The 57,027-nt window shown below is 67.6% G+C and carries 55 protein-coding genes, 1 tRNA gene and 1 pseudogene (1 of these 57 only partly in view); 23 read left to right on the plus strand and 34 right to left on the minus strand.

Annotated features, from left to right (window positions below; all coding sequences use genetic code 11):
- Nucleotides 1–111: 111 nt before the first annotated feature.
- The 7 genes from C5E41_RS33490 to C5E41_RS27400 form a co-directional block, all read right to left on the minus strand.
- Nucleotides 112–492 carry a hypothetical protein gene (locus tag C5E41_RS33490; RefSeq protein WP_146097707.1) on the minus strand — a complete coding sequence of 127 codons (381 nt, stop codon included), beginning with the start codon at nt 490–492 and terminating at the stop codon, nt 112–114.
- A gap of 147 nt (nt 493–639) precedes the next feature.
- Nucleotides 640–1,596 (minus strand): PDR/VanB family oxidoreductase, encoded by a 957-nt coding sequence (locus C5E41_RS27375; protein ID WP_104378628.1) that lies wholly within the window; start codon nt 1,594–1,596, stop codon nt 640–642.
- 14 nt (nt 1,597–1,610) lie between these two features.
- Nucleotides 1,611–2,387, minus strand: coding sequence for an SDR family NAD(P)-dependent oxidoreductase (locus tag C5E41_RS27380; protein ID WP_104378629.1), 777 nt, complete (start codon nt 2,385–2,387; stop codon nt 1,611–1,613).
- Entirely contained in the window at nt 2,384–2,905 is a 522-nt protein-coding gene (locus C5E41_RS27385; protein ID WP_104378630.1) for an aromatic-ring-hydroxylating dioxygenase subunit beta, read from the minus strand. The genes C5E41_RS27380 and C5E41_RS27385 overlap by 4 nt, the downstream gene beginning before the upstream one ends.
- Nucleotides 2,898–4,175, minus strand: coding sequence for an aromatic ring-hydroxylating oxygenase subunit alpha (locus tag C5E41_RS27390; protein WP_104378631.1), 1,278 nt, complete (start codon nt 4,173–4,175; stop codon nt 2,898–2,900). The genes C5E41_RS27385 and C5E41_RS27390 overlap by 8 nt, the downstream gene beginning before the upstream one ends.
- Before the next feature lie 20 nt (nt 4,176–4,195).
- The gene (locus C5E41_RS27395; protein ID WP_104378632.1) at nt 4,196–4,576 is read right to left on the minus strand and encodes a hypothetical protein; all 381 of its coding nucleotides are present in this window, start codon (nt 4,574–4,576) and stop codon (nt 4,196–4,198) included.
- A gap of 36 nt (nt 4,577–4,612) precedes the next feature.
- Nucleotides 4,613–5,785 (minus strand): acyl-CoA dehydrogenase, encoded by a 1,173-nt coding sequence (locus tag C5E41_RS27400; protein ID WP_104378633.1) that lies wholly within the window; start codon nt 5,783–5,785, stop codon nt 4,613–4,615.
- Here C5E41_RS27400 and C5E41_RS27405 point away from each other — a divergent pair.
- The 4 genes from C5E41_RS27405 to C5E41_RS27420 all read left to right on the plus strand — a co-directional run bounded on the left by C5E41_RS27405 (nt 5,751) and on the right by C5E41_RS27420 (nt 9,622).
- Complete coding sequence (locus tag C5E41_RS27405) at nt 5,751–7,376, plus strand: PAS domain-containing sensor histidine kinase (RefSeq protein ID WP_258081295.1); 1,626 nt, start codon at nt 5,751–5,753, stop codon at nt 7,374–7,376. The genes C5E41_RS27400 and C5E41_RS27405 overlap by 35 nt on opposite strands.
- A 167-nt stretch (nt 7,377–7,543) precedes the next feature.
- Nucleotides 7,544–8,056: a flavin reductase gene (locus C5E41_RS27410; protein WP_104378635.1), complete on the plus strand. Its 513-nt coding sequence runs from the start codon at nt 7,544–7,546 to the stop codon at nt 8,054–8,056.
- Nucleotides 8,057–8,084: 28 nt separating this feature from the next.
- Nucleotides 8,085–8,363: a hypothetical protein gene (locus C5E41_RS27415; protein WP_258081296.1), complete on the plus strand. Its 279-nt coding sequence runs from the start codon at nt 8,085–8,087 to the stop codon at nt 8,361–8,363.
- Between the two features lie 14 nt (nt 8,364–8,377).
- Complete coding sequence (locus C5E41_RS27420; protein ID WP_104378677.1) at nt 8,378–9,622, plus strand: amidase family protein; 1,245 nt, start codon at nt 8,378–8,380, stop codon at nt 9,620–9,622.
- A gap of 10 nt (nt 9,623–9,632) precedes the next feature.
- Here the strand turns inward: C5E41_RS27420 and C5E41_RS27425 are convergent, their stop codons facing one another.
- From C5E41_RS27425 to C5E41_RS27445, 4 genes are all read right to left on the minus strand, one after another.
- Nucleotides 9,633–10,265 (minus strand): response regulator transcription factor, encoded by a 633-nt coding sequence (locus tag C5E41_RS27425; RefSeq protein WP_104378636.1) that lies wholly within the window; start codon nt 10,263–10,265, stop codon nt 9,633–9,635.
- 41 nt (nt 10,266–10,306) lie between these two features.
- A complete protein-coding gene (locus tag C5E41_RS27430) occupies nt 10,307–10,864 on the minus strand; it encodes a nuclear transport factor 2 family protein (protein WP_104378637.1) in 558 nt (185 codons plus the stop codon).
- Complete coding sequence (locus tag C5E41_RS27435; protein ID WP_104378638.1) at nt 10,864–12,330, minus strand: aldehyde dehydrogenase family protein; 1,467 nt, start codon at nt 12,328–12,330, stop codon at nt 10,864–10,866. Before C5E41_RS27435 ends, C5E41_RS27430 begins: the two co-directional genes overlap by 1 nt.
- A 786-nt stretch (nt 12,331–13,116) precedes the next feature.
- Nucleotides 13,117–13,311, minus strand: a complete 195-nt coding sequence (locus tag C5E41_RS27445) for a hypothetical protein (RefSeq protein ID WP_219823268.1) — start codon at nt 13,309–13,311, stop codon at nt 13,117–13,119.
- Between the two features lie 198 nt (nt 13,312–13,509).
- On the opposite strand from C5E41_RS27445, the gene C5E41_RS27450 reads away from it, so the two are divergent.
- The gene (locus tag C5E41_RS27450) at nt 13,510–14,514 is read left to right on the plus strand and encodes a serine/threonine-protein kinase (protein WP_104378639.1); all 1,005 of its coding nucleotides are present in this window, start codon (nt 13,510–13,512) and stop codon (nt 14,512–14,514) included.
- An 80-nt stretch (nt 14,515–14,594) separates the two neighbouring features.
- Entirely contained in the window at nt 14,595–15,008 is a 414-nt protein-coding gene (locus C5E41_RS27455) for a VOC family protein (protein WP_104378679.1), read from the plus strand.
- Nucleotides 15,009–15,130: 122 nt separating this feature from the next.
- On the opposite strand, the gene C5E41_RS27460 is transcribed toward C5E41_RS27455, so the two are convergent.
- Nucleotides 15,131–16,036, minus strand: a complete 906-nt coding sequence (locus C5E41_RS27460; RefSeq protein WP_308706074.1) for a dienelactone hydrolase family protein — start codon at nt 16,034–16,036, stop codon at nt 15,131–15,133.
- On the opposite strand from C5E41_RS27460, the gene C5E41_RS27465 reads away from it, so the two are divergent.
- The 5 genes from C5E41_RS27465 to C5E41_RS27485 all read left to right on the plus strand — a co-directional run bounded on the left by C5E41_RS27465 (nt 15,942) and on the right by C5E41_RS27485 (nt 21,709).
- Nucleotides 15,942–16,622, plus strand: a complete 681-nt coding sequence (locus C5E41_RS27465; RefSeq protein ID WP_104378641.1) for an AMP-binding protein — start codon at nt 15,942–15,944, stop codon at nt 16,620–16,622. The two genes, C5E41_RS27460 and C5E41_RS27465, sit on opposite strands and share 95 nt — an antisense overlap.
- Entirely contained in the window at nt 16,619–19,060 is a 2,442-nt protein-coding gene (gene hrpB, locus C5E41_RS27470; protein ID WP_104378642.1) for an ATP-dependent helicase HrpB, read from the plus strand. Before C5E41_RS27465 ends, hrpB begins: the two co-directional genes overlap by 4 nt.
- A gap of 149 nt (nt 19,061–19,209) precedes the next feature.
- Nucleotides 19,210–20,514, plus strand: a complete 1,305-nt coding sequence (locus tag C5E41_RS27475; RefSeq protein WP_104378680.1) for a S8 family serine peptidase — start codon at nt 19,210–19,212, stop codon at nt 20,512–20,514.
- Nucleotides 20,515–20,523: 9 nt separating this feature from the next.
- Nucleotides 20,524–20,808: a hypothetical protein gene (locus C5E41_RS27480; RefSeq protein WP_104378643.1), complete on the plus strand. Its 285-nt coding sequence runs from the start codon at nt 20,524–20,526 to the stop codon at nt 20,806–20,808.
- Between the two features lie 88 nt (nt 20,809–20,896).
- Nucleotides 20,897–21,709, plus strand: a complete 813-nt coding sequence (locus C5E41_RS27485; protein WP_258081297.1) for an SAM-dependent methyltransferase — start codon at nt 20,897–20,899, stop codon at nt 21,707–21,709.
- A 184-nt stretch (nt 21,710–21,893) separates the two neighbouring features.
- On the opposite strand, the gene C5E41_RS27490 is transcribed toward C5E41_RS27485, so the two are convergent.
- The 4 genes from C5E41_RS27490 to C5E41_RS27505 form a co-directional block, all read right to left on the minus strand.
- A tRNA-Leu gene (locus tag C5E41_RS27490) sits at nt 21,894–21,979 on the minus strand.
- A 107-nt stretch (nt 21,980–22,086) separates the two neighbouring features.
- Nucleotides 22,087–22,401, minus strand: a complete 315-nt coding sequence (mihF, locus tag C5E41_RS27495) for an integration host factor, actinobacterial type (protein WP_030516894.1) — start codon at nt 22,399–22,401, stop codon at nt 22,087–22,089.
- A 186-nt stretch (nt 22,402–22,587) separates the two neighbouring features.
- Complete coding sequence (locus C5E41_RS27500; RefSeq protein ID WP_104378645.1) at nt 22,588–23,244, minus strand: response regulator; 657 nt, start codon at nt 23,242–23,244, stop codon at nt 22,588–22,590.
- Nucleotides 23,241–24,716: a sensor histidine kinase gene (locus C5E41_RS27505; protein WP_258081298.1), complete on the minus strand. Its 1,476-nt coding sequence runs from the start codon at nt 24,714–24,716 to the stop codon at nt 23,241–23,243. Before C5E41_RS27505 ends, C5E41_RS27500 begins: the two co-directional genes overlap by 4 nt.
- A 172-nt stretch (nt 24,717–24,888) precedes the next feature.
- On the opposite strand from C5E41_RS27505, the gene C5E41_RS27510 reads away from it, so the two are divergent.
- Entirely contained in the window at nt 24,889–25,794 is a 906-nt protein-coding gene (locus tag C5E41_RS27510; protein ID WP_104378646.1) for a sterol desaturase family protein, read from the plus strand.
- Nucleotides 25,795–25,824: 30 nt separating this feature from the next.
- Here C5E41_RS27510 and C5E41_RS27515 read toward each other — a convergent pair whose 3' ends face one another.
- Both C5E41_RS27515 and C5E41_RS27520 read right to left on the minus strand, forming a co-directional pair.
- Nucleotides 25,825–26,193: a hypothetical protein gene (locus C5E41_RS27515; protein WP_104378647.1), complete on the minus strand. Its 369-nt coding sequence runs from the start codon at nt 26,191–26,193 to the stop codon at nt 25,825–25,827.
- A gap of 3 nt (nt 26,194–26,196) precedes the next feature.
- On the minus strand, nt 26,197–26,850 hold the full coding sequence (locus tag C5E41_RS27520) for a hypothetical protein (protein ID WP_146097709.1): 654 nt from the start codon (nt 26,848–26,850) through the stop codon (nt 26,197–26,199).
- Nucleotides 26,851–27,111: 261 nt separating this feature from the next.
- On the opposite strand from C5E41_RS27520, the gene C5E41_RS27525 reads away from it, so the two are divergent.
- The 3 genes from C5E41_RS27525 (at nt 27,112) to C5E41_RS27535 (ending at nt 30,156) form a co-directional block, all read left to right on the plus strand.
- Nucleotides 27,112–28,461 (plus strand): M20/M25/M40 family metallo-hydrolase, encoded by a 1,350-nt coding sequence (locus C5E41_RS27525; RefSeq protein ID WP_104378649.1) that lies wholly within the window; start codon nt 27,112–27,114, stop codon nt 28,459–28,461.
- A 33-nt stretch (nt 28,462–28,494) separates the two neighbouring features.
- A complete protein-coding gene (locus C5E41_RS27530) occupies nt 28,495–29,046 on the plus strand; it encodes a YbhB/YbcL family Raf kinase inhibitor-like protein (protein ID WP_104378650.1) in 552 nt (183 codons plus the stop codon).
- 447 nt (nt 29,047–29,493) lie between these two features.
- Nucleotides 29,494–30,156: a recombinase family protein gene (locus C5E41_RS27535; protein WP_104378651.1), complete on the plus strand. Its 663-nt coding sequence runs from the start codon at nt 29,494–29,496 to the stop codon at nt 30,154–30,156.
- A gap of 199 nt (nt 30,157–30,355) precedes the next feature.
- Here C5E41_RS27535 and bioB read toward each other — a convergent pair whose 3' ends face one another.
- From bioB to C5E41_RS27565, 6 genes and pseudogenes are all read right to left on the minus strand, one after another.
- Nucleotides 30,356–31,450, minus strand: a complete 1,095-nt coding sequence (gene bioB / locus C5E41_RS27540; protein ID WP_258081299.1) for a biotin synthase BioB — start codon at nt 31,448–31,450, stop codon at nt 30,356–30,358.
- 121 nt (nt 31,451–31,571) lie between these two features.
- A pseudogene (locus C5E41_RS36060) lies at nt 31,572–34,018 on the minus strand (Tn3 family transposase).
- Nucleotides 34,019–34,147: 129 nt separating this feature from the next.
- Nucleotides 34,148–35,980 carry an AMP-dependent synthetase/ligase gene (locus C5E41_RS27550; protein WP_104378653.1) on the minus strand — a complete coding sequence of 611 codons (1,833 nt, stop codon included), beginning with the start codon at nt 35,978–35,980 and terminating at the stop codon, nt 34,148–34,150.
- 172 nt (nt 35,981–36,152) lie between these two features.
- Nucleotides 36,153–37,247, minus strand: coding sequence for a quinone-dependent dihydroorotate dehydrogenase (locus tag C5E41_RS27555; RefSeq protein WP_104378654.1), 1,095 nt, complete (start codon nt 37,245–37,247; stop codon nt 36,153–36,155).
- 3 nt (nt 37,248–37,250) lie between these two features.
- On the minus strand, nt 37,251–37,541 hold the full coding sequence (locus C5E41_RS27560) for a DUF5703 family protein (protein ID WP_219823261.1): 291 nt from the start codon (nt 37,539–37,541) through the stop codon (nt 37,251–37,253).
- On the minus strand, nt 37,541–38,563 hold the full coding sequence (locus tag C5E41_RS27565) for a YncE family protein (RefSeq protein ID WP_104378655.1): 1,023 nt from the start codon (nt 38,561–38,563) through the stop codon (nt 37,541–37,543). The genes C5E41_RS27560 and C5E41_RS27565 overlap by 1 nt, the downstream gene beginning before the upstream one ends.
- Before the next feature lie 259 nt (nt 38,564–38,822).
- On the opposite strand from C5E41_RS27565, the gene C5E41_RS27570 reads away from it, so the two are divergent.
- The 4 genes from C5E41_RS27570 (at nt 38,823) to C5E41_RS35405 (ending at nt 42,357) form a co-directional block, all read left to right on the plus strand.
- The gene (locus tag C5E41_RS27570; RefSeq protein ID WP_258081301.1) at nt 38,823–39,068 is read left to right on the plus strand and encodes a hypothetical protein; all 246 of its coding nucleotides are present in this window, start codon (nt 38,823–38,825) and stop codon (nt 39,066–39,068) included.
- Nucleotides 39,069–39,124: 56 nt separating this feature from the next.
- A complete protein-coding gene (locus C5E41_RS27575) occupies nt 39,125–39,658 on the plus strand; it encodes a hypothetical protein (RefSeq protein ID WP_104378657.1) in 534 nt (177 codons plus the stop codon).
- Between the two features lie 7 nt (nt 39,659–39,665).
- Entirely contained in the window at nt 39,666–41,759 is a 2,094-nt protein-coding gene (locus C5E41_RS27580; protein WP_104378658.1) for an MMPL family transporter, read from the plus strand.
- 382 nt (nt 41,760–42,141) lie between these two features.
- Nucleotides 42,142–42,357 carry a hypothetical protein gene (locus C5E41_RS35405; RefSeq protein WP_258081302.1) on the plus strand — a complete coding sequence of 72 codons (216 nt, stop codon included), beginning with the start codon at nt 42,142–42,144 and terminating at the stop codon, nt 42,355–42,357.
- 16 nt (nt 42,358–42,373) lie between these two features.
- Here C5E41_RS35405 and C5E41_RS27590 read toward each other — a convergent pair whose 3' ends face one another.
- From C5E41_RS27590 to C5E41_RS27610, 5 genes are all read right to left on the minus strand, one after another.
- The gene (locus tag C5E41_RS27590; protein WP_104378659.1) at nt 42,374–43,267 is read right to left on the minus strand and encodes a pentapeptide repeat-containing protein; all 894 of its coding nucleotides are present in this window, start codon (nt 43,265–43,267) and stop codon (nt 42,374–42,376) included.
- Between the two features lie 159 nt (nt 43,268–43,426).
- On the minus strand, nt 43,427–44,284 hold the full coding sequence (locus C5E41_RS27595; protein WP_104378660.1) for a heme ABC transporter ATP-binding protein: 858 nt from the start codon (nt 44,282–44,284) through the stop codon (nt 43,427–43,429).
- Nucleotides 44,281–45,285, minus strand: a complete 1,005-nt coding sequence (locus C5E41_RS27600; RefSeq protein ID WP_439956446.1) for a FecCD family ABC transporter permease — start codon at nt 45,283–45,285, stop codon at nt 44,281–44,283. The genes C5E41_RS27595 and C5E41_RS27600 overlap by 4 nt, the downstream gene beginning before the upstream one ends.
- Before the next feature lie 377 nt (nt 45,286–45,662).
- Complete coding sequence (locus C5E41_RS27605) at nt 45,663–46,829, minus strand: heme/hemin ABC transporter substrate-binding protein (protein ID WP_219823262.1); 1,167 nt, start codon at nt 46,827–46,829, stop codon at nt 45,663–45,665.
- A gap of 73 nt (nt 46,830–46,902) precedes the next feature.
- Nucleotides 46,903–47,865, minus strand: coding sequence for an aldo/keto reductase (locus tag C5E41_RS27610; RefSeq protein ID WP_104378661.1), 963 nt, complete (start codon nt 47,863–47,865; stop codon nt 46,903–46,905).
- 270 nt (nt 47,866–48,135) lie between these two features.
- On the opposite strand from C5E41_RS27610, the gene C5E41_RS27615 reads away from it, so the two are divergent.
- The 4 genes from C5E41_RS27615 (at nt 48,136) to mshC (ending at nt 51,771) form a co-directional block, all read left to right on the plus strand.
- Nucleotides 48,136–48,885: a histidine phosphatase family protein gene (locus tag C5E41_RS27615; RefSeq protein WP_104378662.1), complete on the plus strand. Its 750-nt coding sequence runs from the start codon at nt 48,136–48,138 to the stop codon at nt 48,883–48,885.
- A gap of 24 nt (nt 48,886–48,909) precedes the next feature.
- On the plus strand, nt 48,910–49,494 hold the full coding sequence (locus C5E41_RS27620) for a DUF3090 domain-containing protein (protein WP_062964358.1): 585 nt from the start codon (nt 48,910–48,912) through the stop codon (nt 49,492–49,494).
- Nucleotides 49,495–49,500: 6 nt separating this feature from the next.
- Nucleotides 49,501–50,343: an SCO1664 family protein gene (locus C5E41_RS27625; protein WP_104378663.1), complete on the plus strand. Its 843-nt coding sequence runs from the start codon at nt 49,501–49,503 to the stop codon at nt 50,341–50,343.
- A gap of 189 nt (nt 50,344–50,532) precedes the next feature.
- On the plus strand, nt 50,533–51,771 hold the full coding sequence (mshC, locus tag C5E41_RS27630) for a cysteine--1-D-myo-inosityl 2-amino-2-deoxy-alpha-D-glucopyranoside ligase (RefSeq protein ID WP_104378664.1): 1,239 nt from the start codon (nt 50,533–50,535) through the stop codon (nt 51,769–51,771).
- Between the two features lie 118 nt (nt 51,772–51,889).
- On the opposite strand, the gene C5E41_RS27635 is transcribed toward mshC, so the two are convergent.
- The 5 genes from C5E41_RS27635 to C5E41_RS27655 all read right to left on the minus strand — a co-directional run.
- Nucleotides 51,890–52,201 carry a hypothetical protein gene (locus tag C5E41_RS27635; protein ID WP_219823263.1) on the minus strand — a complete coding sequence of 104 codons (312 nt, stop codon included), beginning with the start codon at nt 52,199–52,201 and terminating at the stop codon, nt 51,890–51,892.
- A gap of 205 nt (nt 52,202–52,406) precedes the next feature.
- Nucleotides 52,407–52,892, minus strand: coding sequence for an SRPBCC family protein (locus C5E41_RS27640; RefSeq protein ID WP_104378665.1), 486 nt, complete (start codon nt 52,890–52,892; stop codon nt 52,407–52,409).
- Nucleotides 52,889–53,251: an ArsR/SmtB family transcription factor gene (locus C5E41_RS27645; RefSeq protein WP_104378666.1), complete on the minus strand. Its 363-nt coding sequence runs from the start codon at nt 53,249–53,251 to the stop codon at nt 52,889–52,891. The genes C5E41_RS27640 and C5E41_RS27645 overlap by 4 nt, the downstream gene beginning before the upstream one ends.
- A gap of 156 nt (nt 53,252–53,407) precedes the next feature.
- Nucleotides 53,408–54,766 carry a M1 family metallopeptidase gene (locus C5E41_RS27650; RefSeq protein ID WP_104378667.1) on the minus strand — a complete coding sequence of 453 codons (1,359 nt, stop codon included), beginning with the start codon at nt 54,764–54,766 and terminating at the stop codon, nt 53,408–53,410.
- Between the two features lie 13 nt (nt 54,767–54,779).
- A protein-coding gene (locus C5E41_RS27655) for a Pls/PosA family non-ribosomal peptide synthetase (RefSeq protein WP_104378685.1) crosses the window boundary here: on the minus strand, nt 54,780–57,027 show its 3' portion. It continues 1,649 nt past the right edge of the window; 2,248 of the gene's 3,897 nt are visible here — the last part of the coding sequence; its start codon lies off the right edge, out of view; it ends in the stop codon at nt 54,780–54,782.

Raw genomic sequence — 57,027 nt, forward strand, 5'->3', positions numbered from 1 at the left:
ATCTCAGCCCAATCCTCCACAGCAAGCATCCCTTCGGTCCTCCCTGGCTCGGATACAGCCAGGGTCACCGACCAGGTGGTCCGTTTTGAGTTGCCGCGCGGTGGTCATTTTTCACGTGCTGCCGACACGGGGGTGCCGGTGTTCCTCGGGCGATGAGTTCGGTCGACTCGACGTGCTCGCCGATCCGGATTCTATTGCGGTGGCTCGCAATTGCTCTACGACTACTTCGAGCGGCGCTGTGACCGGGCCGGCTGATCGAGCTGGGCATGCTGGGTTACGGTCCGAGGAATAGGCGTTCGCAGGCAGGCGCGGCCACAGCGGGCAGTTCTCGATGGTGTCGGAAATCAATTCGATTGTGCACCAATGCCTTCGTCCCCAATCGTGGATCAGATTGCGTGTCGCCGCCGTGGCCACATAGTCGAAGACCATGTCGGCCAGCCAGACCCGCAGGTGCACATCATCTTCGGCTGGGAACTGTTCTTCGGCGGTCATGTACATCGCCTCCTCGGGCAACGTAGGCAAGTAATCCCGTAGCTTCTGCCCTCCTTCGGACTCGCCAGCCGGACGAACATCTCTGGCATACCAATCACGACAGCGCCTCCAGCAGCACCGAACCCGCGATCACCATCGGCGGAGGCATTAATAGAGCGAGATCACGAGTTTGCTGCTCAGCGCTCGGGATACGCACAGCGCCATCTGGTCGCCCGCGGCTTTGTCGGATGCGGATAAGCAGTTGTCGCGGTGATCAGGTGTCCCGTCGAGTACGCCTGACACGCACGAACCGCAGATGCCTTCCTCGCAGGACTTGAAGACTTCCACGCCGTTTTCGGTCAGCACCGAAAGGATCGAGCGGTCGGCCGGGATCTCGAATGTCTCTCCGGTATCGAGTTCAACTGTGAACGATGTGTTCTCGGTAGCGTCGATCTGGGCGGCCGCGAAGTGTTCGACGTGGACGTGCTCGGCGCCGACCCGGGGCTCGAACACCGCGGTCACGTTGTCCATGAATCCCCGCGGCCCGCAGGTGTAAACGTGGCTGTCAGCGGTCAGTTCGGCCGCGGCTTCGGAAAGGACAAGTGCCTGCTTGTCCCGGTGCACGCCGAGGTGCCACCGCACCCGATCGTGGAATTTCACACCGGATTCGAGCAGCTCGGCGAACGCCGCTTCGTCGCGGGAGCGGGCGAAGTAGTGCAGTTCGAAGTCCGCGCCGCGGCGATCGAGTTCGTAAGCCATGCTGAGCAGGGGTGTCACGCCGATACCGCCCGCGACGAGGAGTGTCCGATCGGCATCATCGGCCAATGTGAGGAGATTGCGTGGAGCACCGATCTCGAGGTGGTCCCCGACCGAGACGGTGTGCATCGCCTCCGATCCTCCGCGCGACTCCGATTCGCGCTTGACCGCGATGAGCAGTGACGATGGGTCATCGGGTGGGCTACACAGCGAGTACTGGCGCTGAATCCCGGTGGGACCAGTGACGTCGATGTGCGCTCCCGCTTGGTATGGGCCCAGTGGTTCGCCGTCGTCACGGGCGAGCCGCAGCGAGCGGATCGCTGCCGTCTCCATCGAGACTTCTGTGACGCGGACCAGGATATTCGTCATTGCTCGCACCTCCGTCAGCGCAGATACAGGCCGCCGTTGGCGTCCCAGCAGGCACCGGTGACGGAGGCTGCATTTCGTGACGCGATCAGGGCCACCATGTCGGCGATGAAGGCGGGATCACCCAATCGCCCGACAGGGATGTTCTTGGTGAACGAGTCGAGATTGCCCGCGCCGATCAGCGATCGGACATTCGGCGTCTCGAGCGGCCCCGGTGAAACGGCGTTGACCGTTACACCGCTGCTTGCCAGCTCGCGGGCGAATACTTTGGTTGCGGACAAGATTGCGCCTTTTGATGAGGCGTAGTGTCCACCGGTGGCGGTGCCGCCGCTCTGGCCGGCCAGCGATGCCATGTTGATGATGCGGCCGTAGCCTTCCCCGCTCATATACGCGCCGAAAACCTGACATGTGTAGAACACGCCGTGGAAGTTGACCGACATGACATCGGCCAGTTCGTCCGGAGTTATGTCCAGCAGCGGGCGTGCCTGGGTACGGGCCGCGTTGTTGACCAGTACGCGGACCGGGCCAAGGGTTACCGCATAGTCGAGCAGGTCGGCGACTCGAGCATGATCGGTGACGTCGACTCCGTACCCGCGCGCCGTGTGGGCGGAAGGATCGAGTTCACGCGCGACGGCGTTCGCGTCGGCTTCATCGATGTCAGCGATGACAACGGTGTGCCCGTCGCGATGCAGCCGCTTCGCGATCGCCGTACCCAGTCCATGTGCGGCTCCGGTGACGACTGCCACGCCTTCGCTGCGGGCCTGGGTCTCGGCGGGAGAATCTTCGGTAGTCATAGCAGAAACCCTGCGGCTGGCACCGGCTCTTCGCTGTCGATCATCCGCACGACCTTGAGCGCGATCCTGTCATCGGTCGTGCTGTGGGTGGACAACTGGATCCGGTGCAGCAGATCCGCGGCCCAGATATCGTGCCGGTTGCGCTTATAGGCGGTCAGGATCTGCGCCGATCGGAGCACCACTTCGTCGTCGGACACCGACTCCGGGACGAACCTGGAAACCGTGCGCACCGTTCGAGCCGCGTCGACGGCCGCGATGGCGTAGCCCTCGGTCATCCGAGTGACGCGCATGCGCCGCATGCGGGCGTCGTCATAGACGATGTTGAGGCTGGCGGCGAAGTCCTCGGTATCGCGATCGATGGGAATTACGTAGATCCCGTTGTCGGTGAACAGCTCATTCCACTCGACGTATTTCTTTCGGTCGAGCAGTTCGGCTTCGCGCCAGACGAGTTCGATCGCCCGGGCGACACGGGGATCGCCCGTGGAGATCGTGCTGAGAGTAGTGAGTGGCTCAGTCATCGCTCATCATTCGCTTCCACTGGTGGTACGCCGCGCGCATACCGGTTTCGTCGGTGACATGAGAGGTGGGCCACCCCTCGGCGTTCGGCTTCTCACGGTTGAGGCCCCGATTCACCATGATGGGCATGTCGGGGGCGCCGTGCGCACCGCGCTGCACGCGGTCCCAGCCCTCGGCGTCATCGGGTGTGCCGAAGCCGAAGGGGCCCTGGAAGTGTTCGTGGATGCGCAGGCGCTCCCGGTTGACGACATCCAGCTCAGGGGGTCCGTCCGGGCCGAGGGCGATATGTTCGATCCAGGTCTCGTCGACCGCGATCGGCCGCAACACTCGGAAGAAGGAACCAGACATCGAGATGTTCGGGAACAGGTTGAGATTGAAGCCAGTGCCGTGCATCGCCCGGACCAGCCTGCGCACCTGCGAGTCGTCGAAAGTCTTCGACAATTCGGTGACCAAGCCGCTGAATCGGTCTTGCAGGGGCTCGGTACCATCGTCCACACTCAGGTCGGCGTGTTCGGGAACCATCTGCATCACGCTGTGCCCGTTGCCGAGATCGTGAGTGATCGCTGCCGGATCGGTCATGAATGACATCATGTCCGCGGTCTCGGAGTCGACCGACGCCATCCACGACCGATGCACGATCGGAAAATGGTATCCGTCGGTTGTGTTCTCCAACTGGATCTTCCAGTTACCGTTGAATTTGAATTGGTGCTTGCCGAGGACCTTGATCGGATACCCGGCTCCCTGCTGCATGAACCGATCGATCCACATGGCCGCGTCGCCGAGAAAGTCGACCAGCGGTTCGACACCTTCGTTGAAGGTTGCGAAAATCATGCCGCCATAGGATTCGGTACGCAGTTTCTGCAGTGACAGTTCACGCTTGTCGATCTCCTCGTCGTATCCATCCGGGTACGGGATACCGCGCAGGGCGCCATCGAGTCCATACGACCAAGCGTGATAAGGACAGGTGAATCCGTTCGCACGCCCCTTCGGCTGCTCACAGATGCTGGCACCGCGGTGACGGCATCGGTTCAGCAAGGTCCGAATAGCGCCTTTGCGATCGCGAGTGACAATGACCGGTTGCCGGCCTACGTAAGTGGACTTGAAGGTCCCCGGTACCGGCAGCTCGGACTCATGCGCAACCCAAACCCAGGTGGATTCGAAAATCTTTGTGATCTCCTGTTCGAAGATCCCCGGATCGGTGTAGAGCCGGGCTGCGACGCGGTCGGCGAGGGCGAAGTCGGCTGCGGCGGGGCCGGTAGTATTTGTGCTCATCTGACGTGCTCCGTTCGGGATCAGTCGGGAAGTGAGACGTCGTCTCGGACGGTCAGTGCCCGTCCGATGCGGGCTTCGATCTTGGCGAAGCGCCACAGCCGCACATCGCCGCCCGCGACGGGCGTGGTGCGGAGCAGGTTGCACGCTGCGACGACCGTGTCCCTGGTATCGACGTCGGCGAGGATGTAGCAGCTCCACGGCCACCCGTACGACGGGCCGACCATGTGTGCGTCATCGTCGATATCGCCGATGTATTGCACGCCAGGAAAGGCTTTGAGCTCGTCCAACAGCGTGACAAACGCTTTCCAGACGTCACCGGTGGTGATGTTGTCGGCAGGCAGGTCGAAGAAATTCTGATTGATGCCGATGCAAAAGAGCACCCGAAGCGGCTCTGCGGTCATGCTGGTCTCCTTGTTGTGCGGGTAATCAATTTCTGCTCACCGGAAACCAGGCGTGGTGGGCGGGAGTCCCATCAGGACAGCGCCGGCGGCGTCGAACATTGCTGGCCCGAGGAAGGCGTGCTGTTTCGGGACAAGAGCATCGCCGAGCAGCAACTGCAACGGATGGTCGGTGTAAATCGGCGCGGTGCCGGAAATCTCGAGCACCCTCGCAACGACATCGGAGGCGGTTTTCGCGAGGTTGGCGGAACTGAGTCGCAACAGAGCGTTTTGTTCGTCGGTGGCGGGGTCGCCAGCCACGACGGTCTCCCAGACTTCGTGACTGAGCTCGTAGAACCACGCCCTGGCCGAACGCAATGCCGCCTCCGCGGACGCGATTCCGGTTCGGTAGTAGGGGCGATCGGCCAGCTTCGGAGCTCCGGTGATGCCGGCGTACCCGGCTCCGACCCGAGTGGCGTAATCCAGTGCGGCCCGTGCCACTCCGGCGCCGACAACCGCAAGAACCTGCGCGGCGTAGGCGATAGTGGGGTAGCGGTACAACGGCTCGTCAACGGTGGGTTGGCCGCCCCGGACGAAGGTCCAGGACGCGGGTACCTCCACATTGTCGACAGCCAGATCGAAAGAACCGGTACCGCGCATACCGACTACGTTCCAGTTCTGCACGATCTCGACCTGGTGCGGCCGCAACAAGGCGGTGCGCTGCTTGCCGGAGTTGGAGTCACCATCGGGGATACCGACCCCGAGAATATCCGCGCCCATGCAACCGCTCGCGAACTGCCACCGTCCGTTGACCAAGTAGCCGTTCTCGGTTCGCGGCGCCGGTTGAACCGGGAAAAGACCGCCGGCGAAGACCACGTCGGGGCCATCCGCGTAGAGCTCGGCCTGTGTCTCGAGCGGCAGCGCGGCGAGATAGATCAGCGATGAACCGAAGCTGGCCACCCAGCCGGTCGAGCCGTCGACAGCGGAGATCCGTTCGATGCGATCCAGGAATTCGGCGGGCGGCATCGGCTGTCCGCCGAACATCGCCGGCGTCGCCGCGCGATACAGTCCGACTTGTTTCAGCCCGGTGATGAAATCCTTTGATACATAACGCTGTTCGCGGAACTCTGCACGACGCTCGGCGAGTTCGGTCAAAAGGCCCTCGAAAGTCGGCCTTTCGAGTGAGGTCGTACCCGTTGTGGATTCGGGCTGGACCTCCTGGGTTTTTGTCATCGCTACTCCTCGCTCGGCCTGTTATTCAGGACCCTACGAGCGACTGCGGAAGTCCGAAATCGGTATTGTCTATGCGCACGTAGGGGATTTCCTTAGCGCGCGACAGGCATGCTGGACCTACGCTGGCGGAATGACCGACTCTCAGGCCCCCGAGCTAGTTGCGGATGACTTCGTGGCCATCATGGCCGCCACTCGGCTCTGCGTGCTCATTCACGATGCTGAGACCAAGAACATCCTCTGGGCGAATCCCGCTGCCTGTGAAATGCTCGAGTGGAGTGTGAGCGAGTTGCGTCCGCTCAAAGCGAACGACATGAGCAGTTCCGCGCAGCAGTACGACCGGGTGATCGGTCGAGCGTGGTTGCAAGAGGCGGTAGACAACGGTGTCAGTCGCATCGAGTGGCACTACCGCACACGGTCCGGACGGGTAATTCCCACCGACGCCCTGGCGATTCGGGTCGAGTTGGCACAGGGGCCCGCGGTCATGGTCCAGTTCCGGGATATCGAACACGAGCAGCAGGTGGAACGTGATCTTCGATTGACAACGTCGTACGTGGATGCGCTGGCTCACCATACTTCCACCGTCGCCCTGATGCTGGATGCGGCCGGAAATGTTCGGTTCGCGACCGATACCGCAGTCGCGCTGATCGGCGCGGATCTGGATGAACCTCTCGGACATGTCACCCGGTGCGGGCGACTGCGCTCGGATGGCCAGGCAGTCGAATGGCGTGAAATCGCTTGCCGAGCAGCCCCGGTAGCGGCCGTGCAATTGGAGATACCGCGTGCTGATCGGGATCCGATCTGGCTGGAGGGCAGTCTGGAACGGCTGAAGGATCCCGATGGCGAAGCGATGTTGATGATCTTGCACGATGTCTCGGACCGGATTCAGGAAGAGGTTCGTCGAGAACGAGAGCTGCATCGTGAGAATTACCTGGCGCGGTACAACGCGATGGGCGACATGGCCATGGCGATCGCACATGAGCTCGGCCAACCCTTGGCTGCCGCCGGTAATTTCCTGGCCGGTGTCCGGGCGCGGGCGCCCGAGTCCGCCGATCTGCTGTACGGAATCGACAGCGTGGAACGGCAGATCGAACGAGCAAGTGCCATTGTCAACGCGGTGCGCGCCTTCGTCGGGCACCTCGAGCACATCCAACAGGTTGTCGACCTGAATGCGATCGTCGAAGAATGCCTCTACTTCGTGCGGTTGCGGGCCGCGCCGCTCGGTGTGGACGTCAATGTGCGATTCCATCCGCACCCGGTGATGGTTCGGTGCGAGCGTGTGCTTACCGGGCAGGTGGTGCTCAACCTGTGCTTCAACGCGATCGATGAAATGGCAGCCTGGGCGGATCGCCCACGTGCGATCACAATAAGCACGAGTGTGGGTCAGCAGGCGGGTGTGGTCACGGTCGACGATCAGGGCAGGGGGATACCGCATGATCCATTCGAGGAGTCGTTCACCTCTAAGACGGGTGGCAGCGGAATCGGTCTGGCGCTGAGCTATCGGATAATCACTCGACAGCACGGCACCATCTGGGCCGAGCGTCTCGAGAAGGACGGCTCGAGGTTCGGTTTCACACTTCCGCTCTCCCACTGATAGCGTGGCGCATTCTTCTGTGGACGATTCTTCTGTGGACTATTGCTCCGCCAAGCCGTGTAGGGGAAATCCTCAGTGCCAGCGGTGAAATTCTCGATATCTCGGCAGTGGCGTCGGGCCTTAATGTCGGATCGAGGGCGCAGCCCATATCCGACATAGGAGGAATCATGTCCGAGTTGACCCGGACTCAGCGCGAGTACCGTTCTGCGATGGCGAACCTGTCGGCTGCGGTGAGCGTCGTGACGACCGATGGTTCCCACGGTCGCGCCGGTATGACGGTGAGCGCTGCGTGCTCGGTGACCGACGAGCCGCCGACGATGCTCGTGTGTGTCAACAAGTCGAGCAGATCCCATGACATCCTGCTCGCGAACGGACGGTTGTGCGTCAACGTGCTGGGTGCACATCAGCAAGAGCTCGCGATGCACTTTGCCGGAGCGACGAATGTGCCGACCGATGAGCGGTTCGAACACGGTGTGTGGGACCACGAAACCGACGATGTGCCGGTTCTGCGCGACGCCCTCGCATCCATCGTCGGCCGGATTGTCGCGGGTAAGACATTGGGCTCGCATTCGGTGCTGTTCGTCGAGGTCGACAAGGTGACCACAAGACAAGACAGCGAGGCCCTGATCTACTTTCAGCGTCGTTTCCACAGTGTGGCCGTGTCGAGCCTGTCGGCCTGACCGCATCGATCGAGGAGGACTGCTCACAATGAAAGATGCGGGCGACAGCGGTCGCAGGATGACGCTGACCTGTTACAACGACACCCATGGTTATGGCTGGCGCCATGTCGATCTCTTTGTGCACGATCTCGAAGGTCGCGAATTGGACTGGGTGCATTGGCAAGTGCCGCAAGACGGCCCGAACGCAGCGGACGCGGTGACCGCGGTTGTGGAGCCCTCGCTGCGCCGCGTATCGGAGTGGCGGCATTCGGTGGGTCCGAGCGGCATGGATTACTGGGTCGCCGACGCCGCGTGGGCGGACGCGTGACTGCGGACGATCGGATGCGGCCGTGGTCGTTGCGCGAGTTGGTCGGTGAGTTGACTTCCGGGATAACCACGCCGATTGCGGCATGGCAGCGGGCGCGCGCCCGAACCGCCGATACCGAGCACGAACTGCGGGCGTGGGTTTCGATGGAACCGGAACCGGAATTCGATTCCGCCGCCGGTCTGCTCAGGGGAGTGCCGCTGGGCGTCAAGGACATAATCGACGTCGCGGGACTTGCGACGCGGTGCGGCTCCGCGCTACGCGCCGATGCCGCACCTGCGTCCGCGGACGCGGCGATTGTCAGCGCTTGGCGTCACGCCGGCGCGGTGCCGATCGGCAAGACCGTGACGACGGAGTTCGCGTTTTTCGCACCCGGTCCGACGCAGAATCCCGCACGATTGGGGCACACCCCGGGGGGATCGTCGAGCGGCTCGGCCGCTGCCGTCGCCTCTGGCCAAGTGCCGCTCGCCATCGGGTCGCAGACCGCCGGATCGGTGACCCGTCCGGCATCCTTCTGCGGCGTCGCAGCGCTGGTGATGAGCCGTGGCCGGCTCCCGGTGGACGGGGTGACCGGGCTGAGCCCGAGCTTGGACAGCCACGGCGTGTTCGCCGCTACGGTCTCCGACCTGGCACTGGCATGGTCGGCCTTGACTGACCAGCCCGATCCGGCGCTTTCCGCGCAACGGGCGCCGCGATTGCTGGTGTGGAATGCGGCATCACTCGATGTGGTTGCACCCGAGATGCGTGATGCGCTGCAAACCGCTCGAAACCGGCTGACCGAGGCCGGGGCCGAAACCGCCGATTTCTTACCGGAGCGATTGGTTTCAGAGCTCACCGCAGCGCATCCAGTGGTGATGGCGTACGAGGCCGCGCGTGAGCGAGCTGTGGAATTGGCCGCGGCTGGTCAGCTGAGCGAGCCGTTGGCAACCCTGTTACTGACCGGTGCCGCAACCAGTGTGGACGCCTATGACAGAGCCCTGCAGACCGTGGCAGCTGGTCGTGAGACCGTGGCGGCCTTGTTCGACCGGTATGACGCGATCTTGGGTCCGGCGGCGCCTGGAGCCGCGCCGGCTGGATTGGCGGCCACAGGTGACCCGATCCTCAGTCGGGCGTGGCAAGCGCTCGGATTACCGACGGTGACGGTTCCCGCATTGCGCGCAGATTCGGGGCTGCCGCTCGGTCTGCAACTGATCGGGCCCGCTGGCGCGGAGGAAGCCCTGCTGGCAGCCGGTTGCTGGGTCGAAGCCGCATTACGTGGCTGAGGTGTGATTTCTAGATTTCTAGCCGGCAGACGAGGATGTCGTGCACCAGCGAGCCCAAACTGTCCGACTCGGTTTTGGCCTTGATGCGTGCACGGTGCACGTCGACCGTCTTGACGCTGGTGCCCAGTTTCCGCGAGATCACTTGGCTGGCCTCGCCATCGATAACGAGTCTCAGCACCTCGAGTTCGCGCTGGGTGAGGGTCGACACGCGACGCAGTACCGAGCGGCGGAAGGCGTGCTCGGCGAAGCGCCGCCGCGCGGCGATCAGTTGCTGTTGCACGACTTCGAGCATTCGTTGTGGCTCATAGGGCTTCTCGAGGAAATCGACCGCGCCTTGGTGCAGGGCCCGCACCGACATCGGAATATCCCCGTGGGCGGAGCAGAAGATCAGCGGTGCGACGTAGTCGAGCTCCATCAGCTTCTGCTGCAGCTGGAATCCGCCGATTCCCGGCATGCGAACGTCAACGATGACCACAGCCGGTTCATCGGGATCGAACTCCGCGAGGAACGAGGTCGCGTCGGCGTAGGTCAGCGCCTGGATGCCGACACTTTCGAAGAGGAATACCAGCGAATTCCGGAGGTCCTCGTCGTCATCGACGATATGGACGACGGGATCAGTGTCGAGGACCTCCGGCGAACTCATCAATCCAGCCTTCTGCAATGTTTGCCCAACAGTGAGCGCGGTCAGGGCCGCATCAGTAGCGAGGCGGATGGGTGAGTGCTAGTCCAACCTAGCGGCAAAGGTGCGATGAAAACGTTCTCGGTGCGCGTACGGGTGATTTTCCACGTACCGCTGATCTTGCGAAAGGCATTGTTGAGCCGACTCGAGCGCAGGACCGACGTGCCGTCGGAAAACAGCCAGGGCTGCATATGGATCCACTGTCCGGTCGCACTGTCGCCATCAACATGAATCTGCTCCGAGGTGAGGTAATGGGCGTTCAGGACCAAAGCTGGATCCTGCTTGCGGCCCCAGAACCCCTCGAAGTGAGCCCGAATCGCCGTGGTTCCCTCAGCGCGCCCGAACTGGCCGTCGTAATATTCGCCAACACCCTCCCACACGGCATCCTCGGCATAGAGTTCCATGATCAAGTCGATGCGGTGCGCGTCGTCGCGCACACCGAATTCGGGACACGGTGTGTCACACAAGAACATGTAGCGGGATTGCAGCCGCCGGATATCGGCCTCGGCCTCCAGCACCTCGATGCGACGGAGCAGGTCGGCCGTGGCGATATCGTCGGTCATCAGTTATTTCCGCCGAGAACGATGGTGACGGTTTTGGTTTCGGTGTTGGCCAGGACAGCCTCGGTGCCGAGTTCGCGGCCGATTCCGCTCGCCTTCTGGCCGCCCCACGGCAGCTGAGGTGCGAGCGGTGACCAACCGTTCACTCCGATAGCGCCGACCTGCAGGCGCGCTGAGACGGTGTGTGCGCGAGAGAGGTCGGTGGTCCACACGGTGGCCGCCAAGCCATAGTCGTTGTCGTTGGCGAGTGCGATCGCGTCGTCGTCATTGTCGAACGCGATGACGGTGCCGACCGGCCCGAAGATCTCCTCACGCGCGATGGTGAGGTCGTTGTTCCCAGCGAAAACTGTTGGGGCAACGAAGAAGCCCGCGTCCTCGGGGGCAGATCCGCCGGCTACGAGGGTGGCCCCTTCGGCGTGGCCCTTCTCGATGTAGCCGAGCACCCGCTCGCGCTGGTTCGCGTTGACCAGGGGCCCCATGGTGGTGGCCTGGTCGAAGGGGTTTCCCACGACCTGGGCTTTGGCAGCCTGGGCGAGGCCGTCGAGGACTGCGTCGAAAACCTTGCGGTGTACGAGGATACGTGTGCCAGCGGCACAGACCTCACCCTGATTCGAGAAGATGCCCATCGCAGCGCCGCGAACCGCGGATTCGAGGTCTGCATCGTCGAAAATGATCTGCGGTGATTTGCCGCCGAGTTCGAGCGTCGTGCGTTTGAAGTTCACCGCGGAATTACGCAGAATCCGCCTGCCGATCTCGGTGGAACCGGTGAAGCTCACCTTTTGCACACCAGCGTGTAGTGCGAGCGCTTCGCCGACGACCGAACCCTGGCCCGGCAACACCTGTACCGTGCCGGCGGGGAACCCTGCTTCATCGATCAACGTGGCGAGGTGCAGGATCGACAATGACGCGTCCTCAGCGGGCTTCACGATCACCGTATTGCCAGTTGCGAGCGCGGGGGCGAGCTTCCAGCCGAGAATCATCAGCGGTGCGTTCCACGGCACGATCGCCGCGATGACACCGACAGGTTCTCTGCGGGAGTAGCAGTGTGTCGGAGCCCCCATGTATCCGTCGTTGGTGATCAGCTCGCCGTTGATCTTGTCGGCCCAGCCGGCGTAGTACCGCAGGGAGGCGACGAGATTGGGGATGAACATCGCGGTGACCGAAGTCAGCGGGGCACCCATGTCCAGGGACTCCAGGGTCGCCAGGGTCTGGGCGTCACGTTCGACCAAGTCGGCCAGCCGGTTCAGCAGCAGACCCTTTTGCGACGGAGGCACCGCGGCCCACGCACCGGTCAGTGTCTCGCCGGCGATGGCAACCGCCCGGTCGACGTCGGCCTCGTCCGCTGCGGCGATCTCGGCCAGCGCCTCGCCGGTGGCCGGGTTGAGCGTGGTGAACGCGCCGGCGCCGCCGGCCGACCACTCACCGCCCAAGAAAAGGCTGGTGGTGAGTGATGGGATGTCCACGACCATCAAGGACTCCTTTTGATTGGTTCGTTCGTGGTGTGGGGCTGGGGAGGGTGGTCGAGAGCAGTCGGTAGCGGCTCCGGACCGGCACCCGCGAGGCGCGGGCTTGTGCTCTCGGGTACGGAGACGTCTGTAACGCCACGCCAGCGCGAATCCTCCACTCGCCGCCGCGAACTTGTCAGGCGGATATTTTCGAATTGCATCGACCCGGTCCGAATCGACCGGGGCTGTACGAATCATCGGACGTCCGCCGGGGCGACCGATAGAGCAAACAGCGTCCGGTGCGCTGGATGGTGATTGTTTGTGCATGCAATGGGGAATCCGGATCACCCTTCGGGGTCGCAGAGCCTCGGGCCGGACGTTGAACACGATGCTGTCGGAGGTAGCGGAGCTGGAGGCGGTGCGGGCGGTCGGGCTGCCCGTTGACGTGTTCGCCGATATCCTCGGGTGCCCTGCGCTACTACCCGATCGAGGAGGCGCTCCCCGCTCATCGCGGGGTGAGCTCGGACTGGCGGGAGCTGATCTATTCCACCGACAAGCACGGAAAACAGAGGTGTATACGTTCCAGGCGCTGCGGGATCAGTTGCGGTGCAAGGAGATCTGGGTGGTCGGTGCCGAGAAGTGGCGCAACCCCGCCGAGGATCTGCCCGCCGATTTCGAGGAACACCGCGCCGAGCATTACGAGGGGACCGGTCACTCACTGTTCGAGCGCACCGCCACCGAGCGTCGAACTCGCCCGGTAACCCTGCACCGATCGGGTAGTCGTCGTCCACGTCGACGGTGGGCTGGTACTCATTCCGCGCGGGTCCCGGAGGCGAGGAAGATCGGGAGGGCGACGAACAGCCGGTCGTTGCGTGCCCTGACAGCTTGCGCGTCGAGCCAGTCGCCTTCTCCGCCGATGTCGGCGAGCAGCGGCAAGCACGCGTCGTCTGTCCACACGATCGTATGGACCTCGACGGCTACATTGACAAACCCGTTGTCCAGCAAGAGGTTCCGGTATCGGCGGGCGACCCGCGGGTTTGGCATACCGAAGGTTGCGAGCCTGAGGTAGGTCGTCGAAGGCGCCGCGGAGGGTAAGCACGGACGCCGACTGACAATGACCAAGCCCCGATCAGGGCATATGCCGAACATCGTTGGATTTCGGCGATTACTACTGGAACCCCTGGTCGGTGCCACAATCGTGCGATGACAGCTGCCAGAACTGCCCGCCACCAAGGAATCTCGGCCTGCCTGGCATCCCGCAGCGATGTCGAGCTCGCCGAGTTGGTAGGCACTGGTCGCACCATAAGCGTGGGTGTGGGGGGTGGCGCGGCGCTTGTCGACGTCGACGGCGTGCCGGTGTTCATCAAGCGGATCCCACTGACCGACCGGGAGGTCGCCAACTCTGGCTCCACGGCGAATCTTTTCGACCTGCCGATCTTCTGCCAGTACGGTATCGGCGGCCCGAGCTTCAACGCCTGGCGCGAACTGGCGGCGAACATCATCGTCACGGATGCCGTTCTGGCGGGTGAGACGCAATCCTTCCCGATCCTCTACCACTGGCGGGTGCTGCCCGGCCGGCCACCGGTCACAGCCGAACACGCCGACGTCGACGCCGTGGTCACTGCCCAGGGTGGCAGCCGAGCCGTGCGGGCTCGTCTCGAGGCGCTGGCCGCCGCTGAGTGCAGTCTTGTACTGTTCTGCGAGTACATCCCTCATCCGTTGGCGGATTGGCTGCGGGAGAACCCGGCTGGCAGGGCCGTGACACTCGAGCGGCAGCTTTCAGAGATCGTGACGTTTCTGCGGGATCGGGAGTTGCTGCACATGGACGGGCACTTCGGCAACATTCGCACCGATAGCGAACGGATCTATCTCAGCGACTTCGGGCTGGCCACATCGCCGCGATTCGACCTGTCGGCAGCCGAGCACGACTTCACGAAAAAGCACGTCGCGCACGACGCCGGCTACGCCGCGATGCGACTGGTCAACTGGCTGGTGACCGATGTCTGCGGTGTACCGACACCGTCCGGCGGCGGTCCGGTCGCCCGTAACGAGTACGTGCTCCAGTGCGCCGCTGGGCGCATACCGGATGACGTGCCACCGGTGATCGCCGCGATCTTGACCCGGCACGCACCCGCCGCCGCGAAGCTGAACGCCTTCTACTGGAAGCTGTTCGGCGGCGACCTCTACGCGGAGTATCCCGATATCTGAGGGCGATGGGCCGATGTTCCCGGCCGGTAGCGGTTCGCCAGGAACCTGCGAGCAGGGAACGGTGTGCGAGCATGATCGGTATGGCGATTGCTGCGGGATCTATTGCTCACGTCCGTCTCACTGTGTGCGATATCGGCCGGTCGCGGGCCTTCTACGAAAAGGTTTTCGGCTGGCCGGTGGCGCTGGAGGTTCCGGCCGATGCGGATGAGGAGACGCGTGAGCGTCTCGGTTTCCTCTATGGCGGGGTGATCTACCGGATGGAACAAGGTTTGATCGGGCTGCGGCCTGTCGGTGCCGACCGGTTCGACGAGAACCGGGTCGGTCTCGACCATCTCGCTTTCACTGTTGCGTCGCTCGCCGAATTGGAAGCCGCCGCAGCGCATCTGGACGCTTGCGGCGTGGCGCACGAGGACATCAAGGACATCGGTGTCAGTTACATACTGGAGTTCCGAGATCCGGACAATATCGCCCTGGAGCTGGTCGCGCCCAAGTAGCCGTCACGTGAAGGGACAGCCGCAGCTCGAGACGAACGCGCTCGAGCAGCCGATGCCCGCGTCCGGACGCCCGGCTTCCATCGGTCCGGTGTGACGCCCAGTCACGGGTCCATGCTCTCGGTCTACCGGCGCACGTTGCGGTCGAACAGAGCCAACAGCTCGCGGTAGTGACGTTCGGCGGCCTCGGCGTCGTAGGCGGAGGTGTCGGCCTGGGTGAACCCGTGGTGGGCTCCTTCGTGGACCTCGGTGCGGTGGCGGACGCCGGCGTCGGCGAGCGCCGTGTCGAAGACGCTGATGTGTTCGGGTGTCATGTGGTCGTCCTCGCCGGCGTGGGCGAAATACAGTTCGCCCGTGATGTTTCCGACGCTGCGGTGCGGACTGTCGGCGGTGTCGGTGACGAGCGGTCCGCCGTGGAATCCGGCCACCGCCGCGATCCGGTCGGGGAACATGCCGGCGGTCAGTACCGCCAGGCGGGCGCCCATGCAATAGCCGGTGACGCCGGCCTTGCCCGCGGTGACCTTCGGCGAAGCCGCGAGCCGGTTGAGGTAGGCGCCGGCATCGGAGCGCCAGAGCTCCGGTGTGAGGTCGCGGATCATCGGGAAGACCTGCTGAAAGATCTCGGGTCTCCGCGCCGCGCCGACGTCGAGTCGTCGACGCCCGGGAACGGCAGATCGCGGTAGGCGGAATATCGGTCCGCCCGGGAGCACCCCGTGCGACACCCTTCTCGATACCGCTGAAACGTCCACCGCGGTGGGCTGAGGACGGCCGCCACGACTTCCTGCTGTCGGCGATGGGCGATGCCGGAACCGTTCGCCGGTGCCACCGGGAGGCCCGGTCGCCCGGTCGCGATCTTCTGACCGCCGCGCAGCACGCCGGGCGCGGTGGCTACGGTTGAGGATGCGGCATCGGGGGCGGTAGGTGAGTGAGGTGATCATGACGAACCGCGCTGCGGAGTCGCTCGTCCCGGGAAGTTTCGCGACCACTCCGGAGTCGTACCCGGACCACGCGATCAGCGACATCGTTCGCATCTGGGCGCAGCGGATTGCGCACCAGGCCGCATTCGTCACCACCGGTGGGTCCACCAGTTGGAGTGAATACGACCGGTCGGCGGACGCGATCTGTGCAGCGTTGCGCGCTACTCCCGGCGGACCACGTTCGCGCGTCGCGCTGCTCCTCCCGGATACCGCGGCAGTCCACGCGGCGCTGTGCGGGTGCTACCGCGCGGGACGCGTCGCGGCGGCCGTCGGGGTGCGATCCGGCGTGCGCGAGATCGCGCACGTGATGCGCCGGACCGCCGCGTCGACGCTGGTCACCGCGCCCGAGATCCGAGGCAGAACCTGGCAGGCGCTGGTCCGGGAACTCGACGCCGAGGGTGTCGTCTGCTCGGTGGTCCCGGCGCCGTACGGATTCGGCCTGTGGTCGGCGCATTTCCTGCCCGCCCTGCTGGGACTGGACGCGCCCGGTCTGTCGAGCCGGCTCGCATCGCGCGGGGTGACCAAGGAATACACGCCCGAATATGTCGTGGCGGTGGACCGGCTCCGCCTCGGCCCGGGCGGCAAGACCGACCGCGGGGTCGCACGCGACACCGCGATGCGCATGCTGGGGCTGCGGTGATCGCCCTCGAACTTCCCGATCTGCCCGTCCGGGCAGTTCTCGATCATCTCGTCGCGACGTTGGCCGACCGGGGGACGGCGGTCCTGGTCGCGCCGCCGGGCACCGGGAAAACGACGTTGGTGCCGTTGGCGCTGGCGGCGAACAGCTCCGGCCGGGTGCTCGTAGCCGAGCCGCGGCGGCTGGCGGCACGGGCCGCGGCGGCGCGGATGGCCGCGCTGCTGGGCGAGCAGGTGGGCGAAACCGTCGGCTACTCGGTCCGCGGGGATCGACGAGTCGGTCGGCGGACCCGCATCGAGGTCGTGACCTCCGGCTTGCTGGTGCGCCGCCTGCAGGACGATCCGGAGCTGGCGGGTGTCGACGTGGTCGTGCTCGACGAATGTCACGAGCGCCATCTGGACGCGGATCTACTGTTGGCGCTGCTGCTGGACGCCCGGGCCGGATTGCGGCCGAATCTGCGAGTACTCGCCACATCGGCGACCGTTGCGGCCGAACGCCTTTCCACGCTGCTCGGCGCGGACGACGCGGCGCCGGTGGTGCGGGTCGAGGCACAGGCCTTTCCCGTCGTCACTACCTACGTCCCACCCTTGCCCCGGGAGCGAATCGACGCACAGGTCGCACGCGCCACCCGGACCGCACTGGCCGAAACCGAGGGCGACGTCCTGGTGTTCCTTCCCGGTGCGGCCGAAATCAGAAGAGTCGCCGCTCTTCTGGACGAACGCGATGGCGTGGATATCGTTGCGCTGCACGGCAGATTGTCCGCGACGAGCCAGGACACGGCCTTGCGCCCCGGGCCTCGGCGGCGCGTGGTGCTCGCCACGGCGGTGGCGGAGTCGAGCCTGACAGTGCCGGGCGTCCGTGCCGTGGTCGATTCGGGCCTTGCCCGTGTGCCACGCATCGATCGGGCGCGCGGGCTGTCCGGCCTCGCCACGGTCCGTGTCTCGGCGGCCGTCGCCGACCAGCGCGCCGGGCGGGCCGGGCGCGAGGCGCCGGGCCGGGTGTGGCGATGCTGGCCGGAGCATGAGCACGCCACCCTGCCCGCTTATCCCGACCCGGAGATCCGCGCCGCCGACCTCACCCGGCTGGCCCTGGAATTGGCCTGCTGGGGCACGGCGGACGGACACAGCCTCACCTGGTGGGATCCGCCGCCCGCCGGTGGGCTGACCGCCGGCCGGAATGTGCTGCACGCCTTGGGAGCCGTGGACTCCGACGGTGCGGTGACCGACCGCGGGCGGCGCATGGCTCGCATCGGGCTGCACCCGAGACTGGCGCGCGCGTTACTCGACGGAGCGGCCGCCGTGGGAGCACGAACAGCCGCGGAAGTCGTCGCAGTCCTCGACGACGACACCCTGATATCGGGTGTCGATCTCACCGCCGACCTGCGTCGGCTCCGGCGTGAGCAGCCGGTGCGCTGGCGACGTGAGGTCGAGCGACTGGCCCGAACGGTCGCCGGGCCGGTCGGGGCGGACGATCCCGCTTACGTTGTGGCGCTGGCATATCCGGAACGGTTGGCGCGCCGACGCGCCCCCGGATCGGCGAGCTATCTCATGGCCGGCGGTACGGCGGTCACGCTGCCGCCCGGCTCGGGAACCGGCGATCCGGAATGGCTGGCGGTCGGCGTCGCCACCCGCGACCCCGGTCGTGCCGAGGGCTACATCCGGCTGGCCGCGCTCGCGGATGAGCACCTGGCCCGCCGCGCAGCCTCGGATCTGCTGACGATCACCGACCAGGTCGAGTGGGTCGACGGCGATGTGGTGGGGCGGCGGGTCGAACGACTGGGTGCGATCACCCTGTCGGAGAAGCCCATTCGCGATCCCGACCCGAGCTTGCTCGGCGCCGCCGTGCGCCACGGGCTGACCTCGTCGGGGCTGGGCCTGCTGTCCTGGCCCGCCGAGGCGACCGCCCTTCGTCGGCGACTCGACTTCCTGCACCGCACTCTCGGCGACCCGTGGCCGGCGGTCGACGACGAGGCGCTGCTCGCCGCCGCCGACACCTGGCTCGGCCCCGAACTCGCCGCCGCACGCCGCCGCGCCGATCTCGAACGCATCGACACCGCACAAGCCTTGCGCAGAGTGCTGCCCTGGCCGGACGCGGCGCGCATCGACGAACTGGCACCGGAACGCGTGCAGGTTCCCTCCGGCAGCCGCGCCCGCATCGACTATTCCGCCGACCCACCGGTGCTCGCGATCAAGGTGCAGGAGATCTTCGGCTGGACCGACGCACCGCGCCTCGCCGACGGCCGCGTCCCGATCGTGCTGCATCTGCTCTCACCCGCTCAGCGCCCGGTCGCGGTCACCGCGGATCTCGCCTCGTTCTGGCGCACCGGCTGGCCTCGCGTCCGCGCGGACCTGCGCGGCCGCTATCCCAAACACGCCTGGCCCGAAGACCCCACCACCGTGCCCGCCCACCGAGGCACCGCCCGCAACGCCGGGCGTGGCTAGGCCGGACCCGCGTTCTCGGCGCCGGATACGAACTGCAGGCGGGCCGTCGAAGCCTTCGTGGACGTCGTTTCGGCCGCGCACTGACCGGGTGAGCACTCCGTTCGCGCGATAGGGGGAAATTCGCGGCAATTGGCGGCAGGATGGCGGGTATGCGCGCACTCATCCAACTCCGCCCCTCCGCCGATCTGATTGCCGCAGTTGCCGATCCGGCCGTCTCGGTGGCCCCGGCCGATGTCGCCGGCGAATTGCCCGGGTTCGACCTCGACCACGACTTCGCCCCGCTGTCCCTCCCGGATACGGTGGCCGCCGAACAGGCGGGCGCGGGTTCGGTGGTGGTGCGCGGGCAGATCCCCGACGGCGACCTCGGGACCACGCTCGCGCGACTGACCGGAACCCGCGGCGTGGCAGGCGTTTTCGCCGACCCGCGGATCGAGACGAACCTCACCTGTGGCGGCGATCCGGCGGTCGGGACCTGGCACGACGTGCAGACCCTGTTGCACACCGGCGATCTGGCCGCCGGTGGGATGGACGGAAAATCGGTGGCGGTCGCGATCGTCGACACCGGAATCAACGCCGCCCGCGTCGAGCAGGCGCGCGGCGGCCCGGTGACCGTCGACGCCGCGCGCAGCTGGAATCCACCGGGTGTGAGCGGCACGGCCGGTCAGTTCGCGGTCGACCACGGATCGATGTGTGCGTTCGACACCCTGATCGGCGCGCCGAACGCCACGCTGCTCGATATTCCGGTACTGCAGAGCAAGACTCGCGGCGGCTCCACGATGGACGGGCTGCTGTCGGACGCGCTGGCCGCCTACGCCCATCTGCGCACCGTGCTCACCGATCAGCCGGAGGCGACCCGCACGCTGGTGATCAGCAACAGCTGGGGGGCGTTCGCACCGGACTGGGACTTCCCGGTGGGGCAGCCGGGCAACTACTCCGACAATCCGTCGCATCCGTTCAACGTGATCGTCGGTTCGCTGGAAGCGGCCGGCGCCGACATCCTGTTCGCCGCGGGCAATTGCGGTCGCGACTGCCCCGATTCCCGGTGCGCGTACCAGGATCGGCCGATCGGCGGCGCCAATTCGCATCCGAGCGTGCTGAGCATCGGCGGTGTCGACACCAAGGGGCAGCGCGTCGGTTACTCCTCGCAGGGGCCGGGCCGGTTGTCCGATCGCAAACCCGACATCTGCAGCTACACCCACTTCCTCGGATCGACGGTTTTCGGCGCGAAGGAGCCCGATACCGGAACGTCGGCGGCCTGCCCGGTCGCCGCCGGACTGGTCGCGGCGATCCGCACGGTCTATCCGGCGAGCAAGCTGGCACCGGCCCAGTTGCGAGACCTGGTGCGGCGCACCGCAACCGCACAGCCCGGCGGGTTCGACCACGACTACGGATTCGGTGTGGTGAACGCCGCCGCGCTGCTGGCGGAGCTGAAGAACACCGAGATCCGCGCGTAGCGTGGAACCATGCCGCTGCTCACCGTCCGGCTCTCCACCGACGCCACCCTGGCGGCGGCGCTGCGCGAATTACACCTCACCGCGGCCGAGGTCGACCTCGATTACGGCCTCGTCGCGGTGGACCCGGAGCAACACCTGTATGCCCTGCGGGTGAGCGATGCGGCAGCGGCGCGGGCGGCGGCGGTCTCGGATGCGGCCGAGATCTTCGCCGATCCGCGCATCGGCCCCGCACACGACGCCGGGCCCGATCCTCGGTCGCCCCGGCTCCCGCCCGACGACTCCGCCCCGGCCTGATCGCGGCACGAATTACCCCGTCCCGCTGCCGAATTTGACAGTCTGCGCTATATCGGCGATACGTTCCCAACCATCGAGGAGCCTTCTCGTGTCCGATCATCCGGTCGACCTACGCACCGATGTGGCACACCCAGCCCGCATGTACGACTACTTTCTCGGCGGCAAGGACCACTACGAGGCCGACCGCCGCGCCGCCGAGACCGCTCTCGCGAACTTTCCGGCGGTCCGCCTGACCGCGCGCACCAACCGCGAATTCATGCGCACCGCGACGCGCTATCTCGCCGAGCAAGGTGTGCGCCAGTTCCTCGACATCGGCACCGGGATTCCGACCGAACCCAATGTGCATCAGGTCGCGCAGGGACACGCGTGCGAGTCGCGGGTAGTGTATGTCGACAACGATCCGATCGTGCTCGCGCACGCACGGGCATTGCTGGTGAGCGCACCCGAAGGCCGCACCACCTATGTGCAGGCCGACGCCGCGAATCCCGAGGCGATCCTCGGCTCCAGCGAGCTCCGCGACACGTTGGATCTGTCGCAGCCGGTGGCGATTTCGCTGATGGCGGTGGTTCACTTCGTGCCCGGTGACGTCTACGGCATGGTCAACACGTTGATGGATGCGCTGGCCCCCGGCTCGTATCTCGCGATGAGCCACGTCACCACGGATTTCGACAACGGCGACCGCGATCCCGACGGGATGGGCCGGCTGCTGCAGGTGTATCTGGATCAGGGCATTCCGGTGCGTCCACGCAGTCGTGACGAGGTCGCCCGCTTCTTCGACGGCCTCGAACTCGTCGAGCCGGGTGTCGAGGTCATTCATCGGTGGCGGCAGGAGGGCATCGAACATCCCGCCGACCACGACAAGAAGGTGTCGCTGTACGGCGCGGTCGGTAAGAAGGTGTGAGCGCCGAAGGCGCATGCTGCGGTGCTGCGCCGGCACCGCCGAAGCAGGGGCGACGCGGTCGGGCTGTATCCGACCGTGGCATCTTCCCGCAGGCTGACCCCAGAAACATGGCCATAGGACCCCAGGAAACAGATAACCCCCAGCCGAAGCCGGGGGGTTATCTGTAACTCCAAGTTACATACAGTGTCCGGAGGGGGACTTGAACCCCCACGCCCGTTAATAGGGCACTAGCACCTCAAGCTAGCGCGTCTGCCATTCCGCCACCCGGACCGGTGGTGCTCAGCAAGGTTAACGGATCTCTCCGCAAGGTCCAAATCACGGGTGTCCGTGCAGGTCCCGGGCTTGCGAGTAGCTGCTGAGCGCCGCCTTCGGGAGGGTTAGTTCGTCAACGCCTCGAGCAGTGCGGCACGCTGACGGGACCCCAGGCCGCCGATACGGCGGTCGACCGGAATATCGGCTTCGTCCATCAGCTTTGCCGCCTTGACCGGCCCGATGCCGGGCAGGGCCTTGATGACCGCGGCGACCTTCGTCTTCTTGACCAGGTCCTCTTTGTCGGCACGCTCGAGCACCTGGGCCAACGAGACCGAGCCCTTGCGAATCTGCTCGATCAGTTCCGACCGCGCCTTACGGACCGCGGCCGCCTTGGCCAGCGCTTCTGAGCGTTGCTCGGCGGTCATGGTGGGAAGTGCCATGTCTCTAACCTTTCACTCGTTCGCTGGAACCTCAACGGCACCGATTGAACATCACCGGCAGCCCGGTGATGGGTCGACACACCGCGAGGATAATCCCGGTTCGGCGGTGGTGGCGGGGGTTCGGTTACCCGAGATGCGGGAAATTTGCCACGATTCGCCCACGTCGGCTGGGTGCCCGGCGGACGGCTAGCGGCCGGGCGATCGCACCAGGCCGTGCCGGTAGGCGTACACGACGGCCTGAATGCGGTCGCGCACTTGCAGTTTCGCCAGAATCCTGGAGACGTGGGTCTTCACGGTCTCCTCGCCGACGCCCAGGGCGGCGGCGATTTCGCTGTTGCTACGGGCGTCGGCGAGCAGGACGAGAACCTGTTGTTCCCGGGCGGTCAGGGCGTGATCGGGAGGGGGCGCCGGGGCCAGCGTGTCGGCCAGCCGGGCGGCCAGGCGGCGGGTCATCGACGGGTCGATGATCGCGTCACCGCGCACCGCCACGCGGATTGCCGCGATCAGCTCCTCCGGTGGCAGCGTCTTGAGCAGGAAGCCGCTGGCGCCGGCCTGCAGGGCGCGCGCGAGGCTCGCTTCGCTGTCGTAGGTGGTCAGGACCAGCACCCGGGTACCGCCGGCGGCCACGATGGCCTCCGTGGCCGCCAATCCGTCGAGTTTCGGCATCCGGATGTCGAGGATCGCTACGTCGGGTCGCAGCCGCGCGGTATCGGCGATGGCGGTGCGACCGTCACCCGCCTCGCCGACGCATTCGAGGTCCGGGGCCGCATCGAGCACGGCCTGCAGTCCGGATCGGAACATCGCGTGGTCGTCGGCGATGAGGACCCGGATGGTGCGGGTCACGACCGACCGCCCGGAAGCCGGACGAGAACGCGCCAGTAACCGTCGGCGACGCCGTGGTCCACACTGCCGCCGAACAGCTCCGCACGCCGGCGGATGCCGTCGAGTCCCCGGTGCACGCCCGTGGTCGCTTCCGGCGCGGCGCCGCCCGGCCCGGCGGCGCCGCATTCTCGCCACGGCATTCGCCGGCCGGAACGGAATCCGGCCCCGGCCGGTGTGGTGGCGCGGACGGTCGCACGCTCACCCGCCGCCCGGAAGCGGACCGCATCGGGCCCGTGCGCAGTCGCTGCCGCATCGAGTGGCCCCGATGTCCGCACCGCCGGTACGCAAGCGTCGGATACGTTCGAATCCTCCTCGTCGGCAAGCGGATTGGACTGTTCGATCTCAACCCCGGTACCGTCGTTGCGGACCGTCAGCCGCGCGCTGCCGGCGCCGTGGCGCAAGGCATTGGTGAGCAGTTCCTGGACGATCCGGTAGACGGTGATGTCGAGCGAACGAGGTAGTTCGGCACCGGTGGTGGTGACGGCCAGATCGAGGCCGGCGCCGCGCACGCGGTCGACCAGATCGTCGATATCGGCCATGCCGGGCTGGCGGGCGGCGTCCTCGCGGCCGTGCAGCAGATCGAGTTGACGGCGTAGATCCACCATCGCGGCGCGGCTCTCCGATTCCACGGCCGACAGGGAGCGCGTCGCCGCGGCGGTGGCGGCGCCACTTCCGCGCAGTGCCAGACGCGCCGCGCCCGCATGGATGCCGATCGCGCTCACGTGATGGGAGATGACGTCGTGCAGGTCGCGGGCGATCGCTTCGCGTTCGTCGGTCAGCGCCCGTTCCAGCGCGCTCCGCTGCTGCTGGCGGGCGAGGCGTTCGCGCTGCTCCAATTCCGCGATGTAGGCGCCCCGGCCTGCGGTGTAGCGGCCGACCAGCCAGGGCACGACGCCACCGGAGATCGATGAGGTGAGCAGCAGGCGCCAGTCCGCCGACGGCGCCCCGCCCGCGATCAGCGGCGCACCGCACGCACCCAGCACCAGGACGGGCACCGTGACCAGTGAGGCCCGGCCGGACAACCAGGCGCCCGCTCGATAGCCGGCGACGAGAAAGCCGACGTCCGCCACCCGCACGGGCAGTCCGTGCCGGTGCAGCAGGACCGTGACCGCCAGCCGGATCGCGACCTGGACGACCGCGACGACCGCGGCCGTCGCCGGTGGCGCCGCGAAGGCCAGATCGGCCGCCACGATGGCCACCAGCACCGCGGCGGCCGGGCCGGGCGCTACCGCGAAGATGCCGGAAAGCGCGAAGACGACCGCATCCACCACGGCCGCGACCACCGCGACCGCCACCGACTGCCGGGTCAGCGACCGGCGAACCGCACGCAGTTCACCGCCCTGCGGCTCGGCCGCGCTCTCTGTCCCCGGCTGCCGTGGAGTACACCGCGGCAACGCCCACGGGCTCGGCGACACCGCTCGCTCCCACCACACACCGCGACGATACCGGCGCCGACCGAGACGGCGAGTCCCTCGGCCGGGGGATCGGCGGTCCCTCTCGGGCCCGATGTTCCGGCTGGTCGGCAGCATTACCGTCGCTGTGGCACGCCGCGCGCGACGACGCTTCCCGCGCGCGACCGGATCACGGATCGGGACAGGAGTTCGGATGAACAACGCGGACCTGGCGCTGTACGCGGTGCCGGCCTTCATCGCGATGATGGTCGTGGAGTGGTGGGACGCGCGCCGCGACCCCGACCGCGCACCCAGCGGCCGGTACGGACGCGAAGCGGCCACCAACTGGGCCACCTACGCGATCGGCCAGCTCACCAAGCCGCTACTGCAGTACGTCCTACCGTTCTCCACCATCGTGCTGGCGGCCTCGTGGACACCACTGCACCTGTCACCGCGCGACTGGTGGGTGTGGCCGCTGGGACTGGTGGTCACCGATTTCTGCTACTACTGGGCGCACCGGGCCGATCACCGTATCCGATTGCTGTGGACGGCTCATTCGGTGCACCACTCCAGCACCTACTTCAATCTCACGACCGCGATCCGGTTGCCCTGGCTCAACCCGATCGCCTCGATGACGCGCAGCCTGGCGTGGGTGCCGGCCGCGCTGCTGGGTTTCCCCGCGTGGATGATCTTCCTGCTCAACACCCTCGGGCTGCTCTATCAATTCCCGATCCACACCCAGCGCGTCCGAACCCTGTGGCGGCCGGTCGAATTCGTCTTCAACACCCCGGCCCATCACCGCGTGCACCACGGTTCCAACCAGCCCTACCTGGATACCAACTACGGCGGCGTATTCATCGTGTGGGATCGCATGTTCGGCAGTTTCGCCGCCGAATCCGAACCCATCCGTTACGGGCTCACGCACGACATCGGCACCGGGAATCCCCTGATGGTCAATTATCACGAATTCGCGGCGCTCCTGCGCGATGTGCGGCATGCCCGGACCTGGCGTGGGCGGCTGGGCTATGTCTTCGGTCCGCCGGGCTGGCGGGAGAACGCGACGGGGACGCCGATCGGACAGCTGCCGGAACCGAACAGCCCCGTCGGCACGACCGGTTAGCTCGTCCGCGTGGACCGCGCCGCTGAGGCGTCACAGCTCCACGGCGTCGGACGCCACCGGAGTATCCGCCGACGGCGTGCGCGTCCACAGCATCGCCACCAGGACGACGGCGGTGATCAGGATGATATGCGCCGCGAACAGCGTGAGGAACGGCAGCGCGAAACCTTCGTCGGTCAGGGCGCCGCGCTCGCTCACGCAGTAGAGCGTGTAGTTCACCGAGGTGCCCTCGGAATCGTGGACGGTGTCCGACACCACCATCGGATCCAGATAGGGGGCCCGGCAGAACAGTGGCGCCGTGAGCCGGGCTTCCCCGGGCCAGATCGCCAGTGGCAGGACGAAGCTGACGAGACTTCCGGCGCCGACGCCGGCGCCGAGTGCGGAAACGATCGGTCTGGCCACTGTTCACACCTGCCGGATACGGAGAAACGAACCGGCGGAATCGAATTCGGCGATCATGTCCGACCGAGCGGACGTCACGTCGGCAACGATGCGGATGTCGCGTCCGAACCGGCTCACGACGACCACCGGGACGACACCGTCGGCGAGGGCACTGCGGGCGCGGGCTGTCTCGACGATCGACTCGAGCCGGGTGAGGCCGGGTACGTCGCCGAGGGAGAAGCATTCGCCGTCCAGGTTGTCGAAGGCCGAGACGCGCACCGGCCGCGGTGCGCTCACGACGCCGAGGCGATAGGAGTAGTCGTCGAGTTCGCGTGGGCGCTGCGGAGTTCGGACGCGCAGGAAGACGGCCGGTTCGCGGGTGCTCAGATCGTCGTGGTCGGCCAGGAATGCGGTCACCTGGTCGGGCTGGTCGGCCAGGACCAGCCGGAACTGCGTCGACTCGGGAGCGACGAACATCACCACACTGGCCTGAATGTCGCCGGTGCCCAAGCGGTTTCGCACCGCCTCGAATGCCGCGGCGGGCAGTCCGTCCACCAGGCCGCCCCCGCGAGCACGGATCTGCTGCTCGAAGGCGTCGCGTTCCACCGCGCCGACGCAGCCACAGGCGATCAACACGACCGAGCACACCACGGCCCGAAGCCACCTACGACGGCGCATGCCGGAATGGTAAGTGTCGCCGCCGGAATCCGCGCGCCCGATATGCGAGAAATTCCCCCGGTCGAGCCGGGCGCCGTGCGACCATCGCTGATCTCCGGCCGGACAACTCGATCAGCGAGATCGCAATGACGGCGTGCACCGAGCGGGCGCCGGGACCCCGCTGCGATGTGAGCGTGCCGCGGCGCACGTCGAGGCGGGGTTCACGGGCCCGCCCGGGTCCGGCGTCATTCGCCCCGGCCCGGCGCGTGGTAGGAAAGGGGCGTGACAGGTGTACAGCGCGAGTCCCGCTCCCGGGCGGAAGCCGAAGTGGTCGAATTGGTCAGCACGCTGATTCGCTTCGACACCTCCAATACCGGGGTGCTGGAAACCACCAAGGGTGAACGCGAATGTGCGCAGTGGGTGGCCGACCAGCTGCAGCAGGCCGGATACACCACCGAATACGTGGAGTCGGGTGCGCCGGGGCGCGGAAATGTGTTCGCGCGCTTGCCCGGAGCCGATCCCAGCCGTGGCGCCCTGATGATCCACGGGCATCTGGACGTGGTGCCGGCCGAGGCCGCGGACTGGAGTGTGCATCCGTTCTCGGGCGCGATCCGCGACGGCTACGTGTGGGGCCGCGGCGCGATCGATATGAAGGATATGGTCGGCATGATGCTGGCGGTGGCCCGCCAGTTCAAGATCGAGGGCACGGTGCCGCCGCGCGATCTGGTGTTCGCGTTCCTCGCCGACGAGGAGAACGGCGGCAAGTGGGGCTCACAGTGGCTGGCCGACAACCGGCCGGGTCTGTTCGAGGGGGTCACCGAGGCGGTCGGCGAGGTCGGCGGCTTCTCGCTGACCGTGCCGCGCCGCGACGGCACCGAGCGGCGGCTGTATCTGGTGGAAACCGCCGAAAAGGGCCTGGGCTGGATGCGGTTGCGCGCCAAGGCTCGCGCCGGCCACGGCTCGTTCCTGCACGACGACAACGCGGTCACGATTCTGGCCGAGGCGGTGGCGCGGCTGGGTAAGCACACGTTCCCGCTGGTGCTGTCCGATTCGGTGGCCGAATTCCTGGCCGCGGTCAGCGAGGAGACCGGCATCGACTTCGATCCGGACAGCCCGGATATCGAAGGGCAGCTCGCGAAACTGGGCACCATCTCGCGCATCATCGGCGCCACCTTGCGCGACACCGCCAACCCGACCATGTTGCGCGCCGGGTACAAGGCGAACGTCATTCCGCAGACCGCCGAGGCCACCGTGGACTGCCGGGTGGTGCCGGGCCGGCAGGCCGCCTTCGAACGGGAGGTCGACGAGCTGATCGGCCCGGACGTGGAGCGCGAGTGGATCACCAAACTCGACTCCTACGAGACCACCTTCGACGGGCATCTGGTGGATGCGATGAACGACGCGATCCTGGCCCACGACCCCAACGGCCGCACCGTGCCCTACATGCTCTCCGGCGGTACGGATGCGAAAGCCTTCGCGCGCTTGGGAATTCGATGCTTCGGCTTCGCGCCGCTGCAATTGCCGCCGGAACTGGATTTCTCCGCACTGTTCCACGGCGTAGACGAACGGGTGCCGGTGTCGGCGCTGGAATTCGGCGCGCGCGTCATGGAGCATTTCCTGTTGCACAGCTGACGATCCGCTCGACTAGCAGAAAGGACGGTCCTCGTGCCCGACTATTCCTACAATCCCTATGCGGCGTTGCCGCAGCTGCCCGCGTTCACCCTTACCTCCACCGATGTCACCGACGGACAGCCTCTGGGTAACGAACAGGTCAGCGGGGTGTTCGGGGCGGGCGGCCGAGATATCTCCCCGCAATTGTCGTGGAGCGGATTCCCGGCCGAGACCAAGAGTTTCGCGGTCACCGTATACGACCCGGACGCACCGACCGGCTCGGGCTTCTGGCACTGGGCCGTCGCCGACATCCCGGCTTCGGTGACCTCGCTGGAATCCGGTGCGGGCAGCGCCGGAGAGGGCAGCGAAGGCGGCGCCCTGCCGAGCGGTGCGATACAGCTGCGCAACGACGGAGGCTTCGCCGGATTCGTCGGCGCCGGTCCGCCGCCCGGACACGGCTACCACCGCTACTTCATCGTGGTGCACGCCGTGGACGTCGAATCGCTAGGAATCGACGCGGACGCGACCCCGGCATATCTGGGCTTCAACCTGTTCTCGCACGCTATCGCGCGCGCGACGCTCGTCGGCACCTACGAACAGAAGTAGTCCCGGCGCGTCGGCGGGATCTTCGGGTAGCTGCCGAAGGCCCCGCCGTCGTGAAACAGAGGGTTCCGGTAGTAATCGCGCGAAAAACAACGACGATGGCTCGACCAGCGGCTATGCCGCTGAATTGATTTGTGGTCAGAACCACAGTGCAGTTGCGCCGGAATGCGTTTGGTCCCGACCGGGACCAAGTAGCCGGTCGGGGTCTTCTCCCCATGGGGCTGGCTTGTCGGCTCAGGGCGTCCTGGCGCGGACTCGACGCCTGGGAAATCCGTTGATGTCTTCAAATGACCCTTTGACGACACGACCCCAGAGCCCGCCTTCGACCCACCGCAATCATGCGGAAACAGCCCATCCAATCCAATGCCATCCGCTCCCGATTGACGACAGGGTTTGAAGACAGATAGAACCGTGAACGGACACCACACCGGGGACGGAAGGGGCTCTGCGATGGCCGAACTCGTCTACACGCGGGTATCCACCGACGAGCGGAGCACCGACCGCCGCGGTGACCGGCTGACAGTGTCCGAGCTGTACCGGCTGTGCCGCGACCTCGCCGACATCCTCGCCGTCCGCGACTGGTGCCAGCAACACGGCGTGAAACTGCGGGTACTGTCCGGGGCACTGTCGGGCATCACCGACCTGGCCGCCGCCGACGCGACCACCACCATGCTGGTCAACGTGGTGATCTCGGTCGGCCAATTCCAGCGCGACCTGCAAAACGAACTCACCCGCGAGGGCCTGGCCGCAGCCTGGGCACAAGGCGCCAGATCCGGCCGCCGCCCGCAGGTCGCCACGATCGGAGCATTGGAGAAGGTGCGCCGGGAATTCCGCGAAGGGACGAGCATCGCCGCTCTGGCCCGCCGCCACCATGTGAGCCGGGTCGCGATTCGCACCGCCGTGGCCGACCTGCTGCCCGGCCGACCCGCACAACCCGCGACCATCGGCGGCGGCGACCCAGGCCCGATCCGAATCGAGATTCCGGGCAAGATCGCCCGCCACTTGACCAGCGACACCGTCGAACTCGGTGAGACCGAGCGCCACGCTCTACATCGAGGCCAGGAGGTACGACGCGGCCAGGGCTACAGCCTGCACGTCACCGCACCGCTGTAACGTTCAGCGGGCACTGCTGGCCGCCGCTGAAACTGTCGCTGAGAGCGCTGAAGCCGCCGACCGCAAGGCATTCCGGATCTACCGGGACCGGCTGAACGCCGCGACTACCTGATCGGTTCGCGCTTCGGACTCTGATCTGACGTTGTTCGTCCCCGTCGAGAGCGTGGTGATGGGATCACGATCGTTGTGGGACATCGCTTCAGGTGTTGGCGGGCAGATCCGTTCCGGCGCCCCGTCGGCGCAGTGCGACGAGGTCGTGGCGAGGCTGTGGGAGTGTTTGCTCGTGTGCGCCTTCGACGGTGAATCCGGCGTCGGTGATCATCTGGTGGTCGTCGATGCCGGGCTGGCCTTCGCTGGTCAGGTAGTCGCCCAGGAAGATCGAGTTGGCCAGGTGCAGTGCCAGGGGTTGCAGACTGCGCAGGTGGATCTCGCGCCCCCCGGCGAGACGGACCTCGACGTCCGGGAAGAAGAACCGGAACAGCGCAAGGATGCGCAGGCAGCGCTGCGGGGTGAGGTCCCATCGGTTGCCCAGCGGGGTTCCCTCGAACGGAATCAGGAAATTCACCGGCACCGAGTCCGGGTCGAGTTCGCGCAATGCGATCGCCACATCGACGACATCCTCGTCGGACTCACCCATGCCGAAAATTGCCCCGGAGCATGGAGATAATCCGGCCGCGCCGGCGCGCGCGAGTGTATCCACGCGATCGGCGAAGGTGTGCGTTGTGCAGATTTCGGAGTAGCGGGCTTCGGCTGTATTGAGGTTGTGACTGTAGGCATGGGCGCCCGCCGCCGCGAGCCGTTGGGCCTGGCCTTCGCTCAGCAAGCCGAGGCACGCGCAGATCTCGACGTTCGGATTGTCGGCTTTGATTGCGGCGATGGTGTTTTCGATCCGAGTGATGTCACGTTCGCCGGGCCCCCGCCCGCTGGCGACGAGGCAAACGCGCTTCGCGCCCGCGCGTACCGCATGGTCGGCGATCTGCGCTGCGGTGTCCGGTGAAATCCACGAGTACTTGAGTACCTCGGATTTCGAACCGAGGCGCTGAGAGCAGTAGCCGCAATCTTCCGGACACAAACCGCTCTTCATGTTGACGATCGTGTTCAGTTTGACACGCATCCCGAAGAACTCACGCCGCACCCGTGAACCCGCGGCGACCACGTCGATCAGCGGTTCCGAACCCGCCAGCAGCGCCATCGCCTCTGCTCTTGTGGGAGCCACCCTGCCTAAAGCCTTGTCTACCAAGAGATTCAACAATCCGCTCGTCATGTCATGGCAACCTACCTCGAGATTGAACACCGTTCAAGTATGGCTGTGATCAGTAACTTCATTGAGAGCGGCACATCCCAGAGATAGGAAGGATCGCGAGTTCGCCCCAAAAGCTCCGCCGACTGTTTCATGCACATCAACCAGACCGACGTCAGAACAGGGTGTCCCGCACTCGCAGCGGCCGGTACCCGGTCGGCCCGAGCTGGGCCAACTCGGCGTCGATATCGACCTCGATCGCGCCGAAGAAGTTGATGTTCTCGCTGTGCGCCGGACTGATGTGGGACAGCACCACCTCGTCGATGAGGCGGCCCTCCCGGCGCATCTGATCCACCGCGAGGCCGTAATACTCTGTGGTCCAGGCGATTACCGCGTTCGTGGCCAGGGTCAGGCACCATGCCTGTTTGGTCTGGGCTTCCAGATGCCGGGCCCGGAACGCTCCTTCGTGAGCGTAGATGAGGTCGCGTTTGAGGGCGTGGATCGACTCGCCATTGTTGAGCTGGCGGGAGATCTTGCGTCGATAGTCGGGATCCGACAGATACCGGGCTGCGTAGATGGTTCTGCGCATCGCGCCGTATTCCTTCAGCGCCGCGGCCAGGGCGTTCTCACGAGTCGACGCGGACAGCTTGCCCACCAGCAGCGACGCGGTGGCATGCCTGAACTTCAACGACCCGGCCAGCCGCAGCGGGTCGTCGTAGTGCTCGGCGATCAGGTCCAGATTCAGCTTGCGGGTCAGCAACGGCCCCGCGGTGGGGAACCGGGCCTCGGCGTCTGTGCGCGGGCCCGGCCGGTACAAGGTGATCCGGCCCAGATCCTTCTTGAGCGCCGTCGCCTCGGACGGGATGTCTTCGGCCGTCAACGGCGAGATCACCAGGCTCCCCCTCATCGAGGCGGACCGGGCCGTCGCCCTCGGCCAGAACCTTCTCCAGCTCGCCCATCGCCTCGTGCCATTCGTCGACGAGCGTGGCCAGCGCGCGAGCCGGATCATCGGATTTGTCGACCAGACGGCAGAATTCGGCGCGCTGCGGCTCCCACTGATCACGGGTCAGCAGACAGGCGGCCGGATCGGCGTAGCGGCGCGATCCCGGTACGAACACGTCCCCGGTGCGGAGCCCGTCCCGCAACCCGACCAGGACACACAGCTCCCGAAAGTGACGGTACGCAACAGCATTGCCGGACTTGCGAGCCTCGTCCAGGTATCCGCGCCACTTGGCCGGCACGAAACCGGTCGGCGCCTCGTCGAACACCTTCCGCCGGCCGGTAGCATTCAGCTCGCGCAGCATGTCCACCGCGATCAGAAGCTCGGTCGCCGATGTCCCGCCGGCGAACCGCACCGTCGACAACACCGCCGGAGTGAACCGCCGCAGATACGTGTACGACGAATCCAGCGCAGCCAGATGCCCGTGATCGCGCGGCAGCCTCGGCCGGGCCTGTGCGATTGCCGCACGCAGCCGCTCCCACCCGATGTCCTCACCGCGGATCATGCCGCCGATGTCCTCGTCAGGGATTTGCGGATCGGTGAGGATCCTCAGCAGGTCATCCAGCAGGGCTTGGCGGTCCTCTCCGGTCTTGCCGCGTTCGGCGAGTTCTTCTTTCATCCGGTTCTCGGCGGCACTGAACTTCGCCGACAGCGCCTGATCGAACAGCGCCACCACCTCGTCGAGGACATCGACCGCCGACTGCGCCACCACCGTCAACAGGATCGGGTACCGCCGCTCCGGATCGCGGCGTTCCAGCGCCTGCACGGTCAGCCGACGCCCCAGCGTCGCCAGGAACCGGCGGCGTTCGGCCGGTAGCACCGACATGTCCACGGTGTCCGCGCCCAGGCCACGCAGATACCCCAGCTTCTCGACCTCGCTGCGCACTGCGGCCGCCGAAGCCTCCACCGGACCGGTCGACAACCAGCGCAGCCGCGACATCCCGATCGACACATCGGGGACCAGCAGAGCATCCGGCTCGGTGCAGCGCTGCGCGGTCAGCTCGTGCGAGACCCGGTCGTAGGTCTCGCGCTGCGCCTGCTCGCGGGCGTGCACGACCCGGCGTACAACAGTGTCCGGGCCGGGCCGGATCACCTTGGCCGACAGCAGGTACTCACACCCCAGCCGGAACAGCAGCGTCGGCGAATCGTGCTCCATCGCCCGCGCCAGCAGGAACTCGTCCAGCTCCTTCAGCTCCATCGCGCTCGCCGGCCGCCATCCCAAATACATCGCCGCCAACCGCAGATGCTCGGTGCGCGTCTGCGCGCGTTTGCCCTACGACCGAATCATCGACGCATCGACTTGCAGCTGATCCGCCAACCTGGCCACCGCCACCGGCGGCGCGTCGGCCACCCGATCCGGGACGAATCCCAGCCACGGCAACGAACACAACCTCACCGACAGCCCGAGCCGCTCCGCGGGCCCGCGGCCGCGGCCTGGCGTCACGAACGCAATAGCGGCCTGGCGTCACGAACGCAATATCGGCAGGGGTGAGCGTGAAGTACCGGAACAACTCATCACGGCTGATGTCCGGAAACTCCCGCAGCCGCTCCAACTTCCGCGAACACCCGTGTCGCCACGAAACCTGACCTCCAGCACACCGATTGACCTCATCGGCAGCCAAGCCAAGCACCAACCGAGCCCGTCCGCAGCCCGAGCCGCTACGGCACATCGTGTCTGGTCAAGCCATTGTTGTTGTTTTTCGCACGATTACTACCGGAACCCCAACAGAGTGTGTACGAAACCGATTCGACTAGAGGTTGTGCACTCCCTCGGGGACCGGATCGGTGTAGAGCTCGGCGATGTCGGCGGCGTATTCGGCGGCGATCGGCGAGCGCTTCAACTTCAGCGTGGGAGTGAGTTCGACGCCGCCGGGTTCCCAGGCCCGCGCGAGGATGCGGAACCGCTTGATCTGCTCCACCCGCGACAGTTTGGCGTTACCGGCGACGATCGCGCCGCGCACCTCCTCGAGGATCTGCGGATGGGCCGCGAGGGCGTCGAGATCGGCGTCGGGGATGCCCAGCGCTTTCGCCCGCACGGCGACGGTGTCGGGATCGAGCACGACCAGCGCGGCAATGTACGGGCGGGACTCGCCGATGGCGACGATCTGGCCGATCAGCGACGAGGCGGCCTTCACCGAATTCTCGATATTGGTGGGGGAGATGTTCTTGCCGGCCTCGGTGATGATCAATTCCTTCTTGCGGTCCACGATGGTGACGTAGCCGTCACCATCGATGGTCGCGATATCGCCGGTGTGCAGCCAGCCGTCGGAATCGAGGGCCTCACTGGTCTTCTCGGGCATCTTGCGGTAGCCGTGGGTGACGATGCCGCCGCGGATGAGCAGTTCGCCGTCGCTGTCGAGGCGGATCTCCACCCCGTCGACGGCCCGGCCCACCGATCCGGGGCGGGGCTTGTCGAGTTCGGTGAAGGTGCCGACGCCGGTGGTCTCCGACATACCCCACACCTCGCTGACCGTGAATCCCAGCCCCAGCAGGAATTCCAGCGTCTCCGGCGGGATCGCGGCCGCGCCGGAGGAGGCGACCTTCAGCTCGTCCAGGCCGAGAGTGGCGCGCAACTTCGACAGCACCAGCGTATCGGCGAGTGTGTGCTGGACGGCCAGCAGCGGGCCGCCGTTGCCGCCGGCCAGTCGCGCCCGGGCGGTGGCCACGCCGACGCCGATCGCCCATCGTGCCAGCGCCTTCTTGACCGCGCTGGATTCGGTGGCGATCGCCGCGTCCACACCGGCCTTGATCTTCTGCCACACCCGCGGCACACCGAAGAAGAAGGTCGGCCGGGCGTCGGGCAGGGCGGCGGCGATCTCGCGCGGATCCGGCACGCAGGTGATGGTGACGCCGGTGAACAGGTTCAGGCAGTGCCCGGAGATGCGGTCGGCGACATGGGCGGCCGGCAGGTACGACACCGCCCGGGCGTCGATATCGGCGACGAGGGCACCATTGGTGAGCGCGACGATCTGGGCGACGACATTGGCGTGGGTGATCTCGACGCCCTTGGACGGCCCGGTGGTGCCGGAGGTGTAGATCAGGGTGGCCAGATCGTCGGGCCGCACCGACTGCCAGGCGGCGTCGAAATCGAAATCCTCGGCCGGATCGTTTTCGACCTGATCGAGGGTCAGCCCGACCTCGGGTGCGGCGCCGTCGACGACGATCACGTGCTCGAGTTGCACCCCGGAGGCGGTGATCGGCGCCAGGAACGCCTGTTCGGTGACGACCACGCCGTTCTCGGCGTTGCCGAACACGTGCGCGATCTGTTCGGGAGAGCTGGTGTTGTACACCGAGAACGGGGTGGCGCCCAGATGCAGGATCGCGGTGTCGACCAGATTGAACTCCGGCCGGTTGGTGAGCATGATCCCGACCGTGTCACCGTGCGCCACACCGAGTTTCGCCAGCCCGGCCGCGATCGCGCGCACCCGGCGCGCGTAGTCGGCCCAGGTGATCTGCTGGGTACCGCCGACGGTCCGCAACGCGACCTGGTTCGGGCGTAGTGTCGCCGTCTGCTGGAAGGCCTCTGGCACGGTGCGGACCGTGGCGCCGGTGTGGTGGGTGTAGCCGATCTCTGCTGTGGTCATATCCCTTGTTCCCGGTCAGTGCACGAACATCACTCTGAGACGTGATGCGGATCACCCATCCTAAACGGGAAATCGGACATTCGGGGGGCTCTTCCGGCCGGGAGCAACCGGCTCCGCGCACCGGAAACCGGCCGCAGCAGTGGGATCGGCGAGCGGGTGGGTCCGGCCGCGCTCAGGCGCGGGCGGTGTGGCCGGCGCCCACGGCCTCGGCGAGGCTGCGGTATCCGTCCGCGCGCAGGCGGGCGGCGATGCCGCGATGCACCGAGCGCGTCCAGAACGGCCCGCCGTAGATGAACCCGGTATAGCCCTGCAGCAGCGAGGCTCCCGCGAGAATGCGCTCGTAGGCCTGGTCGGCGTTCTCGATGCCACCGACCGAGATCAGCACCAGCCGGTCTCCGACACGAGCGTAGAGGCGGCGCAGCACCTCGAGCGAGCGGCCGGCGACCGGCGGGCCGGACAGCCCGCCCGCGCCCATCGCGGCGACCTCGGCGGCCGGAGTGGCCAGTCCGTCGCGGCGAATGGTGGTGTTGGTGGCCACGATTCCGGCGAGCCCGAGTTCGACGGCCAGGTCGGCGACCGCGTCGATGTCCTCGTCGGACAGGTCGGGGGCGATCTTGACCAGGACCGGTTTGGGTTCGGCGCCGGCCGCGACGCTGTCGATCACCGCGCGCAGCAGCGGGCGCAGCGATTCCACGGCCTGCAAATCACGCAGCCCCGGGGTGTTGGGGGAGCTGACGTTGACCACGACGAAGTCCGCGAGCGGGCCCAGCAGCCGCGCGCTGAGCGCATAGTCCTCGGCGGCGTGTTCGGGCTCCACGACCTTGGTCTTGCCGATGTTGGCGCCGATCGGCACGCCACCGCTGCGGCGTGCGGCCAGTCGTTCTGCGGCCGCGGCCGCCCCGTGGTTGTTGAAGCCCATCCGGTTGATCAGCGCGTGGTCGGCCGGCAACCGGAACAGTCGCGGCGCCGGATTACCCGGCTGCGCCTGCGCGGTGACGGTGCCGATCTCGGCGAAACCGAAACCCAGTGCGCCCCAAGCGTTCACACCGGCGGCGTCCTTGTCGAACCCGGCGGCCAACCCGAGCGGCGCCGGGAAGTCGACGCCGAAGACGGTGGTGGAGAGGATCGGATCGCCGGCCGCGGTGAGTGTGCGGGCCAGCCATCGTGTGGGCGGGAAAGCGGTCGTGAGCCGGATGACGGTGAACACGAGGTGATGGATACGCTCGGGCGGCACCAGGAACAGCAACCGCAGGAATAAGGAATACATCCCTCACATCCCCGTTTCGGTCACGGGGAAGCTGGTTTTGCGCCGCCGCAACAACACTCGCCGACTGCCGTCGGTGTAGGCGCGCACTCGCGAGAGCTCCCAGCCGCCGAATTCGGCCTGGATGGCCAGGCGCATGGACGCGGTGACCCGATTCACGTCCGGGGGTAGTCGTAGCGGCACGTACTCGTATTCTCCTTCTTCGCTGGTCTCCTCCCATTCCGCGGGAATCGACCGTCTGCGCCGGTCGTGGTGTGCGGCGCCGGACGCCGACTCGTATCGAGGCGCTCGAGCCATCACTGACCTCTCTTCCTCTGGTCCGCACCGATGCGTTGCAGACCGTCTCCGGTTGCCGACCCGACGAACATGTCGCCGGTGTGGCTGTCGATCGTCAGCGAATTGGGCTGGCGCACCGTCGCGAAGCGACCCACTTCTTCCGGTATACCGGTCGACAGATCGAAACCGACCACCTCGTTGCTACCGCTGAGCGTGAGCCACACGGTGTCGGACCGTTCATCGTAGGCCAGTGCGTAGGGGGAGGGCCCGACCGGGAAACGCTGGCGCAGCAGCAGCGGATCGGCCGTGTAGACCAGCAGGGCGCCGCCGGAGGTGTCGGTGGCCAGCAGGCGGCCGTAGTGGTCGCTGATGACATGGGTGGCACCCAGGCCCGCGCGCAGGGCCAGACCAGGGCGGTCGCGGTCGAGGTCGAGTTCGGTGAGGGTGGTCTGGTCCAGATCCAGCGTGGCGACCGCGTTCGCCGCGATGGCCACCGCATCGACGGCGCCCAGGCCGCCGACGGTTGTCTTCGGATGCCCGTCCGCGTCGAGGATCTGCACGCGGCCACCGTCGAGTCCGGCCACCAGACTGCCGTCCCCGCGCCCGGCGACCGCGCGCACGTCGCCGTCGACCGGCACCGGGTGGATCGCGGCGGTGGCGACATCGACGCGCAACACCTCCCGCCCGGCCCCGACGAGCACCTCGCCCGGCGCGCCGAGAGCGAGGCCGGTGGCGTGCGCGGGCAGGGTGATCGCGCGCGCGGACGCCGGATTGGCCGGGTCGACCAGGCGTAACCCGAGGCCGTTGGGGTCGAGGGCGACCACCCGGCCGCTGGTGGGTTCGGCGAGCAGTGCCCCGACCGGCCCGAAGGCGGTGACGGCTCCGGCGGGCGTGGCGGCCGCCGCCGGCGCGGTGGCGGCGCGTCCGGGAGCGCCGGCCGCGGGGGCAGTGGTGTCGTCGCTGTGGGAGGAACAGCCCGCGACCAGCACGACGGCACCGGCGGCCGCGAGGACGGCACCCAGTGCCGACCGGTAACCCCGCATGCTCCGAACTCCTTCGTGTGACTCATGCGTACTGCTTCATCTGACCATGATCGGACACGCGGCCCGGTCACCGGGGTCGTTCCGGCGTGGGACGCGCCTCACCCGTTACCGTGGATACCTCGCATCGGACGTCGAACCAGGGGAGTCTCGGTTGGAAACAGACCGCACGTCTGAATTCACACTTGAAGATTTAACCGTTGGTCCGTTCGCACACGGATTCGGCCGAACGGCCGAGGGGCAACCGTTCGCTTTCCGCACGGTGCGTTCCACGCTCACCCTCGAGATCTACCGCGCCGACACCACCACCGACGTGCCCGGCCCGGAGGATGTGGTGGCCGTGGTCGAGGCCGCCGTCACCGATATCGACCTCGACGACGCCCGTAGTGTGCGCGCCCTGGTGCGTGATCTGGTGCCGACCGCCGTGCCGGTCCCGGAGCAGCGCGGGGCGACCACGACGGTGCGCGCGTTGCTGAACCGGTTGAGCGCGGTCATCGAAGGTCGCTGATCACACATGCCAGACTGGAGGAACCACCGGTTACCTTCGACACATTCGAGGACGTAATGGCATTGCGACGCACGGTCCACGGCGCATTCGGAATCACGATGCTCGCGCTGGTGATCGCCGCCTGCGACAGCGGTCCCGATGAGGCTTCGGTGGCGGCGGCGCGCTCGTCGGCCTACGCCGCGCTCACCTCCTCCTCGGAGGCGGCCGCCGTCAGCAGCGCCAACCGGCCGCCGCTGCCGACCGCCGCACAGCTGGATTTACAGATCAAACGCGCACTGGATCCCTCGCTGCCCGACAGTGAACGCACCGACCTGATCGAGGACGGTGCCGCGTTCAAAGACGCCATTCCCGACATGTACAAGGCGCTGCACGACAATCCGCGCGCCGTCTACGGCGTGGTCGATCCGGTATTCGACAACCACGACGGCACCCTGACCGCCACGATGCGGCTGGACAAGGACGGCAGCGGCGAGAACGTGCGCACCACCATCGTGCATTTCGTCGACATCGACGGGAAGTGGAAGATCTCGCGCACCGATCTGTGCGGAATTCTGCGTTCGGCCGACTACCGCACCCCGGCCTGCGGCTGACCCCGGCATGCTCGAGGGGTTTCTCCTGCGCTGGGGCCGATTCGTTCATCACCATCGCTACCTGGTGTTCGCGATCCTTGTATTGATCGTGGCCGTCTCGGGGTTCTACGGCCGTGATCTGGGCTCCCGGCTGACCCAGGGTGGATGGTTCGACGAACACAGCGAATCGGTAGTCGCCTCCAAGCTCGCCGACCAGACCTTCGGCCGCGACACCGATGCCGACGTGATTGTGCTCTACACCGCACCACCCGGCCACACCGTCGACGATCCGCCGATCCGTACCGCGATCACCTCGGCGCTGAAGGATCTGCACGACCGGTATCCGGACCGGATCAAGAAGATCGACAGTTATTTCGACGGCTCGATGATGGGGCAGTTCGCCGACGCCTCCCGCGCCCACGCCTTCGCCAGCATCGGCCTGCACGGCTCCGACACCGCCACCGTCGACAACTATCTCGCCATCCGAAAGGATGTGGGCGCAGGCGGTTCCGGGCGCGGACCGGGCGGTACGACGGTACAGCTGGCGGGTCTGCAACCGGTGGTCGAGGGCATCAATATCGGGATGCAGGACGATATCCACCGCGCCGAGCTGATCGCGCTGCCGGTGGTGGCCGTGCTGCTGTATTTCGTGTTCGGCGGCGTCGTCGGCGCGCTGTTGCCGGTGCTCATCGGCGGAATGACCATCCTGGGCAGTCAGGGCATGATGCGCCTGCTCACCGACCACATCGACGTCAACGTCTTCGCCAGCGCCGTGGTCACGCTCGTGAGCCTGGGGCTGGCGATCGACTACGGCCTGTTCGCGGTGACCCGGTTCCGGGAGGAACTGGCGGCCGGACGCAGCGTGGAGGAGGCGACCGCGCGCACGGTCGCCACGGCCGGGCGCACGGTGCTGTTCTCCGCGGCGATCATCGCGGTGAGCCTGGCGGCGCTGTTCATCTACCCGAACGGGGTGCTGCGCTCGGTGCCCTACGGCGGCATCAGTTCGGTACTGCTGGCGGCACTGCTGTCGGTGACGGCACTGCCGGCGGCGCTGAGTATCGTCGGGTGGCGCATCGATCTGTGGGGCTGGCACCGGTTCGCCGGGATCCGTAGCGCCCAGGAGATCGACAACGGATTCTTCGCCAAGCTGGCGCTGTTCGCGATGCGCCATCCCGCGCGGGTGATCGTGCCGGTGGTGGCCGGACTGCTGTTCCTGTTGATCCCGTTCCGCAACATCGAATTCGGCGGGCTGTCGGAGCGGTACCTGGCGGCCGACAACCCGGCCCGGGTGGCACAGGAGAAATTCGACACGTTGTTTCCCGAATTCCGCACGGAGCCGTTGAAATTGGTGGTCGTGGGGGCGGATCCGCAGCAGTTGTCCGATATCCGGTTCCAAGCCAATTTCGCACCCGGGCTGACCGGCCCGTTCGAGGCGGCGGCGCCGACGACCAACGGCATCAATGTGCTGTCCACCGGTCTGGTGCGCAAAGCCGACGCAGACGCCGCCATCGCGGCGCTGCGCGCGATTCCGCATCCGCCCGGGGTACAGGTGATGGTCGCCGGGGTGCCGGCCCTGGAGCGCGACGCCATTCACGGCCTCATCGACGGATTGCCCTTGCTGGCAACGATTCTGGCGACCGCGGCCCTGGCACTGATGTACATCGCCTTCCGCTCGATCGTGCTGGCGTTGAAGGCCGTGCTGATGAGCGCGCTGAGTCTCGGTGCGGCACTGGGCATTCTGACGTGGGTGTTCGTCGAAGGCCACGGCGCGGGTCTGTTCGGCTTCACCCCTGGGCCGCTGATGTTCGCGGTGCTGGTGCTGATCGTGACGGTGCTGTTCGGATTGTCCACCGACTACGAAGTGTTCCTGCAATCGCGCATGGCCGAGGCGCGGGCGGGTGGGGCACCGCCGGCGGAGGCGATCCGCTACGGCATCGCCCATACCGGCGGGGTGATCACCTCGGCGGCGGCGATTCTGATCGTGGTGACCGGTGCGTTCGGATTCTCGGATCTGGTGCTGATGAAATACATCGCCTACGGCATGATCGCGGCGCTGATCCTGGATGCCACCGTGATTCGCATGCTGCTGACCCCGGCGGTACTGAAAGTGGTGTGGCGCTGAGTCTTTCGCACGGCGGCCCGACAGCCCGACGCGTCGACCGCGCAGAGCTGGGCGCTGCTCGTGCGGACCTTGCGAAACCCGTCCTGAATTCCCGGAAACCGTTCGCGCCACAGCAGCGGGCCGGGATGAATGCGCGGTGTCAGCGCTGCCGCCAGGGCCCGGCGCTGCGCGGGGCTCTGGCTGATCCTGGTGCGCACGGCGGTGATCCAGCCGAGGCGTTCGACGTGATCGTGCCGGCGCGCTGGTCACCGCGCAGCTCAGAGACGATCTGCTCACCCACGCCACGATCTATTGGGCCACCAACACCATCGGCACCTCGATCCGCATCTACGCCAACAACAATCGCTATCCCTGGACGCCTTCGCACGATCGCCTCCCGGTCGTGCAGGCGCCCACCGGCATCACCTTCGTCGGCTACGAGAATCCACCCGGTGTCGGCACCGACGGCCGCGTCGAGCACTTCCGCACCGGCGACCGCGCCCAGTGGTACAACCACGTCAATCTCACCGTCCACGACCGCGGCGGCCACTTCATCCCGTGGGAGATCCCGGATCTGTGGATAGACGACCTGCGCCGCACCTTCCGCGGGCGGCGCTGACCCGGTGCGGGGCGAGTCACCGGGGCGGGGGAGCGAACCCGTCCGGCCACTCGGTGCCGTCGTCGTATTTCACCCCCGTCAAGTCCGCGCCGGTGAGCAGTGCGCCGGTCAGTTTCGCGCCGACGAGGTCGGCTTCGTTGAGCTTCGTGCTGGTCAGGTGGACGCCGGTCAAATTCGCGCCCGACAGGCGCGCGCCGGTGAGATTCGCTCGGTGCAGGTCGGTGCCGGTGAGGTCGTCGTTGCCGAGATTCGCCTCGGTGAGGTCGGCGAAGGCGAAACGTGTGCCGCTGAGCTTCGCGCCGGTGAGGTCGACATGGCCGAGTGCCGCGCCGATCAGGCGCACGCCGGTCAGATCCGCGCCGGCGAGCCGCGCACCGTTCAGAGTCGCGCCGTTCAGACAGGTGCGGCTGAGATCGACTCGATGGCCGCCGTCACGAGCCGCGTCACGGCGGCCGACGACCGTGAGCGCGGTTTGGATGTCGGCGGGCGGATCGAGGGCGGTATCCGGCCGCGACTCGGAGGCGTCGCACGCGGTTGCGGCTGCCTGGGTACGCACGAACGCCTCGAGCACGGAGAACACGGTCGGATGGTCCACCGTCGAGTCCTTCGCGAGCCTTTCCAGCAGATAGATACCCGAGATCCGGACGTTGATCTTGTCGGATGCCAGTTGCTCTGCGGCCAGCCGGAAACGGTCGGTCACCGCGACCTGCTCGGACAGTGCGTATTGATTGTTCGTCGCGCGCAGCGATTGAGCGGTGAACCACAAGGCAACGGCAGCGGTGAGTGTCGCCCCGAGCGTACCGACGGCTGTCGCCATGGCCGCCACCTTCGCCCACCCGGGCCAATCCACCACCCGCCGCAGCCAGGATCTCGATCCGGCGGGTTCCGCAGGCGTCTTCGACGTCGTCATCGCACATCTCCCCTCTCGGAGGCGACTCCCGAAGTCGGCCTACGACCCCCGCCTCCCTCGATCACTGTAAGCCGAAACCGCTCGGCACCAACCGATTTCACGGTCCGGCGCTGGTCGCACTGTTCGGGCACCCGGATGTGCTCGTGGACTGAACCGGGTTCAGCGGCGCACGGGCAGGACCAACTGGGCGCCGGTGACGGGGTGGTCGATGACCTCGACGGGGTGACGGTACACCCGGGTCAGCAGGTCGGTGGTGAGGATCTCGCGGGGGTGGCCGGCAGCGGCGAGGCGGCCTGCGTCGAGCACGGCGACGCGGTCGGCGTAGGCGGCGGCCAGGCCCAGATCGTGCAGCACGACCACGACAGCCGCGCCCTCGGCGGCGCGGGCCGTGGCCAGGTGCAGCACCTGTTCCTGATGGCCGAGATCCAATGCGGCGGTGGGCTCGTCGAGCAACAACGTCTCGGTGTCCTGCGCCAGCACCCGGGCCAGCGCCGCGCGGGCGCGCTCACCGCCGGAGAGCGCCGGGAATGGGCGTGCGGCGAGATGGTCGATATCGGTGGCGGCCAGCGCGGCGGCGATCACCTGGTCGTCGAATTCCTGGCGTGGGGTTCGAGCCCAGGGCGAGCGGCCCATGGCGACGACCTCGCGGACCGTGAACGGGAATCCGACGGTGTGGTTCTGCGGCAGCACCGCGCGGCGGCGCGCCATATCGGTGGGAGTCCAATCGGTGACCGGCCGGCCGTCGAGTTCGACTGTGCCGCTCGCCGGTTCGAGTTCGCCCGCGAGCGCGGCCAGCAGCGTCGACTTGCCCGCCCCGTTGGGCCCCACCAGTGCCAGGATCTGTCCGGCGACGACGTCGATGTCGACCGATTCGAGCACCGGCCGCCCGCCGCGCGCGATATCGATCCCGCGCGCTCGCAGGGTCACCGCACCGCGGGGTGTCGGCTGCGGAAGACCGTGGGCAGGACGAAGTGTGCGGATCCATGCACGCACGCGTGCCGTCCCGGCGCCGGTCATGCCCAGCCTCCCGATCGGGCGCGGGTGCGGCGCAGCAGCCAGAAGAAGAACGGACCGCCGACCAGGGAGGTCAGCATGCCCAGGGGGAGATCGGCGTTGTGGACCAGGGTCCTGGCCCCGATGTCGGCGGCCAGCAGTACCACCGCACCGAGAATCGCCGACAGCGGGATCAGCACCCGGTGCGCGGGACCGACGAGCATGCGCACCACGTGCGGGACGATCAATCCGACGAACAGGATGATGCCGGTGAAGGCCACCCCGGCGGTGGCGAGGATCGCGACGACGACGATCACGTTGCGCCGCAATCGTTCCACGTCGACACCGAGGTGCCGTGCCGCCGATTCGCCGAGGGCGAGCAGATCCAGGCGCGGCGCCATCGCGACCGCCGCCGCCACACCCAGCGCGGCCAGCGGCGCCACCACGGCCACCGCCTGCCAGGTGGCGCCGTTCAGGCTGCCCATCTGCCAGAACACGATCTGATCGCGGGCCGCGGGGGAGGCGGTGAACAGCAGAAACGACATCAGACCGCCGGCGAAGGCGTTCACCGCGATACCGGTCAGCACCAGCGTCACGGTTTCGGTGCGCCCGCCCGAGCGCGACAGCAGATACACCGCGAGCGTGGTCCCCAGTCCGGCGACGAATGCGCCACCGGCCACCGACCAGGCCGCCGCGAACGCGCCACCGACCACGATCACCACGCCCGCACCGACGGCCGCGCCCGCGGACACACCGATCACACCGGGTTCGGCGAGCGGATTGGCGAATACGCCCTGCAGCAGCGCACCGGCGGTCGCGAGTGCCGCACCGACCAGCATCGCCAGCACCACCCGCGGGAACCGGACCTCCCACAGCGTGACCTCACCGGCGGGGTGGTGCGGCATCGGCCCCCAGTCGAGCCCGATCCGGTGCAGCACGCTGCCGGCCACCTCGAGCGGGGTCGTGGGGACCTGTCCGACAGCGGCCGAGATCAGTGCCAGGATCACCAGCAGTGCGATCGACACTGCGAAGACGACGGTGATGCGGGACCGGCGACGTGGTGTGCGCGGACCGACGACGGCTTCGCCGGCATCGGAACGGTCCGAGTTCGAACTCGGATGCGGTTCTGCCCGCTGCGTTTCGGAAGCCGCACCGCCACCGGTCCCGGCAGAAGGTGCGACCGTCGGCCGTTCGGCGCTCCGGCCGCTGAGCGCATCGGGCCCGGAAGTGTGTGCGCCCGCACCGTTCTGCGGATCGGATGCGCCGTTCGCGTTCGACTCGGCACCCGGCAGACTCGAGATATGTTGCGCCGCAACGGATCCCGCAGAAGGATGCACATGCGGCCCGGACGGTCGCCGACCGGGATCGGCGGCCGAGTCCTCACCGGGCGAATCGCCGGGGCTCATGCGGGCTGGGCTCCGTAGACGGCCTTGGACAGCGCTTCGAGCACATGCCCGGTCTCGGGTCCGAAGCTGAGCAGCACCGCATCGGACATATCGACGATGCGGTGATTGCGCCCGGCCGGCGTCTGGGCGACGCCGGGCACCTTCTCCAGGCCGTCGACGCCGCCGACCGATTTCAGCCCGTCCGACATCACCAGCAGCACATCCGGTGCGGCGCTGATCATCGCCTCGCTGGTGATGGTGGTGAACGGTTCGGTCAGCCCCGCCGCGGTTCCGGCGTCGACGCCGCCCAGCGCGCTCACCAGCGAATCGGCGCCCGAGCCGGGCCCGGCGAGCATGGTGATCGCGGTGCTGCGCAGGTAGACGAATCCGATCTTCAACGGCGGCTGGCGTTTCGGCACCGCGGCGGTGGCGGCGGCGATCTCGGCGTGTGTGCGGTCGGCCAGCTTCACCCCTTGGTCGTGGACGCCCAGCGCGTCGGCGACCGACCGGATCTGCGGGCCGACACCGTCGATGGTGCGCTGCGGGTCGAAATAGACGACCGTGATGCCCAGCGCGCGCAGCTGATCACGCATGGTGGGGGTGGCGCTGGTGGTGTCGGTGAGAAAGACCGTGGGCCGTTGCGCGGCAACGGCTTCGATGTTGATGCTGCCGTTGCCGCCCGCCACGTTGGGCACCTCACGCACAGCGGGGAATGCCGCCGACGTCGACCGGCCCACCAGTTTGGCGCCCAGGCCCAGCGCCCACACGGTCTGGGCCAGGGTGCCGTAGCGGTCCACGGCCACGATCCGGTCCGCGGAGGTGACGGTGACCTCAGCGCCGTCGAACGAGTGCACGGTGACCGGCAGCGCAGGTACGGGCCCGGGGCCGATCGGCGCCGGATCCAGATTCGCCAGCGTCGCGGTGGTCGCCCCCTGCCGCTCGCCCGAGGTGCCGCCGCCGCACGCGGTGGTGACCCCGACGAGGAGCACGACGCCGAGCACGGTGAGCAGCCACCGGGTGCCGGCGCGGGCCGTCCGCTGCCATCCACCCGGCTCGGTCGATGCCGAACGGTTCCGTGCGGTCGTCGCGGACCTCAGCGTCGGCGTTGCCGCATCGCCCGGCTCGGTGGGCCCCGCCGGCGCGGCGGAGGCGATGCGGGTCCATCGGACGTCGAGACACCTCATGTAGGCAAGCCTAAGTGGTCGCGCGGATCGGTTGTCATCGCCCTGTGCGCGCACGTCCCGCCGGCCCGGCCGCTCAGATACCGCTGACGTCGTCGAGGGCGGCCGCGATCGCGCGCGGAAGTTCCAGCGTTTCCGCGGCGAGGACGCCGGTGAGCTGACCGATATCACGGGCGCCGACGATCATCGACGCGACGCCCGGCCGGTCGCGCAGCCAGGCCGCCGCCACCGCCAGGGGGGAGGTGCCCAATCCGTCGGCGGCGGTGACCACGGCGTCCACCACCCGGGTGGCGTGTTCGTCGAGACGTTCGCGGATTTCGGCGGCGGTCGCTTCGTCGGCGCCGCGCGAGTCGGCGGGCACGCCGTCGCGATATTTGCCGGTGAGGATGCCACCGGCCAGCGGTGAGGCCGCGATCAATCCGACCCCGTGGTAACCGGCCGCCGGCAGCAGCTCACTTTCCGCACCGCGTGCCAGCAGCGAATAGGGTGACTGCGCGGCCACGATCGGTGCGGCCGAGGCCAGGGTCGCCAGCTGCCACGCGCTCAGGCCGCGCGCCCCCGCGTAGCGCACCTTGCCCGAGCGCACGGCGTGGTCGAGGGTGGCCGCGATCTCGTCGAGCGGGGTGTGCCGGTCCCAGGCCGCCACACTCCAGATGTCGAGATAGTCTGTGCCCAGTTCGGCGAGGGTGCGGTCGAGTTGGCGCATCAGGGTGCGCCGCGAGGCGTCCACACTCCAGTGGATGCCGGCCACGGGTCCGCCGTCGGGATCGGTGACACCGGGCACCGGTACCAAGCCCGCACACCCGCTGATCACCAGATCGTCGCGCGGCACCAGCTCGCCCACGAGCTCGCCGAGCATGCGTTGCGCGGCGCCGCCCTGATACACCGGCGAGGTGTCGACCAGCGTTCCGCCGGCCTCCACGAAGGCCACCAGCTGCGCCGCCGCGTCCTCGGCATCGGTTTCCCGGCCCCAGGTGTGGGTGGCCAGTCCCATCCGCGATACCCGCAGGCCACTGCGGCCCACCGCCCGCTGTTCCATCACCACACCGCCCCAGCTCTCGTCACAGTGTCCGAGCCTAGGGCCACAAGCGGTCCCGGAAACGGATACCGCTCGCGAACCGCCGGAAGATGCGAGGTGCACCACAGCGCCCGCCGGTGCGGGGAGGCCGGGACACGATCCCGGTCGCCGATTCCTCCGACAGCGAAACAGGTTGCATACCAGCTGGTTCCGCATCGTCGGGTCCTGCGGGCGAGGCCGCGGGCCGGTGACGGCGCGAGCCCGGCGGTGGTGATCGCCTAGTCTGGTCCCATGACGGTGATCCTGCTGCGGCACGGGGTGTCGACCTCCAACACCGCGCGCACGCTGGCCGGCCGCAGTCCCGGGGTCGAGCTCACCGAGCGCGGAACCGAGCAGGCACTGGCGGTGGCAGAACGCCTGGCACCGTTACCGATCGAGCACATCGTGCATTCCCCGCTGCTGCGCTGCACGCGCACGGTCTCCCCGCTGGCCGACAAACTCGGCCTCGAACCCGAACCCGACGAGCGCCTGCTCGAGGTCGACTACGGCGAATGGACCGGCCGGCTGCTCTCGGAGCTGGTGAAGGAACCGTTGTGGAAGGTCGTGCAGCAGCACGCCTCGGGTGCGGTGTTCCCCGGTGGTGAGGGACTGGCCCAGGTGCAGTACCGGGCGGTGGCCGCGGTCCGCGCGATCGACACCGAACTCGCCGGACGCCACGGCCGCGACGTGCTGTGGGTGGCCTGCACGCACGGTGACGTGATCAAGTCGCTGCTGGCCGACGCGTTCGGCATCCACCTCGACGGGTTCCAGCGCATCGTGGTGGAACCGGCCTCCATCAGCGTCGTCCGCTACACCCCGGCCGCCCCCTACGTGTGGCGGGTCAACGACACCGGCTCCGACCTGTCGGCGCTGGCCGCGGTCGCACAACCGTCCGAGCAGCGGGCCGGGCCCGTCCCCGGCGGTGAGGTGGGCGCCGCGCCGCGGGCGGATAATGGGAATATTGCGGATCCCCCCGATTCGGGGAACGAGCGTAATCAGTGATGCAGTCGGTTTCAGGAGGTGCAGATGGCCCGAGCAATCCATGTGTTTCGCACCCCCGACCGTTTCGTCGCCGGAACCGTCGGTGAGCCAGGGGATCGCGCCTTCTATCTACAGGCCGTGCAGGAACCCCGCGTGGTGAGCGTGCTGCTGGAGAAGCAGCAGGTGAAGGTGCTCGCCGACCGGATGGGTCTGCTGCTGGACGAGGTGGCGCGGCGGTTCGGCGCGACGGTGCCGCCGCAGGCCGAGGACGTCTCCGACACGGCTCCGCTCCAGATGCCGATCGACACCGAATTCCGGGTCGGGACAATGGGTTTGGGCTGGGACGCGGATGCCGGCGCGGTGGTGGTGGAACTGCTGGCCATCACCGAGACCGAGGTCGATGAATCGGTGGTGCTCGACGACACCGAGGAAGGCCCCGACGCGGTGCGGGTGTTTCTGACCCCGGAGCAGGCCCGCGAGTTCGCGTTGCGGTCGGCGAAGGTGATCGCGGCCGGCCGGCCGCCGTGCCCGCTGTGCGGGGAACCGCTCTCGCCCAAGGGCCACATGTGTGTGCGCACCAATGGTTACAAGCGCGGCGACATCTTCGGCGCGACCGATCTGGAGGACTGAGCACCGGTGACCACGCGCGCGGCGGCCGCAGACGAGGGCGCGGCCCGCGACGGCCTCTACAGCGGCGAGTTGTCGATCATCGGGCGGGTGACCACCGCCAGCAACCTGACCCTGGTCTGTGAGATCGACGCCCCGCCGGTCGACGGGGGCTCGGAGCCGCTGCGGGTGGTGTACAAGCCGGTGCGCGGGGAGCGGCCGCTGTGGGATTTCCCCGACGGCACGCTGGCCGGGCGCGAGGTGGCCTCGTATCTGGTGTCGGCGGCGCTGGGGTGGTCGGTGATTCCGGAGACGATCCTGCGGGAGGGTCCGCTGGGGCCCGGCATGGTGCAGCGCTGGATCGAGACCGTCGACCCGGGTGCGGCGGCGCCGGAACGCCTGGATCTGGTGGATCTGGTGCCCGCCGGCGCGGTGCCCGCCGGATTCCGGGAGGTGCTGCGGGCGGTGGACGGCACGGGTGCACGGGTGTCGCTGGTCCATGCCGACGATCCGCGGCTGCGCCGGATGGCAGTGCTGGACGTGTTGCTCAACAACGCCGACCGTAAGGGCGGGCATGCCCTCGAAGGCGTCGACGGCGGTGTCTACGGGGTCGACCATGGGATCTGCCTGCACAGCGAACCGAAATTGCGCACGGTGCTGTGGGGCTGGGCGGGCGAGCCGGTGGGAGAGGAACTGCTCGGCGATATCGCCGCGTTCGCCGACCGAATTTCGGGTCCGATCGGTTCGGCGCTGGCCGAACACATCACCGACGACGAGATCGAGGCGCTGGAGGCGCGGACCCGCGAGCTGCTGGACGATCCGGTGCTGCCGCAACCGGTCAGCTCTCGCCCCATTCCCTGGCCCGCGTTCTGAGCCAGCGCGCATCCGGGCGCGCCGATCCGCCGACGTGCGCGCCGCATTCGGTGCGCGCGGCGTACAACGGTTGACTTCGCCACACCGCTCACCCCGGCCGAGGTCTGATGTGGTGGCGAACACCCCGCGACGGGCCCGGTAGCCGGGGTCGGCGGGCGAGGTGCCCGCCCGGACCCTTACTCTCGAATCATGCAGTCCTGGTCCGAAATCTCCGTTCCCGCCGTCCCCGGATCCGGACCGCCGTTGCGGTTGTTCGATACCGCCGACCGGCAGGTGCGCCCGGTGTCGCCCGGCGCGACCGCCACCATGTACGTCTGCGGCATCACACCCTACGACGCTACGCATCTGGGGCACGCGGCGACCTATCTGGCCTTCGATCTGGTCAATCGGATCCTGCGCGACGGCGGCCACGAGGTGCACTACGTGCAGAACATCACCGACGTCGACGATCCGCTGTTCGAGCGGGCCGAACGCGACGGGGTGGACTGGCGCGAACTCGGCACCGGCGAAATCGAGTTGTTCCGCGAGGATATGGCGCAGCTGCGGGTGCTGCCGCCGCGCGACTACATCGGCGCGATCGAATCGGTCGGCGAGGTCGTGGAGCTGGTGGACAAGCTGCTCGCCGCCGGGGCGGCGTATGTGGTCGACGACGCCGACTACCGCGATATCTACTTCCGTCACGACGCCACCGAGCAGTTCGGCTACGAATCCGGCTACGACCGGGCCACGATGGATCGGCTGTTCGCCGAACGCGGCGGCGATCCGGAGCGCCCGGGTAAGCGCGACCCGATCGACGCACTGCTGTGGCGGGCAGCGCGGCCGGGTGAGCCGTCGTGGCCGGCGCCGTTCGGCGAGGGCCGCCCGGGCTGGCACATCGAATGTGCGGCGATCGCGTTGAACCGGCTCGGCCCCGAATTCGACATCCAGGGTGGCGGCAGCGATCTGATCTATCCGCATCACGAGTATTCGGCCGCGCACGCCGAGGCGCTGGTGTCGCATCGGCGCTTCGCCCGGCACTACGTGCATGCCGGGTTGATCGGCCTGGACGGCGAGAAGATGTCCAAGTCGCGGGGCAATCTGGTGTTCGTGTCGAAGTTGCGGCGCGCCGGCGTGGATCCGTCGGCGATCCGGCTGGGCCTGTTCGCCGACCACTACCGCACCGATAGGCAGTGGTCGGATGCGGTGCTCGAGCAGGCACAGCAGCGGCTCGCGCGCTGGCGGCAGGCGGCGGCGCTGGAGTCGGGCCCTGCGGCCGAGGAGACGGTCGCCCGGTTGCGCCAGCATCTGGCCGATGACCTGGACACCCCCAAAGCCCTTGCCGCCGTGGACAGCTGGGCGCAGCAGGCCCTGACCTACGGCGGGCCGGACGCCACGGCGCCGGGCCTGGTTCGCACGGCCGTCGACGCGCTGCTGGGCATTACTCTCTGAGCGCAGCGTGCGCGGTGCACCGACCGCGCATGCGCAACGACTGCACGCAGTGGCGCCGCGGCTCGGGGCCGGACAGCTGATCCGCAGGTGTTGGCACCTGCGGATCAGCTGTGGCCGTTCAGGCGCGGCGGTCGGCGAGCACCCACGAGGTGAGGGCCACCGCGCCGGAAACCACCGCCACCGACGGCCACGCGCCGATCTTCTTGGCCAGCGGATGCGAGACGCCCATCGCGCCCACCGAGAGCCCGGTCAGCGCGGCCGCCCCGGGAGTGCCGAGGACCGCCCGCCAGCGCGGGACCGCGGCCGCGGTAGCCGCGGCGAAAACCGCACCACCGAGCTGCCGCTGCTCGGTCGCCTGCGCGAGCGCGAACCCGCCGAGCAGCCCACCGGCAGCGAGCACCGCCGTCGGCACCGAAGAAATTCCGGCCATACTCACAAACCTCCATCACACATCAACCCGAACCGGGACAGCGGCCGGACGAACGCACCGCAGGGCGCGAATCCGGCCACGCCCCATTGTTCACCGCGCCCCAGGACCGGCTGGAGGCAGCCGATGCATGCCGGCACGAACCGATTCACCACCGCCGGCGCGGCCGCCGCCGCTCGCGGTGGGGCGCGAAATTGCGTGCAGCAGTTCAGGCAGCCGCCGCGGCGGCGCGTGCGTAGGTGTCCGCCAGTCCGGGCCAGCCGCCCGGCGAGCCGACCGCGTCGCGCATGGATTCCCAGCCCTCGCCGTGGTGGGCGAAGTCGCCGTGGACGAGGGTGACAGCGGTGTGGGTGGGGTCGATGGGGGCGAAGGTGACGTCGACGCGGCTGGTCAGCGCCGGGTCGGGCTGGTATTTCCAGTCCAGGGAGATGTCCCAGGAAAAGGCGAAGTGACCGGGACGGTCCCACACGAGGACGCGGCCCCACGGGCATTCGGTGCCGTCGGCTTCGCGGCCGAACAACCGTCCGCCGACGCGGGGTTCGACCACTACTTCGGCCAGCGGCCCCGCGCCGATGTGATGTTCGCGGGGCCACCAGCTGTCCATGCCGGTGGTGAAGACGTCGAAGGCGGTGTCGATGGGCGCCTCGACGGTCAGTTCGACGCGGATCTGGGTATCGCTGGTTTGCTGTGTCATGACTTCTCCTCGAATATGGTTGTGCCGCTGCATGTTTCGCCAGAATCAGCGCGTGCGGCGGCCGCGGCCCGGTCGCGAAACGACGACATCGCCGTCGTCCAGAACCGGGTGAAGTAGCCGCGCAGCGCGTCGATGCCGTTCGGATCGAGCCGGTAGATCCGGCGGGTGCCGACCGCCTCGTCGAGTACCAGTCCCGCCTGTTTGAGCACCTTGAGGTGCTGGGAGACCGCCGGACGGCTGACCGGGAGTTCGGCGGCCAGCTCACCGACCGCGCAGGGTCCGCGCCCGAGTCGTTCGAAGATCGCTCGCCGGGTCGGATCCCCGAGAGCGTCGAGCGCACCATCTTGGTAAGTCCCCACGAACCGTAAGTGTAGAGTTACGTAATGCAGGTCACAAGTCTTTGACGCCCCGAAAGAGCGGGTGAATCAATTGTCTCGGGACGCACTACGATGCCGGGTTTCGCCAATCAGCGGATGCGGCACAGCAATTGGCCGACGTCGGATTCGACGCCTGAGTCAGCTGCCGACCGCGCCCAGCCCGTGCTGCGGCAGCTCGGGCAAGGCCGTGCGGTAGAGCCAGCTCTCCCACAGGTCGCGCAGCGGGGTAGGGCTGTAGTGGCCGGCAAGGTCGGCGAAGTCCTCGGCGGCGACGGTGCCGTAGCGGTGCCGGGCGGTCCAGTCGCGCATCAGGGTGAAGAAGGCGTCGTCGCCGAGGCGCAGGCGCAGCGCGTGCAGGGTGAGGGCGCCGCGTTTGTACACCCGGTCGTCGAACATCGACGCCGGTCCGGGATCGCCGATCACGAGGTCCTGCGGGGCCCGGGCGAGATTCTGGCGAGCGGCGCGGGCCTGCTGGTCGGCGCTGGGCCCGCCGCCGGCCTGGGACCAGATCCATTCGGCGTAGCAGGCGAAGCCCTCGTGCAGCCAGATGTCGCGCCACTGCCGCACCGTGAGACTGTTGCCGAACCACTGGTGGGCCAGTTCGTGTGCGATGAGTCGTTCCGCGCCGCGCTGCCCGTCGCAGTGATTGGCGCCGAAGATCGACAATCCCTGTGCCTCGATGGGGATTTCGAGCTCGTCGTCGGTGACCACAACGGTGTAGCCGGCAAACGGGTAGGGCCCGAACCGGCGTTCGAATTCGGCCATCATCTGTGGTTGCCGGGCGAAGTCGTGGTCGAACGCGGTGCGCAGCCGCGGCGGCAGCACCGCGGTCATCGGCACCTTCGTGACACGTCCGGCGTCGATGCGGTGGGACCGGTACGGCCCGATCTGGATGGTGGCCAGATAGGAGGCCATCGGCTCGGACTGCTCGTACACCCAGGTGGTCTGGCTGGATTTCGTGGTGCGAGCGGTCAGCACGCCGTTGGCGAGCGCGTGGTACGAGGAGTCGGTGGTGATCGATATTCTGTAGCTCGCCTTGGAGCTGGGGTGATCGTCGCACGGGAACCAGGACGCCGCGCCGTTGGGCTGGCTCGCCACGAGCACGCCGTCGGTGAGTTCCTCCCAGCCGACCTCACCCCACGGTCCGCGCACCGGTTTCGGGGTGCCGCCGTAGTGCACCACGATCGACAGTGCAGCGCCCGGCGGGACCTGATGGGCGGGTGTGATCGTCAGCTTCCCGCGGGTGTGGGAGTATTTGGCGGGTTTGGCGCCGTTGACGAAAACCTTTGCCACGCTCAGTGTTTGCGACAGATCCAGCGCGAACCGCGGCTGCACCGCGGTGGTCACCGCCGTGATGGTGGCCCGGCCGGTCAGCCGGTTGGCGGCGACCTTGTACACCAGGTCCAGTTCGTAGCGCGAGACCCGGTAGCCGCGGTTGCCGTTCTGCGGCAGATAGTCGTCGATCGGCGCCTCGGCGCCACCTTTGCCCAGCTTCACCGACGACCTGCCTTCACTTGCCGCGCCGGGTATCCGGCCACGGCGCAATCGGATTGCCCTGCCACCGGGTCGACGCCGGGACGGTGTCCCCGCGCATCACCAGCGACGCCGGGCCCACTGTCGCACCGGCGCCTATGCGGGCCGCGGGCAATGCCACACAATGCGGGCCGAGGGTGGCACCGGCCTCGAGGGTCACGCTGTCCATGGACATGATCCGATCATGGAACAGATGTGTTTGCACGACACAGCCGCGTTCCACGGTCGCTCCGTCGCCGAGGCTCACCAGATCGGCCTCGGGCAGCCAGTACGATTCGCACCACACTCCGCGCCCGATGCGCGCGCCGAGCCCGCGCAGCCAGATGTTCATCACCGCGGTGCCGGTAGCCGCGCGCGCGAACCACGGCGCGGCAACGGTTTCCACGAACGCGTCGCATACCTCATTGCGCCATACGAACGAACTCCAGAGCGGATGTTCCACCTTCTCGATACGTCCGACGATCAACCATTTCGCCGCCACCGCGCATGCGCCGGCCACGGCGCCGGCGATCAGCAGCACCACACCGGAACAGAGTGCGGCCAGCCAATATCCGGGCCCGGAGGCCAGCCAGGCCAAGGCGAACAGCACACCGAGCCCGATGCCGAAACTGAGTATCACCGGGATCAGGCGACAGGTCTCCACCAGCGCGCGCGCCAGTTTCAATCGCAGCGGCGGATCGAAGGTGCGGGCGGTGTCGGAATCACCGGCGGTGCGGCGCAATCGCACCGGCGGGCTGCCCAGCCACGACGAACCCGCTTTCGCCTTCTCCGGAGCCGCCGACAACACCGCCACCAAACCGTTCTTGGGCACCCGCCGTCCGGGCGCGGTCATACCGGAGTTACCCAGAAAGGCCCGCTTTCCCACCTTGGCGCCGCCGATATGCATCCAGCCGCCGCCGAGTTCGTAGCCCGCGATCATAGTGTCGTCGGCGAGGAAGGCACCGTCGGCGACCTTGGTGAATTTCGGCAGCAGCAGCACCGTCGACGCCTCGACGCCCTTGCCGACGTCGGCGCCGAGCAGCCGCAGCCACAGCGGGGTGAGCAGACTGGCATACAGCGGGAACAGGAAGGTGCGCGCGGAGTCGGCGAGCCGTTCGGTGGCCCAGGCCTGCCAGCCGACGCGGCTGCGCACGGGGTGGTAGCCCTCGGTCAAGCCGATCGCGAGCACGCGGATCGCGACTACCGTGACCGCGGCGAAGACCGCGAGCACGATCAGCGCGGCCACCGGCAGCATCAGCATCGCGTGCGCCAGCGCCCCGGTCAGCGTGGTTTCGTCACGGATCCACCAGGCCAGCAGCAGCCCGCCCGCCGCGAGCGCGATCACCGGCAGCGCCGACAGCAGCATCGAGGTCACGCCGAAGGCGAGCACCCAGTGCGGTGCGCGCGGCGGTGTGGTGGCAGGCCAGCGATGTTCGGCGGGACCGACTTTCACCGCGGGCGATCCGGCCCAGCTCTGTCCGGCTTTCACCTTCCCGAATACGGCCGAGCCCGGTTCCACGACGGCGTTCTTGCCGATCACCGCGCCGGGCATCACCGTGGAGCGGGAACCGACGACCGCGCCGGGCCCGATGCGGATTTCCCCGATGTGCACGAGGTCGCCGTCGATCCAGTATCCGGCCAGGTCCACTTCCGGTTCGACGCTGCAGCCGTCGCCGAGTTCCAGCATCCCGGTGACCGGCGGCAGCGTGTGCAAGTCGACACCGCGTCCGATGCGTGCTCCCAGCGCGCGGGCGAACGGCACCATCCACGGTGCGCCGGAGAGGTTCTCCGCGCCCGCGGCCTCGGCCATCCGCACCGCCGTCCACAGGCGCAGATGGACCGAGCCGCCGCGCGGGTAGCTGCCGGCGCGCACGCCGCGCAGCAGGATGCGAGCACCGGCCACACAGATCGCCATCCGGCCGGGCGGTGAGATGAACAGCACGAATCCGGCCAGCGCCCACCACCACGACAGTCCCGGCATCCACGGCAGCGCACCGAAGCGGGTGGCGATGTTGGTGACCACGCCGAGCCAGGTGAGCCATTGCAGGCCGGTGAGGGTGGTCAGCGGCACCGAGGCCAGCACCTGGATCCATTGCGCGCGCCACGGTGTCGGGGTGACGTGGCGGGTGGGCGCCTTTTCGGTGGGGGCGGCGGCGTCGATGAACTCGGCCAGCGCGCCCAGGCGCGGATGATCGTAGAGGTCGGCGACGGTGATCTGCGGCAGCCGTTCGCGCAGCGCTGTGACC

The sequence above is a fragment of the Nocardia nova genome (assembly GCF_002933465.1).
GTDB classification, from domain to species: Bacteria; Actinomycetota; Actinomycetes; order Mycobacteriales; family Mycobacteriaceae; genus Nocardia; species Nocardia nova_B.

Coding starts and splice junctions, on each gene's coding strand:
- C5E41_RS33490 (WP_146097707.1), bottom strand. CDS start 492: ATGACCGCCGAAGAACAGTTCCCAGCCGAAGATGATGTGCACCTGCGG.
- C5E41_RS27375 (WP_104378628.1), bottom strand. CDS start 1,596: ATGACGAATATCCTGGTCCGCGTCACAGAAGTCTCGATGGAGACGGCA.
- C5E41_RS27380 (WP_104378629.1), bottom strand. CDS start 2,387: ATGACTACCGAAGATTCTCCCGCCGAGACCCAGGCCCGCAGCGAAGGC.
- C5E41_RS27385 (WP_104378630.1), bottom strand. CDS start 2,905: ATGACTGAGCCACTCACTACTCTCAGCACGATCTCCACGGGCGATCCC.
- C5E41_RS27390 (WP_104378631.1), bottom strand. CDS start 4,175: ATGAGCACAAATACTACCGGCCCCGCCGCAGCCGACTTCGCCCTCGCC.
- C5E41_RS27395 (WP_104378632.1), bottom strand. CDS start 4,576: ATGACCGCAGAGCCGCTTCGGGTGCTCTTTTGCATCGGCATCAATCAG.
- C5E41_RS27400 (WP_104378633.1), bottom strand. CDS start 5,785: ATGACAAAAACCCAGGAGGTCCAGCCCGAATCCACAACGGGTACGACC.
- C5E41_RS27410 (WP_104378635.1), top strand. CDS start 7,544: ATGTCCGAGTTGACCCGGACTCAGCGCGAGTACCGTTCTGCGATGGCG.
- C5E41_RS27415 (WP_258081296.1), top strand. CDS start 8,085: ATGAAAGATGCGGGCGACAGCGGTCGCAGGATGACGCTGACCTGTTAC.
- C5E41_RS27420 (WP_104378677.1), top strand. CDS start 8,378: ATGCGGCCGTGGTCGTTGCGCGAGTTGGTCGGTGAGTTGACTTCCGGG.
- C5E41_RS27425 (WP_104378636.1), bottom strand. CDS start 10,265: ATGAGTTCGCCGGAGGTCCTCGACACTGATCCCGTCGTCCATATCGTC.
- C5E41_RS27430 (WP_104378637.1), bottom strand. CDS start 10,864: ATGACCGACGATATCGCCACGGCCGACCTGCTCCGTCGCATCGAGGTG.
- C5E41_RS27435 (WP_104378638.1), bottom strand. CDS start 12,330: ATGGTCGTGGACATCCCATCACTCACCACCAGCCTTTTCTTGGGCGGT.
- C5E41_RS27450 (WP_104378639.1), top strand. CDS start 13,510: ATGACAGCTGCCAGAACTGCCCGCCACCAAGGAATCTCGGCCTGCCTG.
- C5E41_RS27455 (WP_104378679.1), top strand. CDS start 14,595: ATGGCGATTGCTGCGGGATCTATTGCTCACGTCCGTCTCACTGTGTGC.
- C5E41_RS27465 (WP_104378641.1), top strand. CDS start 15,942: ATGACGAACCGCGCTGCGGAGTCGCTCGTCCCGGGAAGTTTCGCGACC.
- C5E41_RS27460 (WP_308706074.1), bottom strand. CDS start 16,036: ATGCGAACGATGTCGCTGATCGCGTGGTCCGGGTACGACTCCGGAGTG.
- C5E41_RS27475 (WP_104378680.1), top strand. CDS start 19,210: ATGCGCGCACTCATCCAACTCCGCCCCTCCGCCGATCTGATTGCCGCA.
- C5E41_RS27480 (WP_104378643.1), top strand. CDS start 20,524: ATGCCGCTGCTCACCGTCCGGCTCTCCACCGACGCCACCCTGGCGGCG.
- mihF (WP_030516894.1), bottom strand. CDS start 22,401: ATGGCACTTCCCACCATGACCGCCGAGCAACGCTCAGAAGCGCTGGCC.
- C5E41_RS27510 (WP_104378646.1), top strand. CDS start 24,889: ATGAACAACGCGGACCTGGCGCTGTACGCGGTGCCGGCCTTCATCGCG.
- C5E41_RS27520 (WP_146097709.1), bottom strand. CDS start 26,850: ATGCGCCGTCGTAGGTGGCTTCGGGCCGTGGTGTGCTCGGTCGTGTTG.
- C5E41_RS27535 (WP_104378651.1), top strand. CDS start 29,494: ATGGCCGAACTCGTCTACACGCGGGTATCCACCGACGAGCGGAGCACC.
- C5E41_RS27550 (WP_104378653.1), bottom strand. CDS start 35,980: ATGACCACAGCAGAGATCGGCTACACCCACCACACCGGCGCCACGGTC.
- C5E41_RS27555 (WP_104378654.1), bottom strand. CDS start 37,247: ATGTATTCCTTATTCCTGCGGTTGCTGTTCCTGGTGCCGCCCGAGCGT.
- C5E41_RS27560 (WP_219823261.1), bottom strand. CDS start 37,541: ATGGCTCGAGCGCCTCGATACGAGTCGGCGTCCGGCGCCGCACACCAC.
- C5E41_RS27565 (WP_104378655.1), bottom strand. CDS start 38,563: ATGCGGGGTTACCGGTCGGCACTGGGTGCCGTCCTCGCGGCCGCCGGT.
- C5E41_RS27575 (WP_104378657.1), top strand. CDS start 39,125: ATGGCATTGCGACGCACGGTCCACGGCGCATTCGGAATCACGATGCTC.
- C5E41_RS27580 (WP_104378658.1), top strand. CDS start 39,666: ATGCTCGAGGGGTTTCTCCTGCGCTGGGGCCGATTCGTTCATCACCAT.
- C5E41_RS27590 (WP_104378659.1), bottom strand. CDS start 43,267: ATGACGACGTCGAAGACGCCTGCGGAACCCGCCGGATCGAGATCCTGG.
- C5E41_RS27595 (WP_104378660.1), bottom strand. CDS start 44,284: ATGACCGGCGCCGGGACGGCACGCGTGCGTGCATGGATCCGCACACTT.
- C5E41_RS27605 (WP_219823262.1), bottom strand. CDS start 46,829: ATGAGGTGTCTCGACGTCCGATGGACCCGCATCGCCTCCGCCGCGCCG.
- C5E41_RS27610 (WP_104378661.1), bottom strand. CDS start 47,865: ATGGAACAGCGGGCGGTGGGCCGCAGTGGCCTGCGGGTATCGCGGATG.
- C5E41_RS27615 (WP_104378662.1), top strand. CDS start 48,136: ATGACGGTGATCCTGCTGCGGCACGGGGTGTCGACCTCCAACACCGCG.
- C5E41_RS27620 (WP_062964358.1), top strand. CDS start 48,910: ATGGCCCGAGCAATCCATGTGTTTCGCACCCCCGACCGTTTCGTCGCC.
- mshC (WP_104378664.1), top strand. CDS start 50,533: ATGCAGTCCTGGTCCGAAATCTCCGTTCCCGCCGTCCCCGGATCCGGA.
- C5E41_RS27635 (WP_219823263.1), bottom strand. CDS start 52,201: ATGGCCGGAATTTCTTCGGTGCCGACGGCGGTGCTCGCTGCCGGTGGG.
- C5E41_RS27640 (WP_104378665.1), bottom strand. CDS start 52,892: ATGACACAGCAAACCAGCGATACCCAGATCCGCGTCGAACTGACCGTC.